Here is a 42,188-nt window from a genome sequence, read left to right on the forward strand (position 1 = left end):
ATGTTAGAATACAAAGCAAAATGGTATGGAAAACAAGTCATTGTCGTATCGAAAACATTTGCTTCCAGCCAATTATGTTCTTGTTGTGGATATCAAAATAAAGACGTTAAAAATCTAAATCTACGTGAATGGGACTGTCCTTCTTGTCGTACACACCATGATAGGGATATTAACGCAAGTATCAATCTAAAGCATGAAGCGATAAAGCTTCTAACCGCAAGGACTGCGGGGTTAGCCTAATCAATTAAAGTTCGATAGAACTCTTTACTTAGGAATCCCTCACTTCTAAACGAAGTGAAAGTGGGGGTAGTTCAATAATGGAGAGAAAAGGTTATTATAAAAAGAACTTAATATCTGATCAGTTGTTAAATCAATATTTTAAATATATAATTGAATTTCAAAAATATGTGATTTAAATCACATATTTTTTTTGAAATCATTTATTATTATTTGAGGTGTATAGAATGGGCAAATCTCGCGAACAAACAATTGAAAATATTCTAGAAGCGGCTAAGAAAAAATTTGGAGAACATGGCTATGATGGTACAAGTATCCATGAAATTGCAAAAGAAGCAAAAGTGAATGTTGCTATGGCATCGTATTACTTTAACGGAAAAGAGAACCTTTACTTAGAGGTATTTAAAAAATATGGTTTTGCAAAAAAACTACCCAATTTTCTTGAAGAAACGCAAAATAATCCTAAAACTGCTCTAAGACAATATTTAACTTTCTTTATTACACATATAAAACAACATCCTGAAATTGGAACTCTTGCATATGAGGCAATTATCAAAGAAAGTTCACAATTAGAAAAAATCAAACCATATATAATTGTAAATTTTGAACAATTAAAAGAAATCTTATTGGAAGGGAAAGAACAAGGGATTTTTCATTTCTTTTCCACAAACCATACGATTTATTGGATTACTTCTATTGTCTTATTTCCGAAATTTAAAAAATTTATTGATTCGATGAATCAAAAACATTCCGATGATATGCAAAAAGAGTGGATTACAGATGATCTTGTAAACAGAATTATTTCTTCATTAATACATAATCCCACATTATAAAATATCCCTTATTTAAAAATGAATCAACAACTCATTCTTTTTCCTGATTCATGAATTACTAAAAAAATTTTGCAGTTATACTCACTGATATTTTTCACTATTAAATAATTCATAAAGTTAAGTATTGTGTAATTAAAAATATTTGTAAATGCCACTGTTTAAAGAGTAGCGGTATAAAAGTACATTATTATTTTTAAAGATAATAAAAAAATTAAAGACTTCTAGTGCCATATGTATGTGTTGAAAATTTTATCATTTTAGCCCTTCACGTTCCTTGAGGAAGGAGTCTTCTTGGCTAAAATGATAAAAAAGGAGGGAGAAGGTATCTTTTATTGAAGTTTGTTTATAATAGCTTTTTAACTTGTTAGGGGGAATCATAAAGGAGATTAGTAATCTCTTTGATCATTTTTATTTTCCTTATAGTATTGGACTTATTGTATTAGAAAATTCAAATTTTGAAAGGGGAATCAATAAATATGAGTAAGAAAAAAGATACGTGCTTATCAACTTAAGGATAGAAATTAAATGGGTTTTTGTTTAAATAAACTAAACAAAGGGGTGTTCTTTATGTGTACTAGTTTGACATTACAGACAAAAAACGGTCAACATCTTTTTGCAAGAACGATGGATTTTACATTAGATTTCAATCAAGAAGTAATAATAGTTCCTCGAAGTTATCGATGGAACAATATAACTGGTGAAACCATCGAAACGAAACAAGCAGTTGTCGGGATGGGGATCAACTATCAAGGAAGGGTCATTCTGGCAGATGGAGTAAATGAATCAGGTATGGCATGTGCAACACTTTATTTTCCAGGATTCGCTACTTATAGTAACAGTATAGATGACGATAAAACAAATCTGGCTCCATTTGATTTTGTGGCATGGAGTCTCACACAATTCAATTCTGTCGAAGAGTTAAAGAAATCTGTAGATAGTATTTCTTTTTTAGATGTATCATTATCTGTTTTAGGAGTTACCCCACCGCTACATTGGATCTTAGCGGATAAATGGGGAGAATGTATTGTAATAGAGCCGACAATTGAGGGGCTAAAAATGTATGATAATCCGCTAGGGGTAATGACTAATAGTCCTGAGTTTAACTGGCATTTACAAAATTTAAGACAATATATAGGTCTTAAATCGCAGCCATATGCACCAACTCAATGGGGGGATGTACCATTAAGTGCTTTTGGACAAGGTTCAGGTTCGATGGGACTCCCTGGGGATTTCACTCCACCATCAAGGTTTGTTCGGGCGGCGTATAGCAAACAAAATATTCAAGGGGTAGATAACGAAGAGGAAGGGGTATCGGCCGTTTTTCATATCTTATCAAATTGTGAGCTTCCAAAAGGTGGAGTGATAACGGAAGAAGGTACATTAGATAATACCATTTATACAAGCGCAATGTGTATGGAGTCTGGTATATATTATTATCATACCTATGATTGTAGACAAATTATAGCCATACATCTATTTCATGAAAATTTAGATACAGATGAAATTAGAACGTATCCATTTCAGCGTAAACAAAAGATATATTATCAAAATTAATTAGATTTGGAATAACATCAAAAAGGCAAACTGAATTAAGTTTGCCTTTTTATAATAGGCCATACGACTCATGTTATAACTTTTACACACTTACACTGATATTTTATAGATAGTATTTTTTATTATATTTGTAATCATTTTAAGCGAAGGGTACGTGATTGAGATGAATAATACATATAATGAAAAGACACATGCTCTCATTAAACAATTATTGAACAAATTTTCATCCAAAGCCCCTGGCTTTGCATATATTGCTAGTTTTGATAGTGGAGTAACGTATAAAGGTGCAGTTGGCTTAGCTTCTATAGAGGAAAATCTGCCCATAACCACAAAGAGCGTTTTTAATATCGCCTCAGTTTCTAAACAATTTACAGCGTTTTCTATATTACTCTTAGAACAAGAGGGAAGATTGGGTTTAGATGATTCAATTGTAAAGTTTGTCCCTTCTATAGGAACATATGCTGAACCAGTAACATTGAGGCATCTAATTCATCATACTGGTGGGCTAGTTGATTATATGGCATTGGCTGAAGCAGCAAATATTAAATTTACTGATACATTAACTGTGGAAGAATCTCTAAAACACCTAAATGGTCATCAAATTGCAAGGTTCCCAGTGGGCACAAAATTTGAGTATAGCAATACAGGATATTTTTTATTATCACAAGTGGTAGAGAAGGTAAGTGGCAAGTCTCTACTTCAGTTTACAAAGGAGCGTATTTTTGATCCTTTACATATGAAAGACACAACAATTGTAGATTACTACCCAACTACTATACCAATTACTAGTGGGTATTCGAAGAATGAGCAAGGAACATATAAAATCTATGAAAGCCCTTGGGAACATACAGGTGATGGGGCAGTACATGCAACAGTTGAAGACCTGGTAAAGTGGGGAGAAAATCTAACTACAGGTACCGTTGGTGGAAAAGAACTTGTTAAAAAAATGAGCGAAATAGGTCCGAAAATTTCTCCAACTGGGGAGACGATTATTGATAATGAAGAGTATGCTTTTGGGCTAAGGCTTGCAGAAGGGTTTAACTGTCGATACTTGGAACATTCAGGTAGCTGGGCAGGTTATCGTTCATACTTCATGCGGTTTCCAAAAGAATATTTGTCTGTTGTTGTACTAAGTAACTATGATGAATTTGACTCTAAAAAATATGCTAATGAAATAGCAGGAATTGTTTTAGAAAAATAAAAAATAGGGCTTAGAAGACAGTATCTGGATTTGGTTAACCACACGTTGTTTTAGGTGTAATTGATTTTGAGAACGGAAGGCAAGCGTAAATTTATGCTTGCCTTTTTTCGTATGAAAATGAACATAAATATTTATATTCATACAGTTAAAATTAATTAGAAATTCTTTAAATATAGATTGATTAATGTGGTCGAATTTTAAAAATTTTTAAATAAAAATACAAAAATTACATATTACGATTATTAAAATTAATTTTATTAAAAATTGAAATATTAATTAATATTCCTATTGCTATTAAATTGACCATTAAAGAACTTCCACCAAAACTTACAAATGGAAATGGAGTACCTGTAAGAGGAAATAGTCCCGTAATACCACCTAAATTTACAACGGATTGCATACCGATCATACATGCTATACCAATTGCTATAAAACTGCCGAATGGATCTACACATAATTGTGCAATTTTTAAGGAGCGAAGTACTATAGTCAAAACTCCAGCCAATATAATAAATACACCAATAAATCCTAGTTCTTCAGAAACTATGGCCATTATAAAATCAGTATGTGGTTCCGGAAGATAACCTGTTTTTTGTATGCTATTTCCAAATCCACGACCAGTAATTCCTCCAGAGCCAATGGCAATAAAAGAATTTACAAGCTGGTAGCCATTTCCTTGTGCATCAACAAAGGGATTAAAAATTGTAGTAATACGTGTCTTTTGAACTTCTGACAAACTATATTTAATTAAAAAATATAAAATAGGTGACCACAAAATAGAACCGATGGCAGTTCTTTTGATTAGTAGATTTATATTTATTCCTGAGCAAAGAAATATGCTAAAACCTATACCTAATATTAAAAGTGCAGATCCTAAATTTGGTTGTTTAAAGATAAGAAAAAAAATTGTAGCTAAAAAAAATAAAAGTTTTCCGATACCACTCCAGTTATTTTTAGCTTGTTCTTGTCGTAATGCAAAAAAACGGGCTGTTACAAGTATTGTTCCTAATTTAAGAAATTCAGCTGGCTGTATTCCAAAGATCCATGATTGAGCATTATTTACCACTTTTCCTTTCCATAGAACCATAATTAATAAAAAAATCCCTCCAACCATAATACAGATAGAGACTATTCGTTTTTTCCATATTTCATATGGGAGTATAGAACAGACTATTAACCCTATTGTTCCTAAAAGTAGCTTTGTTAATTGAGAATCAACAAAATGTCTACTGTTATAACCATAATGTTGGACAGCGATAATGGAGCTCGCACTATACATCATGATAATACCTAAAGTACATGTTATGAATAGAGGAAGGAGCAATAGATAATCGAGTTTTAATATTTTTTTCATTTTAATATCCTCCTGATTTAAAACAAAACATAATATTACATTTGCTAATCAATAAAATCTTGTTCTCGTCAATTACTAAATAGGATTTTTGTTAAGGCAGATTCTATCGTTTATACCCTGTTTTCTTACGCAAAAATCCCCCTAGTATGTAACTAGGGGGATTCAAAATGGCATGACTAAATAAGGCTTTTTTCCCCCTAGTAGAGCTTTGGCACTATACAACGTAAAGTAATGAAAATTCATCACTTAGCTATCTTAAGAAGAGCCTTAATCCGACAATTCCTGTTCTACCCATTGGCGTCTTTCGACATTTTTGGGCAATAGCCTGTGTTTGCATAGGAGCCTCACCTAACAGGTTAAGCAATATAAATTTTATGTATTTGTTTCGTGTAGCAAGCATAAATATATTTTTTTTGCTTGTCAAGCAACCGTATTGCTAATTTTATATGATTATAGCTTTATAGCCCTTTGAGAAATAATATGAGAAAATGTATGTAATCATTTCGTATAAATACATATTTTCGACTTGTAGTGTAAAGTATGATTAAGTAGTTTAATCATATAAATTTGATAAACAGTAAAGAAGATTTTAATCATAAAAGAAGATTTTTTGAAAAATGTTTTTTTGAAGTAAAGAATAACTAATCATTCATCTTCTGTTATAAAGTTGGAATTTGATTAAAAACAATAAGTTTCATATGTTTTTAAGTGGAATTTTAAATTTATAATAAAATATAATTTCATTTTCTATAAAAGATTTTTTTATGTACGGAACTGAAAGTCAGTTGACAAATATTAAATTCTGGTTTAAATTTTGAAGTAATTCAATAATCTTTGTTAGGTGAGGCTCCTGTATAGAGAAACGCTGCTGCCCAAAAATGTCGAGAGACGCCAATGGGTCAACAGGAACGGTCGGATTAAGGCCCTTCTTAATGTAGCTGGTTATAAAAACCTATGCTATACAGTGCTAAAACTCAACGAGGGAGTGGTATACGATTTGATAGAAAGGCACCTCTGTGATTTTGGCAGAGCTGTCTTAATAATCATTTATTTGTATTGTGAAAAAACCTTTACTCCTTTTTGAGTAAAGGTTTTTCTGTTTAATTTTATTTATTTTTATCTTGTCTATATTCAAAAAGGAGGTAATTCTAATTAATGAATTGATTGCAATGTAACTATTATTGCTCTAATAAAAAATCTAAGACAGATAAAATAAAACAAAACCACTCATGAAACTCTAGAGTCTCCCTTAGCAATATGAGGAGGAGTTAACATGAAGAAATTATTAAAGGAATTACTTGCAACCAAAAATAATTTGGATGCAGAGAAGGTTTTACGTCTTCCGTCGTATGATGTTGCGCAAGAAGTAAAACGGTTTTCAATTGAAGATCAAGTCATATTGCTAAATACGATTCCTGTATTAAAAAGCTCTAAAATTCTTCAATATATGAGTGCAGAAGAAAAATATAATATCTTAATTCACTTATATGAAAATAAAGCTAAAAAGTTACTAAATTTACAACCGATTGATGAATTAGTAGATTTACTTCTAGCGGTTCATCCGGAAAAACAGGCTAAATTAATGGCGTATCTAGATAAAATTACAAAACATAACGTAAAAAAATTGATGACTTTCAAACCTGAAACGGCAGGAAGTCTTGTTACAAGTGATTTTGTTGCAGTTAGAGGGAATTGGTCAGTAAAAATGACATTGAAGTACATTAGGGAACATTCTAAAAATGTAGAATCAATATCTTATAGTTATGTTATTGATAGTCATGGTTATCTTGAGGGAATCGTTTCCATACATGAGTTATTACTAGCAGCAGATGAAGAGATATTATCTACTATAATGATTCAAGAGGTGATTTCAGTACACGCTGAAGTTGACCAGCAAGAAGTTGTAAAAAAGCTACTGAATTATAATTTAGCAGCAATACCTGTGACAACAGCAAATAATAAAATGATTGGTATTATAACATTTGATGACGTAATGAATGTTATGGAAGCAGAAGCTACAGAAGATATTCAAAAGTTAGGTGGAAGTGAACCATTGAATCAATCTTACTTTGAAGCTAGCATTTGGAACATTTTCTTAAAACGTCTACCATGGTTATTACTTCTTTTTGTTGCTGAGGCATATACAGGTACAGTATTAAAGTATTTTGAAGACGAAATTGAAACTGTAGTTGCCCTTGCTTTCTTTGTTCCATTATTAGTAGGTACTGGAGGGAATACAGGAACACAGGTTGTAGCAACAATTACTCGTGCAATTGGTATTGGAGAGGTGAAATTTAAAGACATTTTCCGTGTAATGAAAAAGGAATTTGCAATTGGTATGCTTCTTGGACTTGCACTTGCGGTAGCTGGACTCACTCGTGCTTATATGTTAGGTGTTGGAACAGAAGTTGCACAAGTTGTAGCAATCACTTTATTATTTATTGTTATTTGGGCCTCTCTTGTTGCAGCTGTTTTACCTTTGATTCTAAGAAAATTAAGATTAGATCCTGCAGTTGTTTCAGGCCCATTTATTACAACATTTGTTGACGGAACAGGATTAGTAATTTATTTCATGGTTGCAAAAACGTTATTAAATTTGTAAGTATACACTCAAATAAATACGCAATGTAAATTAAGTATTTTGCATTGCTTGCTAAGACTTAGTGTGGAACTTGGGAATGAGGAAAATAAACACTTTTGTCTTTATTAAAAAAATTTTTTAATGGATTCATTGAATGTAATTAATACCGGAGGATAAAACTATGAAACATCTAAGAAAAATCTTCAAACGAATTTTGCTTCTATTTTCTATTTTCATGCTTATTGGCATAGGAATATTATTTGGTACTAGCTATGGCCGAGAGCTTCGTATAACAATCGCTGGGAGTATACTAACTTCTCAGCATCCACAATATGCGAAATATACATTCCTATCCCAAAAGGAACTAAATAAACTGCAAGATAGAATTAATCATCCAAAATGGTCAAACAGTGATGAGCATATTTATAAAAAAATAGCAGGAAAAAGATTAGAAGAATTAAAAAATCAGCCATTAGAAATTAATGTAGAAACAATTAAAAGCAATAAAGATAGTCGTTTTCTTTTTGAAGGAAGGTTAGTTACCATTAGCAATCCCTTCAATGTTAAACTTGTTAGCCATCAAGGAACACAGGGCGCTAACAGGGGAGAAAAAATTAGTGTAATGGCAAAACGTAATCATGCACTTGTTGCTGTGAATGCAAGTGGATTTGCTGATGAAACAGGAAGGGGTGGAGGAAATGTTGCAACTGGCATAGCAATAGAAAATGGGAAAGCTATTGATACGAATATGGATAGAAATACCCCTACAATTATTACGGGTTTAACAAAGTTTGGGCAAATGATAACAGGAAATTATTCTACCCAACAACTTCTGGATAAACAAATCGTTTCAGCAGCAGGATTTATGCCACAGTTAATTGTAAATGGAGAAAAAATGATTACAGAAGGAGACGGTGGTTGGGGTTCTGCTCCGCGAAGTATTATGGCCCAAAAAGAAGATGGTACAATTATGTTTCTAGTCATTGACGGTAGACAGACGCATAGTATAGGGGCTACGTTAAAAGAGTGTCAAGATATTCTATATGAAAAAGGAGCAGTAAATGCAATGGCTATGGATGGAGGTTCTTCTGCTACGCTATATTTAGGAGGAAAGGTTATAAATTCACCTTCTACATTATCACATGAAGATCGTTATTTACCGAATGCTTGGGTGGTAACAGCAAATCCGAAACAGAAAATAAATATGACGATAGATGGAGAAAAAGTAAATTCCGAAACATTCGATAAATTTGATACAAATATTATATCTCATTAAATAGTAAAAAGAAGCAAATGTTGTAAATATGAAATGTTTTTATAAACCAATTAATGTAAAATTTATATTATGTATTTTTCATATAATAAAACTACATTTCAAGAGAAATATATATAATATTTAAACCCTTGTGTTTTTGGGTAGGGAAAAGAATAAGGGTTTAGCAATACAAAATTGCTAAACCCTTATTCTTTATTCTTTCCTATTCTGCCTAAACTATCTTTAATAGTTGTTTCCCCAAGTTGTGTATATAGCAAAGCTGTATCTTGACTGGTATGCCCAAGTTGCTGCATCACTTGTAATGAATCCTTTTCTTCCATATATAATTTGTTTGCCAATGTATGTCTTAATTTATGGGGAGACATTCTTTTACCGTAGGCTTTAGTATATTTTTCTACTATATCTTGGATAGCCCTAACGGAAAGAGGCTGTGCAGTATGTTTATACTTCGATAAGAATACATTTTGTAATTCTTTCCCTGGAGCATATTTGTTATCTCTAATCTCCATATATTTTTCAAGATCATTTAATGCAATGGGGGTAATCCAAACGGAATCTTCTTTGTTTCCTTTTCGTATTACGTCAATTAGTCTTTCTTTTAAGTTTATATCTTCCATGCGGAGATCGGCCAATTCACTTACACGAATACCACTACCAAGAAAGAGGGAAAGAATAGCTACATCACGCTCCTTATCTCTTAAGAAATAGAATAACTGATGTCTTGTTAAAGATTTTTCATGTTCGTACTTAATATAATTCAGAAATTCTTGATCATCATCATTATGGAATATTTTAGACCTCATACGTTTTGCACGAGCATTTAATGTTTCTTTATCTTTATGTATTTCAATTTTAGCCATTACATTTCTATAAAAATAGCATTCTCCATCTTCATTCTCTGATAGGGAGGTGAGGTACTTAAATAAAGATTTTAAGGCCGAAATTTTTCTGTTAACAGAGGAATTCTGCATGTTTTGTTGTAGTTTTAGAAACCTCATAAAGTTCTCAACATCTTTTTTCTTTAAATTCTCCAAATCAGAGAAAGATACGTCTTTAATGGGCTTAAATTCAATAATTTGTTCAGATAATAGCCAATTAAAGAAGACTCTAAAATCATATACATAATTCAGTAGGGTGGAGGGAGAGGCATCATGCAATTCTTTATACTCCACAAATTCTTCTATGTAAAAGGGCATTTCATTTAAATTTTCGTATAATTTTTTCCGATGTACGGATTTTTGACGTTTCTTGCTGTAATCCATAAAAATCACCTCATATATACTATAACAGAAAAGAGTTACGAACACAAGTTCGCGTTAAATTCAATTTTTACACAGACTTATTTACATAATTAAATTATGGATTACTAAAATATACTCGAAATTAAATAAGGATAGCGTAGTCATTCTAATAAAATTATAGATACGCATGTGATAAATCTGTATTAAGCTATAAAAATTAGTATAAAAATCACATTCACAGGTGTACAAAATAAAACAATTTTCATATATAAATTTATACAAAATGAATACACGAAAAATTTTTAACAGTTGTTATTAAATACGAATTGGTTAATTTAATCATGATTATAAGGAGTTAAATAGATCAACATAAGAAAAACTTTTATAAATTTAAATGTAATTTACTATAAAAATTTTGCAATGTGTAATTTAGTATTTGATAATTTCTATATAAAATATGAATTATATGGACACATACCAATATAGAGAGATTCATGCTAATGAGCTCGAAATTCCTAAATACTATATTAGATTTCTATTTATACATCTTATTGTTCGTAAAATTGGTATTTCGTGCGAAGTTATGAATTTGAGTTTTTTCAATTCTTCTATTACCCTATTTATGTTTATTTAAGAGCATTCTTTTGTTTTAGGGGAATAAAGATTATAAGAAAATTAAGCCGAAAAATGAGCCTACTAAACTCCTAAGTTCTCAAAACAAAGACGAATAAAATAATGACTTTATCAATCAAAGGCAAAGTTAAATTCGTGCCAGTGACCATGTTATTGTTCAATATTAAGATGCGTCCAATAATGAGAAAATAATTTTTGTTGAATTTTCATAAGGAGAACAATTTAGTAAAGGAGATAATGTACAAATCTCTAATTAAAAGAACTGGAGAACACTATGTTCTGCTACTGTATTCGTACAAGATTCCATTACAATGACCAATCCAAATTAAATCTAATATTATAAATTGGTTCTATAATATTATCTTATATAAAATAAGCACCTCCCACGTCTAGTTTAAAATCAAGAAATGAGAGGCGCAATTTCTAGTTCTTCTTAACTACCTTGCTTTTACATATCCTAGCTGTATACTATCTATATTATTTGATTTTATAATTTGATAATATCTTGTTTCTTTTGTTGTAGAATTGAAAAATGAATCCCTTCCTTCTCTAGTAAGCTTATATCGTTCTTTTTCAGTAAACTCCGCTCGTACTTTATATTTTCCTTCTTCTGCCTCAAAATAGTAATGAGCTTGGCCATCTTGTAATCTAGAAACTATTTTTTCTTCTACTACTACTTCATTTTCATTAATTAAATATAACTTTATTTCCCCCATTTCTGGTGCTATTGTTTGTTCTTCAGGATCAATCCAGCCATCCCCATTTTCATCAAACCAGATATAACCAGATATAGTCCCTTTCTCTGGATCCCAAACCTTATCCATTTCTTTTGCGAATGCTAAATTTTTTGGTAAAAACAATGTAAAAACAAACACTAAAATTGAAAAATATGTCATACGTCTAATTCTTTCCATTGATATCGCCACCCAACCTCAAAATATTTAACAAGAATATATAAACATTAATATATAATACAATATACTACAAGTCTGGTTTTATTATCCAAATGCAGTTATAATTATAATAACAAAATCAATTAATTAACAAAGTAAATATCTAATCCTATGAATTACACGCAAGATTATATTTTCTCTAATCAATACTGACTTACCAAATGTCTTAGTATTATGACAAAGCATAAGTAATGTGAGTTCTTCTGATGCAATGTTGTATCCTCCTAAGATGTTGACTTATAGAATTTTTTTTATGTATTGCCCACCAATCTATGCACTTATAGGAAGTAATTTGTATAACTCCTCCTTTTGTTAACTAAAATATTATTGTTCATATTTTTTTATTGTTATATAATATTTCATGTCTTTACTTATATGCGATTAAGATATATCGGAATTAGAAAATCAGCGAATTTACTACCTATCCATATTCCCCGCCTCACAGTGATTACTTTATATTATTTAATTACACACTCTCCTTTTAAATCTATTTATTTAAATGTTATAATTATTGATACCCACTATCATTTTGAATCGAGGTGACAACCATGAGAAGTTTTGGTTCATTATTGATTTCTACTATCTGTTCAACAATTCTTTTAGTTTGGAATTCTCTTTCTTTCTATACTAGATTCACAACAGGACATACATACTACTGGGTTAACGGAATCATAGCCTTAATTTTCCTTCTATTCTTTATCCTAAACATGCGAGATATTATCAAGAAAAAATACAGAATGTCAGGAAAATAGGAGTTGATACATATGTGGAAAAAGATTAATAATTATAAGTTTCATCTAAAAGATTTGAAATTTATGACTTGGCTATTCCCAATTATCGGTTTATTATACGCTTATGAATTCTTCTCCGGTCTAATGTTCCACCAGGAGTTTCGTTGGCTCAAGTTAATATGCATGATAATAATGATTATAGGATTTATAGATATTAGAAAGAAGCTTAAAAATAAAGATTATAGAGTGGAATGAAATAACAAAAACTCTTGAACTCATTTTCAAGTCTTTACATTATTTTTTCGGTACGTACTTAATTAAAGCATTATCAGGAGAATCTGCAGGTTTTTTTGTAAAGTAAAAAAGCAGCAGATTCTCTACTTTAATTTCTACATAACCCCTTATTCTTTTCCCTCTTGTAAAGAACTTTACGATTACACTAGTAACTTCACATATCTTCTTAACTATGTATCTATTTTCTTCACGATTAGCAGGCAGCTCTAAAACGTACTCCATTTTAAGGGTTTTATCACCGTATTTTTTAGGCTTTCCCTTATATACGCACGTTGTTTAGCATGGTCTATCCATTCTCATTAGCGCATCTTAATTTTGTATTCGCTTGTTTTAATAATGATTTATCCACATATTATTTATTTCTTTGCTTCCATACCCCATTTTCTTTACGATAAGTATTCTTGCCATCCATAAAGTCAGCTGTATTACCCGGAATGCTATATTTCTTATTTTTTTTCTTAGCTTTCTTCTTCAACCTCTTCTCTTCTTGAACAGCTTGTAAATCCGCCTTCCATTGTTTCAACAAATCCTTTTCACGTCGCATCGAATTTGTACCCCTTGGTTTAAAATGTGTACCAAATAATTAGATTCTACCTATTTATGTAGAATCCTTTAATCAAAATTTCCATTTTGTTTAAATCCACGTTTAATATGTATTTTCTATGTAACTGAGAAAATAGCTCCCGTTACCAACCCTAAAATCATGCACAATGTAGAAATGAACCACAAAATTTTTTTCATCGTATTCCTCCCTCTCTTTTTGTTTTTCTTCCCTTACATCATAATGGGATTGGAATCATTGTTGGGAAACTATCGATTTCTATGATTTAGCAAAGATTTATGTTTAAATCCATTGCTTAACGCCTCTACTCTTTCAAACAGGCTTTTTATGATATGTATGCAGGATTCCCTCTTACATGTACCGAAACCTCAATAGGGAAACATTCCACTAATTACCATACCTATTTCATACCATTACATTTTGGAGGTTAAACAGGATGAAAAAAAAGAAGTTACAAAAATCAGCACTTTCTTTTGCCTTACTCTTTTCTTTAGGTGTTTCTTCTTTCCCGCCTACAACAAAGATTCATGCAGATACACAAGGGGTGCAAACTACAGAAAAGAAACCAGTCTCTTTAACAGAGCGTACGTCTTTATTTTTTGAATATCTCCAGCAAGATAACTATTCAGAGGCACTACAATTGACATCTGCTGCTTTTCAATCCAAGTTTACGGCAAACATATTACAAAGTTGGTGGACACAAAGTGGAGGAAGTAGAATTACAAGTATGGGAACACCTGTTATACAAGAACGAAACTTGGTCCATCAAACAGTTGAAGTTCCAGGAGCTCTCGAAGGAACTACTATTCCATTACTCCTTAAATTCACGCCTGGTGGCAAAGTTGATGAAATTGGCGTAAGGACTGGACCAGAGAAATCTTATACCATCCCACATCCTAGCTATGACCAACCTGATTCCTACCAAGAACGTGAAATCGTGATTGGAAATGCTACATACCCGTTACCAGCTACATTAACGGTTCCAAAACATAAACCTGGCGAACAAGTACCTGTTGTTGTACTTGTTCACGGTTCTGGTCCGCAAGATCGTGACAGTACATTTATGGGAGCTAAAATCTTTAGAGACCTTGCAGCTGGTCTTTCATCAAGCGGTATCGCAGTGTTACGTTACGAGAAACGTTCCTTAGAACACGGTTTTAAAATGACTGCAGAACCTGCTACGTTAGACCGAGATACTACAGATGATGCCATCTATGCAGCAAAATCAGCAGCGCAGCAGGAAGGTATTGACCCAGATAACATTTTCATTCTCGGACATAGCCAAGGTGCTGGCACCATGCCACGTATACTAAGCAAAGCACCTTCATCACTTGTAAGAGGAAGTATTTTAATGGCACCACCTGCACGTCCTTTTACTGACATGCTCCTTGATCAGTATCAGTACCTTGGGGCACCAAAGGAGTATATTGATGAACTAAAAAAACAATTCGCTTATATTGAGGATCCTACTTTTAATCCAGATCACCCACCAGCTGGTTATAATTATCTTTCTCCACATTTCATGTATGATGTGACCCGTTGGCATCCAGTTGAGGAAGCGAAATCACGAAAAGAGCCATTACTGATTCTACAAGGCTCACGTGATTATCAAGTAACAGTAAAAGAAGAGTTTACGAGATGGCAAGAAGGTCTTTCAAGTCGCAGTAATGTTCAGTTTAAAGAATATCCGAAATTGAATCACCTCTTCACGGAGGGCGACGGGGAATTAAGTCACCCTAGTGAATACGAAGTCCCTTCAAATGTTCCAGCGTATGTCATCCAGGACATCGCTACGTGGGTCAATGCGACAAAGAAATAAAAAACAACAAAAGCCATCATGCAATCATCATTGCGTGATGGCTTTTGTGATACTAATGATTTCATAAACGTGATACTGACATATCTATTATTCTCTTTATTGTTTCAACAGAGCAAAAAAGATGCCACCTCTTTGGAGAAAAGGTTCAGATTCTAAAATATATCCAATTTCATCATTTTCTCGGTCGGAAGTATGCTGATTAATTTGGAAACCTGCCTATTGATTTTTTGTAACCATTAAACTATGCCATTTATGGCCGGTTACATCACTTCGATATTGAATAATGTCCCCAACATTCCCATTCCCTTCTAATGCTTTCGGGCTATAAGTCTCATAAGTTGGTACTCTAGAAGACCAGTAAGTGTAGAAGTTTTCAACTACAGTCCAAGTATGCGAGGTTTTAAGTACTACACGATTTCCATTCGCATTAACAGCTTGTGAAACGAAATTCGTACAATCTCCCCCGTCATTCCAATGCTATAATCGCCAAATCTAGGATTTCGTCCCTTTGCCCATCATACTGCATAACTAGCAGCTGCACTTCCATTTATACTAAAAAATAATACTATGCTTGTTGTGAGAGGCGAGAACAAACATATGTTCTAACACGATGTACTTGCTAGCAGGTAGAGTCATAATCTGCTTTCTACATGTAATGTATTTATTATCTTTTGTGTTTGTTTGCAAGTAAGTACATCCTAGACTTGATATTTTCACAGCTCTTATTGGCTTCACATCTTGCTATCTCTGGTCCATCAGTGCAAGAATACGAGATTTATTTCGATATGTAAGAATGCATATTATTTCTCTTGGATGTTATGATATACTCTCTTTGTGAGCTAATACAATATTTCTTTAGATTGGAAAACTAAAACCTCATTAACCCAAGTTGGGGGCGCCTTATGGCGTCTTTTTTTAGTTCTGCTACACAGGCATTTAGCTTAGATATTGAAGTAACTCAAAAACAAACAATAAGCTGCCCATTTGGTCAACTTATTTACATCATTTTCGAATGCGGGGGCTCCATCTTTCAAATCTACCCTATTAAATAGGATTAGATGTATAAAACATATTAGTTACGGAATGCTCTCGACTTGAGGCTACTATAAATGCTTCCTCCTAATCATCCATATGAATATATGACTTACTTCTAATCAATTTGCCGTTTTTGTTCTTCGTTAAAACAAAATGAGAATTGTGAATGTTCTTCTGCTTCTTTCTTTGTTCCTACAATGAATTGCAAGGTTTGTAATCCTGATGCCGATATTTCTGATGCATTGTGAATATCTTTGCCTTCTTCTAACCCCTTAACTTAGTTTCCCCTTTTGTATATATAATAGAATTTTACGTTATTCCACCCAGAATCAAGGTCACTTTCCCTACCAATCCTCTCATTCGATGATGTTTTTAATAGTCCATCTTTAGTTACTTGATATATAATTTTCTTATCTTCACTTTTTAGAGGTGGTGCATCCTTGATATTATTAAGGACACCCACACATCCTTTGTAACCATCAGGTATTAAAAAGGCCTTCTTAGCAAAAGAATTATACATATTATATATCCAAACAATAGGGGTACCTAGTATGATAACAGACAAAAAAAGCTATTTCAGCATAAGCATACTTACTCTTACGGATAGAGTACCATGCCAAAAATATAACCAATATAAAAAGTGGTATTGCTTGAATGAAGAGAAATCCTTTCAAAAAATCAAGTTGAGTACTGTCTGGAGAGTCTGTTGCCATCCCGCCTATAAATAATGCTAATGGAGCTGTGATAAGATTCAATACTAAACTAAGATAAATCAATAACAACAGGTTTTTATTTTTATTTTTTGGTACTTTATCCACCCGAATTCCTCCTACACTTAATACAATTAAGCTCTTGTTGCACAGCAAACCCTTTCCCATTTTGAGAAAGACATGATCCGCCCTTAATATTTTTTCTTTTTAAGCCGATAAAGCCCCCTCAGACTGGCTCCCAGTGCAATGACAGTCATAACGATAAAGATACCTAGGGAAGCAACCTGATTTGGAATCAATTTGGAAATGTTTGCCCAAAGTAATGTAATGCTTGCAAGCCATGTTAAACCGATGATATAAAAACAACTTGATTTTTTGTCCATTACCTGTTCACCTCTCTTTTCCTAATTGTACCATTTGTAAAAATCAATTTGTTGGGATTTTAAAATATATAGGATATATATGTAAGGTTTACGTTATGACTTATTATTAGAAGTAAGAAAATATTGAACTTTATCCTCACAAAGCAACCCTATTTCCTTTCTTTAAATAACTCTATTTATTTTTTATACACTCCTATACTAGGCAAACTCTTAGCATGAATGTTTTCGTAAATGCAAACGTTCTTTCTCACCAAAACATTAAGTACATTAGTCCATTTCTTCGTTTAAGAGGAGCTAGTTTTACATAAGATAAAACACTAAAAAAACTGTGCACAAAAACCTGCATGGTAACAAGTTTTTGGCACAGTTCTATTATTTGATCCCTTTCATAAGTACCTGAATCTTTGGAGCCATGAAATATAAAATAACACTTAAAACAATTGATATTCCGCCAATTACACCGAAATAAATAATCTCTGTTTCAGGATTATATAATCGAACAAGCTGCGCATTGATAGCTTGTGCAGATGCACTCGTTAAGAACCATAGACTCATTGTTTGAGCAGAGAACGCTGCTGGTGCTAGTTTTGTAGTAATAGATAAGCCGACAGGTGATAAACAAAGTTCCCCGATTACGACTAAAAGGAAGCTAATGATTAACCAAATTGGGCTAACAAGGGATTCGGTACCATGGATATATGCAGGAATAATCATCACTAAGAATGATAAACCAGCAAATAATAAACCGATAGCAAATTTATTTGCTGTACTTGGTTGGCGTGAATTCAGCTTTACCCAAAGCCAAGCAAACACTGGTGCTAGTAAAACAATATAAATAGGGTTTAAAGATTGGAACCATGAAGATTGAACCTCAAATCCTGCAAAGTTTAACTGCGTACGTTGATCAGCATAACTAGCTAAGATGATGGCTCCCTGCTCTTGAATCGCCCAAAACATTGTAGCAGCGATAAATAGTGGTATGTAAGCAATTAAGCGAGATTTTTCAACTTTTGTCGTCTTTGGACTACGGTACATAAAGACAAAGTAGCCTGTTGGAATTAGAATACCTAAGATACTTACAAGTAAAGTAAATCGATCAATCGTTAAAATACCTGTTGGAATTGTTAAAACACAAACTAGTGCAATTGCGATAATACCAATACTAAACTGTATAAGGACCTTTTTTCTTTCCTTGTCTGTTAAAGGGTTTGGTACTTGCGTTCCTGCTAATCCTAGATTTTTCTTTTTCGTAAGAACATACATAATTAATCCAAATAACATACCAATTGCAGCCACACCAAAACCTAAGTGAAAGTTATACTTTTGACCGAGTGTTCCAATCACAAACGGAGATAATAGAGCCCCTAAATTAATACCCATATAGAAAATACTGAAACCTGAGTCACGTCTAGTGTCTGTTTCGCTATATAAATCACCAACAATACTAGATACATTCGGTTTTAATAACCCTGTTCCAAGTACTAAAAATACCATTGAGATAAATAATGTACTAACCGTGCCTGGTAGAGCTAAGATGAGATGACCAATCATTATTAAAACGCCACCCCAAAATATTGTTCTACTTGAACCTAATAGGCGGTCAGCAATCCACCCACCAATAATGCCAGACATGTAAACTAACGAACCATAGATAGCCATAATGGATGCAGCTGTGGCGTGATCCATCCCTAAGCCACCTTTAGAAATGGAATAGTACATATAGTAAAGTAATATTGCTCTCATTCCGTAGTAAGAAAATCGCTCCCAAAATTCTGTAAAGAATAAAGTAAATAGTCCTTTGGGATGTCCAAAGAAACCATTTTGCGGGACGGTGCGAATAATATCGCTTTTGTTAAGCTTCTCCATAAAAATACACTCCTAATATACATATATAATGATATTAATTAAGTATATAACAAAAAAAGAAAATTTAAACAAATATTAATTAGTTAAATGATTAGATTTTTTAGAAAAAACTAATATATATATTGTTTTTAATGATGATTTCACTTAAATTATATAATGTAGATATATTAATTCGAATGTTCATACTGTATAAATATAAATACAAATGTAGGAGGATTTACATATTGTCAATAAAAGTCGTTGCCATAGAAGATATTTATCAAGAAATATTGGATGGAAAACGGAAACGATTCCCTCCGAATACTTGGAAAGAAGATATGGATAATAAGCTCGCCCGCAGAGTAATCACATATTTATTACACAGTATCTTAAAATGGGATAAGGAAGACATCAGAAAAAAATGGAACACTCAATTACTTGTAAAGTATAAATTACGAGGATTACTCAAACATAGATACGAAAATAGCCCTTTTAAAGCAATAAATGATTTATACCCAAGTGAGTTTAAAGAATGGGAGTTTGGTATGACTCCTTTAAATTTTTGGACGAAAGAAAAGGCATTAACGATTTTGAAATGGATGATTGAAGAAAAAAAAGGTCTATCGAACGAAAAGCTCTTACGCGTATATGGAAAAAAATGGTTGGAGAAAAACAAACTTAGTGCCCCTCTGGCTATGTACTGGAATAGTAGTCCGTTTGCAATGATTAACGATCTGTACCCTAGTCGTTTTAAAGAATGGGAATTTCTTATGACGCCCAATAACTTCTGGACAAAAGAAAAAGCATTAAAAGCATTGAAATGGACCATTGAAGAAAAAGAAAAATTAACTCCCGAACAAATACTGGATGTATACAGTATAAAGTGGCTAAAGACTCACAGATTAGCGTCTCCATGTCAATTAATGTGGGGAAATAGTCCATTTAAAATGATAAACGACTTATATCAAGGTCGCTTTAAAGAATGGGAATTCAAAGTTACACCAGTTGGCTTTTGGTCCAAATGTAAAGCACTAGAAGCCTTAAGATGGACCATTGAAGAGAAAGAAAAACTGGATGAAAAACAGCTATTAAAAGTATTTAATCAACGATGGCTCATAAAACAAAAATTACGGACACCCTTACAACGCTATTGGAAAGGAAGCCCCTACGGGATGCTTATTGCTTTATATCCAAATCGTTTTTCTAAAGGTATGTTAAAAGGGTATTGTAATAATTAAAGTGGAAATGTAAGTATGCAGAGACGCCCTTTGGTGTCTCTTTTTAAAATCCTATGTAAGTACATTCTTATGTGCCTATCGCTTTATTTATCGAAGAAAGTAAATCTGTTATATTATTTCCCAATCCATCTCGTCAAAGCCATACCAAGAAACCCAGCGCCCATCCCTATCATCCACCCAGTTTGGGCGCCCCCAAACATAGTTCTCACTCCCCCCCGATGCCCCAGTTCGGTCGTTCCATACTTCATCCCCACCCTTTCTTTACAACATATACTATATGCAAGCTAAAATTTCTAGATTATGAACTGTTCATTTTCTCGACTATAACTATATGTTTCATATCCATTACTTACAGGTCCAAATGTCATTTTTACATCAATTCGTTACTTAACTTCATTGGTTACTTTTTTTCATCTTATAGAAGATTATTTCTCAACACATAACACATGGAATTAAATTACTAGTAATGGTAATATAAAGGAACCTTCAATTGTTAACTGTTGTTCCCTTTTTGAAAGTCCTGTCAAAAGACAGGACTTTTTAAATTTACTTCCTACTAATTTGGCTTTTTCGTTAATATCCTTTCACCTTTACATCAGACAATTAAACGATATTGGTGAAGATTCATCAGATTTTAAGTTCCTCTTTCCTTATTAAACTGCATGCTTAAATATTTGGTTTTCAACTTACATTCAAATAACAAAGTGTTCACTTTTTCGATACATTTATGAAACATTCTTATGATATATTAATTATATTCTTTTTATAAATCGTATCGTTCAGTAGAAAATTCCTAGTCCCCTCTAGGAATTTTTCATCTGCAAATAGCATGTTTGTCCGTTCTTTCGCACATCCATGTATAGATAACTATACATTAAAATATTGTAATAAAAATGATTTTATGTAGTATCATATACGACTTTTTCTTTGCTTTTAGGACTCGTACTCAATTGTAAGGGTCATTTTTTTGTTCAAATAAAATATCTATATAGAGATAACGACATTCAAGTAAGTATTTGATAAATTTCGAAGTGGATATGCTGAAAGATAACGATTGTATATCCTTTTCATTGGTTCCTCTACCTGATAAACCTTACAAATTTGTAATACTATTGTCACCTTAATTGATAGTAAATTGGTTAATGTTGGTTTATTATACAGACTATTCTTCAAACCGTCTTAGGGGGAAAGCAGTTTTTTATTTTTTCAATAGTACTTACTAACTATTTCTGTTAATATTTAGTTACCGATATGTGTATCAACCGGCCTGTGCTTCTGTACGGGCTTTTTTGATGCTTTCATGCTTCGTAATACCCAGGAGCCTGTCTTAGTATTCGGGAATTCTACTAGATTCCCGAATACTAAGACAAACAAAAGCCTGCCCTATTAACTCTATACAGACACCATTGCAAACATAATCCCTTATAGCTTCTATAGATTCTCAATCTTTTTCATAATATTTATCAGAGTTTTTTTATATTTACATTTCTGTAACATCTTTATATAACGTTTTAATATATTACGTGTTAAACTTAAAACATTCCAAGAAGTCCTTTACTTTTAGAATCGACAATTCTTCAATACCCTTAGTCTTGCCCTGCATCCCCTGCAGGGCTTTTATCATTTAGCTAGAATTGATAAAGATTTCTTCAACCTTATCTGTGCTGTTATTTATATCTCTAGCTCTTAAATTCTTTGTGAGCCACAAGATTTTCTTCCGTTCATATTCATCTCTCTGCTATTTATCCGTTATTTTCCATTCTTAATAATCCGTTTATTGATGCGTTCCATAACTTTATCCTTAGTTAGATTTTCAATAACAACCTCTATTTTCCTAAAATTCAATCAAATCTTTATAAATTTCTAATGAGTATTAATTGATAGGAATCCCACAGCATAAAATGGAATTTATTCTCAAAAGTTATTAATTATTCTATCTGTCAAACTATTAGTTTATCTCATCTTCATATTTTAATTGTCTTTTGACCACGATCAAACAAATAAAGTGATCTGTCTCCTTTGTAAAGGACATTAAAAAAGCTAGGCAACATCAAAAAAGCTATTTCTGTATTCAACAGTTTCATCTTTTTTGAATTCCATTGACATCTATAATAATTATGTATGTTATATATTTCTAAATCTCTTGTTTTAATTAAATAACAGATTCGCTATGCGAACCGAACAAACAATCTCTTATTTCTCCATGATTCTACAAATGCGCTTTAAATTTTATACAACTTGAAACTGATCCACCAATGTCATCTTTATTTGATGAGGCCTTTTCTATTTTTAAATCGTAGTGCTTTTAATATAGTTTCTTTCATGATTTCGTTTCGATTTCTCTTTTGTTTCCATTGTTCTTGAAATGAAATTGAAAATTAATTATAGTATCCCAAATGGTATACACAAGCTATTTCACACAAATGATTGACCATATTCTTTAAATTGTATTTAACCATTAATTTTTGAATTACCAATAATATTTTTCTGGGTTATTACATTAAAATTAATATTGTGATATATTTATATTCGGAATAATTATATCTTACATTTAAAGGGAGAATTTTAATGGATAACCTACTATTGAAAAAGGACTTAACAACGGATCAAATGGTTCTTGTTACTTCAGAGTTTGAGAAAAAGAAAAAATCAAAAGGACTTGCTTACCTAATTTGGTTTTTTCTAGGCGGACTTGGTGGTCACCGCTACTACGCACGTGACTTTGGTATGGCAATTGCCATGACACTGACTCTTGGAGGGCTTGGTTTCTGGGCTTTAATCGATGTTTTCTTTATTGGAAGCCGAATTGGTAAGAAAAATGAAATGTTAGAACGTGAAATTATTATGAAAGTTAAAAAGATGACTGCTTCAAAACGTTTATCTTCATAAAAAGCCTCCTTTGGGAGGTTTTTTATACAAACACTTCAATTTATGTTTTCACTAAATACTTTTTCCAATAACAAGTATCCTCCCCCCATAACATGTAGCCATCAATACATCATACACATTTCTAATTCTAGTTTCTCACTGCGTGTAATCATATACAACTTTACGTAACTCGTCCTTACTTCTCTTTTTATGTATTTTTATGTTTTAAGAAAATGACTCCACCAACTAGTAACAACAATGCTCCCACTGTAATAGACTTGAGGCTAGTATGGAATTGGTACTGCAGATATTTCGATGCAAAATTGCATTTTTAATTCAGATATATTGATGTATACTAAAAATGAACTACTCAACATTTTTATTTTAAATTAGTATATCAAACACTAACTACCTAAAGAACTCAAGTAAACGTATCTTATGTCATTTTAAAAAATACAAAAGTACCTTATATAATATAAGGTACTTTTGTATTTTATGTTTTAGAATTCCTCGATTTAAACTGTAAAATTGAAATAATACAGATTACGAACCGTTTTACACGTATCTCGGTTGAACTTCAGAATCACATATTGTTATAACCACTGCTATTCTTCTCTAATTACATCTATAACGTTATCCTTTTTAATTTTCCGAAGCGGAATTAGTACCGATACATAACTAATCAAAAGTGCAGTTATAAATGTGATAAAGCTAGATTGATAAGGTATAATCCATTCAAACGACACCGTATTTGACAGTGCTACATAAAGAATATACGACAGCATACAGCCGAAAAAGATCCCTTGTATGCTTCCAAAGAAACCGTACAGAAGTCCTTCATATATAACCATCTTTTTCAAATCCTTCTGCGACATACCAATCGATTTTAAAGCAGCCAATTCTTTTCTTCTCATAATGATGCTGACTGTAATGGTATTTAAAATATTTACACAACCAATTAGTGTAATAACAGCTATAAATCCGTACCCTAATATTTTTATATAAAGTATATTGTCTGTATGGAAATTACTTTGAACAATATTATTTTGTACATCTATAGATGCATCTCCACCCAGTTTTTTTTGTATATCTAAAATTGTAGCATCAGCCCGAGATTGATTCTCTAAATCAATTTCAAAACCTGTTAATTTTTGTGGAGATGGTGTAATATATTCGGCTATTTGTTCACTAGTAATAAAAGTTATGGTATCCATCACTCTACTCATATTAAAAATGTCCAATTCTACAATAGCAGCTATTTTTAAAGTTTCTAGTTTTTCTTCATTGTAGGAGATTTCCTCTGGAGATTTTCTTTCTTGCTGACTTGTTATTTGGATTTCATCCCCTACCTGAAAAGTGCTTAGAGAACCTATATATTTTTTACTTGTATTCATATCATTTGATGCAGCTTGTTTTACTAAAACAACCTCTTTTTCACGATTTAATTTTGAAATATCAATTCTTCCACTAGTTACATTTTCAGCTAGTTTCTTTAAACTATTCTCATCGTATGCTTTTATTTGTGTTTTCATAATTTCTACAGTTTGATTATTATATTTTACTTTTTGATACAGCGATTCATTTCCTTGTAATTCTTTAATTTGTTTATTTTTTGGTACTTTCGTATAAAAATTATTTGCCTGATATTGCTTGTACAGCTTCTCTACGTTATTAACTTTATAAATATTTTGACTCATACGATCTATGCTAGGCTTGTCTAAATTTGAATTAACCGTAACTGATATATCCGATTTTAGAGCTTGAATTTCCGGTTGTTTACGCTGAATGACAGTGTCTATGAGAAACGTAAACGTGATATACAGTACACTACTTATAATAATAGATAAAATTGTAACTGTATATCTATTGGGATTCCTTTGGATATTTTTTAATGCCATACTTAACGGAAAAGATAGTGGTTTCTTTAATTTTGTTCTCTTTTTTTTCTTTATTTTTTCTTTTTTTATAGCTAATCGACTACTTACGGCCAATAACGGTGAAATTCTACCTGCAAAAAAAGCAGGAAAATAGCTTGAAATATAAACAGTTATCAATGTAATTAAAGAACATACACATATAATTAACCAATCTAATTTAATTGTATATCCCATAGAGTTTTTAAGTATGTTTATCAGTACTTGATTAAGTAAAAAGACTACTAATATGCTGCACAAAATCCCAAAAAAGATAGCAATAATAGAGAGAAATGTTGCTTCTCTTATCACAATTTTTCTGATTTGTTTTTTTGTAGCTCCTATACTCCTCAATAGGCCAAACTGTTTCATTCGCTCTACTATACTAATTTGAAATGCATTATAAATAATAACAATTGTAGAAATCACAACAATCCCAATACTAATTGCGGCTGCCGCCATTATCTCCACACTAGGCTTTAAGGCTCTCTTTAATTCTTCATTCACTCTTATATTTTCTTTATTCGTCAATAATTTAAATTGGTTTTCAACTTCATCAAAGTTTGCGTATTTATGCAATTCAATCAATACGCTACCTTCTCCAACTTTAAATTTATTTTTATATGTCAATAATTGACCGGGTTTATTTTCCTGATTACTACTAGACTTATTTAACAAACCAACAAGTTTGTATTTTTTTTCATGAATAGTAAACATACCGCCTAATTTAAGATTGGGCCCGAAGTAAGGCAGCATCCATTTTTCTAAAACAGCCTCGTTTTGATTTGAAGGTAGCTTACCTTCTACAGGAATACTTGACTTTAACAGCTTCAATGCTTGATGATCTGCATACATATAAGAGACAGCTATCTCACCATTTTGGATCACCTCTCCTGGAGTTATGATGCCATAAGAAGATATATTAGGATTACTTTTTATCATATTGAAAAGCTTTTGATTATAATTTTCAACTGAAATATTTGCAGAACCCATAGAACCTTTTTTAGCATTTTCAATTCCCGAAGTGTATCCACTATAAAAAAAAAGTCCAATCGTTGTTATTAGCGCCAACGCTAGAATAATACCTGTTAATGTTAGCAAAGTACGTTTTATATTACTTCTGAGATATTTTTGACTTAACTGTTTGTAACTATGAATCAATACTCCTCCCCTCCATATTTTTCTTGATTTTGCACTAATTGTTTATCTGAAATAATCATGCCATCTGTAATGGTTATAATTCGATCAGAGTTTGATGCGATAGCAGGGTCATGGGTAATTAAAATCATCGTCTGATTATATTTTTTAGCCGTTACTTTTAATAAATTCAGAACTTCTTTTGTATTTTTTGTATCTAGATTTCCGGTTGGTTCATCTGCTAAGATAATATCGGGTTTATTTATAAGAGATCTACCAATAGATACTCTTTGTTGTTGACCACCCGATAATTCAGAAGGCAAATGATCTCGTCTTTCATTTAACCCTAGAGTTCTTATAATTTCATCCAGGTAATGATCATCTACTTGTTCTCCGTCCAATAGAGCTGGCAAAGCAATATTTTCTTGTACATTCAAAACAGGTATTAAATTAAAAAACTGAAATATAAAGCCAACTTTTCTTCGGCGAAAAATAGAGAGTTCATTATCTTTATAATTGTAGATATTTTCATCACCTATAAACACATTTCCCGAACTCGGACGATCCAGCCCTCCTAAAATATGCAATAAGGTACTTTTACCAGAACCTGATGCTCCAACTATGGTTACGAATTCTCCCCTATGAATGGAAAGATTAATTCCTTTTAACGCCTGTACTTGTGTTTCTCCTTCTCCATATGTTTTTACTACATTTTCTAATCTAACAACCTCCATACAACTCATCCTTTTCACAGATTAATTTTGAATCTCTACAAAATAGATTTTATCCTTATCGTACTCACCATTCTCGTCTTTCACTGCATACACTTTTGAAACGTATTCGACCACCTTTTTTACCTTGTTTTTATTTTTATAATCAAAATTTTCTTTTGCAAACTGAATTAACGAAAGGCTTACTTCTTTTTCTTTTAATTGTTTATACGTTTCCTCATTAACAATTACTATCGGTGATGAAAAATAGCCAATCCAATTATTTTGTTCAATATGTTGAACAGGTATCATTTGACCATTTAAATTTAAATTTCCATCCTTAACTTCCTCATCTTCCACTTTTTTTCTATAAAATAAATTTTTTTCACTCGCTAGTTCTTTTATTTCTTTTACCGGGGTTGAAGTTATTGAACTATCTTCTTTAGATAAGGGTGTTCTTACAATTCCTTTTTTCAAGAATTTTTCTGCTGTAGATTTTGTAATAACCGCGTATTGTTTCTTTCTAACAGATGACTTATCAAGTTGATAGTCCATCTCTTCCTCAGTCATATTTTCTCCTTTTTCTTTCCATTCTTTCTTAATAACTTCTTTCTGTTCGGTAGTGAGTTCTTGTTTTATTAATTCTGTGACCAATTTATAACTATAATCTGCTGTTTGTGCGTTTTGATCTTTATACAGATTTTTAACAGCAGATATATTTTCTTTCGATCCAGATACCATGATACCGTTTACTGGTTGTGAGGGACCATTTATATAACGATTTACAGCAAACCCTATACCTATAAAAATTGCTGTTACTGCTAGAAATCCTATTATCTTTTTCATTTTCTTCCTCCTCATATACTGTGTTTAATCTGGGATTAGAACAGTAGGATTTTTCTTTATATAAACAGGCGCTAAAATGCTACAAGTCTTAATAAAGAATGATTACCTTCAGTATAGACGTCTTTAATTGTTAATTGAATAACTCTTGTCTTACTATATATACTTTAATCTTACAATTTAGTAAGATTACTAAATCTAACTTTTTATATACTCGTAACTCTGATCAAGATATACTTTAAAATTAAATGGCTTTTATACACTTATTTAAGTACACACATACTTTTCAAATTCTCAAAAATCAGCTCCCATTCGGCTCTTATTCTCATTGATCTTTTTTTAAAATTCATTTACATAATTAATGCGAATTCAAATTTCATTTAACATTTTTGTATAAGATAACTTAAACAAAACATTACTGATTGTATAAAAACGTACAAATTCAACAAGACACTATTACAAGGTTTTTCAAAATATAAGCTAGTACATGTATGAATTACGTAAATATTCTAATTTAAGTAATTGTTGTATCTCATTATGTACTGAAAAGCTTCAAGCCGATTTGGGTATTATGCTTATACTCAGAAAAGCCTCTAAAAATCCATTTCCATACTAAGCTATTTTAAATTAGCCAATCAACGTGTAAAATAACTTTCATAATCTAAAATACTGCCATAATCAAAGACAAATGAGGAGAGATACTGTGGATAAAGTATTATTCGTTGAAGACGATAACGATCTAGGAATGGCTATTGAGTTTACTCTAAAAGGAGAAGGACTTGAGGTTATAAGAGTTTCTACTGTACAAGATGCAAAAGACCAATACGAAAATAATAAATTTGACTTAGCTATATTGGATGTTGGACTCCCAGATGGAAATGGGTATGATTTATGTACCTATCTTAAAAGAAAAGGTGATATACCTATTATTTTTCTCACAGCACTGGATGAGGAGGCAAATGTAGTAATGGGCCTTGATATTGGTGGAGATGATTATATAACAAAACCCTTCAGGGTAAAAGAGCTATTATCTAGAGTAAAAGTACAATTAAGAAAAAAAATTAAAACAGCTTCTAATACTATATTGAGGTCTGAAAATATACAGCTTGAAGTTGAAGCGGCCAGAGCTTTTAAGCATGAGAAAAGTATAAATTTAACACATTTAGAATACAAACTCTTATTAACGTTAATGCTAAATCCTCATAAAGTGTTGCAAAGAAATGAGATATTGAAAAAAATAGCAGATGAAGGTGAAGTGTTTTTCGATGAAAATACTCTTTCTGTTTATGTAAAAAGATTGAGAAGTAAAATTGAGGATACTCCACAAAATCCTAATTGTATAATCACTCAAAGAGGTATCGGATATTTTTGGAATAAAGACGTCAGTAAGGAGTAATTTAATGATAAATAGAGAAATAAAAATTAATATACTTACATTAGCATTAATCTCTTTTTTATTTATTATATATCAAGTTATCACAGTTCATATTCTATATGACCATTTAAAAAATGATTATATTACTATTTGGAGTGAAATTACCGGAAAACTAATTGCACAAAACCCAGAAAATGAATACGAAATAATACAAGCACTTACAAATGATACAGCGAATAAAAAAGATTATTCCAGTGATGGAGAAATGCTATTAAATCAATATGGTCTCTCTACTGAATTGGATTCAAGACTTTTTCCTTATTTAAATAAACATATATCTCAAAACAATATATATATGTTCCTTGGAGCAATAGGGTTCAGCTTAATCCTAATTTTTCTAAATTACTTACAATATAAATCTTTTTTCTTAAAAATTAGAAATGTAACAGCTGCAGCGAATAAAATTATTGAAGGTGATTACACCATTGATATCAAGGAAAATAGAGAAGGTGATCTAGCTAAACTTGCTAATTCTTTTCATAAACTGAAAAATGTTATTAGAAAAAGTATGCATAATTTAATGGAAGAAAAACAATTTTTAATTCAAACTTTACAAGATATTTCTCATCAACTAAAAACACCACTCTCAACACTAACAGTGAACAATGATATCTTATTACAAGGTAAATTAAACGAACAACAATATCATTTTTTACACAATAATGATGTTCAAATTTCAAGAATCAACTTTTTAATACATAATTTATTAAAAGTTTCAAAAATAGATGCTAGAGCAATACTATTTGAAAAAGAAAACTCTGATATTATTGATACAATTTATGAGGTCATTGCTAGTTTGAACAGTAAATTAAATAAAAAAAATATGAACATACATTTAAAAACCAATGAAAAAATATCACTTTTCCATGACAGTATTTGGATGCAAGAAGCTTTATTAAATATTTTAAAGAATTCCATTGAACATTCAAATGATAATAGTTCTATTTATATTGAAGTCACAAACTCTCCTATTCATACTGAAATAATAATTCAAGATTTTGGTGAAGGTATTGCATCAGAAGATTTGCCATATATATTCGATAGATTTTACAAAACAAAAAATTCTAATAAAGAAGGCTCCATTGGAATTGGCTTAGCACTAGCGAAATCAATTATCGAAGCTCACCATGGATTTATTAAAGTAGAAAGCCAAAAACACTCATTCACAAAATTCACAATAACTTTTATGAAGTATTAATAGTTCATAAAAGTTATTGTAAAACCCTAATCCTTGAGTATAATTTTTAAAAATTAATCATCTGTAAAAAAAGAAATTCGATTAATTTTTCATAAATGACTGTAGAGAAATAACTTTTTCGTTTTAGGGGTAATTTAAAATCTTAGCTTGATGGGCATAGAGTCACAATATCAAAAAAGAAAACTGTGCGTTTGAACAGAATTTAGACACAAAATATCCGATTCCTTGTACGCTAAGGGATCGGATATTTATTTTACTGTTTTATATAGTGTACAATTTCTCGCTTACGAGGTCTGTGTAGCAACCAAACCAAATCTTACGTTAAGTATTAGTGGGCATCAAAAATAGTAATGACTAATCCAGATTAACATTGATCTGATTCACAATTAAATATACCAATGTGTTAAATGACTAAATAATACAAACGGTATGAAGAGAATTTCTAGTCTTTTCATACCGTTTTACGTTTGTTCTTAAGTTTCATACGAAATTCGTGGAAAGATGACAGCATCTCTTTTATAAATAAGGCTCAAAAGTTACCATACCTGACAACGGAAATATTAATGTAACTCTAGTTCCTTTATTCACTTCAGAATCAATGGCAATTTTCAATCCTAATTTTGAACACAGTTTTTCGCATAGATACAAGCCCATTCCTGTACTTTTGCTAAACTTTCTTCCATTCTCTCCAGTAAATCCTTTCTCAAAAACTCTATTTATATCTTTGGTTACTATCCCTACTCCATTATCCTCTATAGTTAGTATTACTGAGTTAGTTTTCTTAATTAAGCATATACGTATCATTTGTTCTTTGTTATTTGAGTACTTTATAGAATTTCCTATTATTTGATTAATAATAAATTCAACCCATTTTCCATCACTATATACAACCTCATCAATATCCTGTATATCTAATTTTATTCTCTTATGAATAAAATCCCTATAGTTTCTTTTAATTACATTCCTTACTACATTATCAAGGTTAATTGGCTTGATAATGTAGTCTTTATTAACGTTATTGCTTCGAGAATAATACAGAACCTGTTCTACAAACCCCTCGATTCGATCCATTTGAGAGTCAATTTTATTCGTTACTTCATTTTGATTATTTTCAATTATAAGCTTTGTAGAAGCTATTGGTGTCTTAATTTCATGCACCCATGTCTCTATATATTCTCTGTAATCCAACTGTATGTCTCTATAATACTTTACATTTTCATGCATATCCCTACTTACCTCTTTCAGTATAGCGTTAAGCTTTTCACCATGTATAAAGTTTGCTTCCTTTACGACCTCTGGTAGTAGGTATTTTTTCTCCAAGTTTTCTAATATGCCATTAATCTCATTATAATAATTTTTACATTTTATAAATTCTATAACCATATATGAAATCAATGGAAAAAACCAAATACAAAAGACAAAGAATATGATAATGAACGGAACATGCGCAGTCAGCAATATACCTGCTAGTATGATATATACCAGTACATTTGATAGTATTACTACTATTTTATCTTTAATAAATTCACCTATATTCATGGCATTATATACCCTAAGCTTCTTCTTGTTGCAATTGGATTTTCTATACCTATCTCTTCAAGCTTTTTTCTTAATCTATTTATATTAACAGTTAAGGTGCTATCATCCACAAAATAATCAGATTTCCATAAAGTTTCTATGAGTGAATCTCTTTTTACAATATTTCCGCGATTATTTATTAAGCATGAGAGTATTTTAACTTCATTTTTAGTTAATTCTACAGACTTGTCTTGATAAGTAACTGTTGCATTTGAAAGATTTAAATTAAAATCCCTATAAATTAAGATATGATTCATCTTGAAATCTCCAGATGTTCTTCTTAAAATGTTTGTTACTCTTGCTAATAATATTTCTGTATTATAAGGCTTTGTTATAAAATCATCTGCTCCCAAATTCATACTTATCAGTTCATCTACATCACTATCTCTACTTGTAACCATGAAGATTGGAACATCTGAAGTTTTACGTATTTCTCTGCATATATAATAGCCATCGAACACAGGAAGATTTATGTCTAGTAATATAAGGTTTGCATTCTCACTTTCTATATATTCGATAATATGATTAAAATCTGTGGGAGCCTTTACTTCATATCCATACTTTATAAAAAAATTTTGTAATTCTTCTCTGATGATTTCATCATCTTCAATAAGAATGATTTTTTTCATGATTTTTCCCTTCCTATATAGAATATAAGGCTATTACATCTTGAGAAACAAGGTGTAATAGCCTTAATGAGCATTATAAAATTAAGTATTACTTTTTACAATATTTTTATAACCGACATATGTCGTGTAGAAATATCCTACATACACTACAAGAAATACTAAGCCAGTCATCAATGCTGGTAAAATCATGTCTATTTGTTGAAATGCGTTAATAAAATCATTGACTACATAAATTCCAACTACAGAATGAATTAGGGCAAGAATAACTGGAAGACTAAAGTATACGAAAGTTTGAATAAAAATCGTTTTGTCAATCATTGTTCTGTTTGAACCAATTCTCTTCAAAGATTTATATCGATCTATGCTATCACTGGCTTCTGATAATTGTTGCAGAGCTAATACAGCCATACTCGTTATTAAAAATACAATTCCTATATATATCCCAATAAACAGTATGATAGTTTTCAATCCCTTACTTTCTGCACGAACTTCATCCTTTGATTTGCCTGCTATACGATTAATATTTAATTTCGGGCCATTTTTGTTATAAAAGCCCCGTGCAACGTTATCATACTTTTTATTATATTCTTCTCTATTTCCATCTAAATAATTTACATTAAGTATGGATGCAATGATTTTGTAATCTGATAAAAACTCATCATTTATAACGATTGTGAAGAAATCAAATTGTTCATCAGAAGTGTAAAGACTCTCTTGTGTAATTTTAGCGTTTTTTACCAGATATTCTTTTTCTTTAATATTCACCTTATTGCTATTTTTTAATCTTTCATTTATCGAATTAAGCAACCGCTTATTATTTGATAAAAGTAAAACTTCATTGTTATTTAAAGTGATTTCCTTTTCTCCTTTAAGATTTAAAATTTCATTATAATCAGATACTTTAATGAAATCCATACCGCTTTTCTTATAATCTTTACGTACTTCTGGTACTAAGTCCTCCACTTTCATCTCTGTTGGATATACATTATAATATACATATTTTTCGTTATTACTTATTTTAAAATTAGCTTTATTTAATACATCTTCTATCGTGTAACTTTCATCCTTATTCTCCAATTTAATACTGGCATCAAATGGTGTTGCTTCTTTCATTCTTGCGTCCATCATTCTGTTAAAGCTGATTCCTGTAGATAAAGCCACCATTGTAAGGAATAACATTAAACAGATTACAGACATGGATATAAAATTTGTATTAACCTTACTATTTATTTGTTTGATGATAAATATATTTAACCCTTTAAAATAGATTTTTTTATTCTTCTTTACAACATATAATATAAATCCAGATAAACTAAAGAAAAACAGCAATGTACCTAATATGCCAAGAATGATTGATACTATGAGCATAGGATTATTATAATTCAATCCGATTTTTAGTATAGTCACATATGCATATCCAAGTGATACTACACACATAATAAATGTGATTACATAGATAAGAGGATTTCTAAATTTTACATCTTCGTTTTTTCTACCTGCTGTTAACAAATCAATTATTTTGTATTTAGAAACAACATATACATTAAATAACATAACAAGCAAAAACATGATTCCAAAGTATACTATACTTTTACCTATAGCCCCCGTTGAAATTATAAATTTATATTTATTGATGGGCAATTCAAATAACTTTAATGCAAATGTTGATAATCCCTGCGATACTCCAATACCTATTATTAGTCCACTCACTAAAGATATAACACCAACTAGAAATGTCTCTGTTACTAATATTCTGGATATATTTCTTCTTCCCATACCTAAAGTCATGTATATTCCTAATTCTTTTTTACGTTTTTTAATTAAGAAATTATTTGCATACAATATTAAACCACCTAATATTACGGATACAAATACTGATACATCTGAGATAGCGTTCATTACTGTAGGCACATACTTTCTATCTGCAGCGTTAATTTCCACAAGTGCCTTTTGTGATTCTATAGAGTTAAAGCTATAAAATATACAAACAGCCAGTGTTAGTGTTAAGAAATATATTGCATAATCTTTAAAACTTTTCTTTATATTCCCAATAGCAATCTTAGAGTACATTATTATCGTCACCTCCAAGAAGGGTTATAACTTCGATAATTTTAGTAAAGAATTCTTTTCTGGAATCATTTCCTCTTACCAACTCGATAAATATTTTGCCATCATTAATAAAAAGAATTCTACGAGCATAGCTTGCTGTAAATGCATCATGAGTAACCATAAGTATTGTAGCTTTTAAATCCTTATTAAGACTTTCAAATCTTTCGAGTAATAATCTAGCTGATTTAGAATCTAACGATCCTGTTGGTTCATCTGCAAGTACTAAAGATGGATCTGTTACGATAGCTCTTGCCGAAGCAACCCTTTGTTTTTGTCCGCCTGATATTTGATAAGGGTATTTGCTTAATACTTGTTCAATGTCTAAATATTTTGCAACCGCTTGTATTTTTTCATCAATTTTTGAACTTGCCTCACCTTTTATAGTTAACGCTAGGGCAATATTTTCATAAGCAGTAAGGGTATCTAATAAATTAAAGTCCTGAAATACAAACCCTAATTCATTTTGTCTAAACTTATCTAGTGAATTTGATTTTAACCGAGTAATGTCACTATTATTTATCATTATTTTCCCCGTAGTAATATGATCAATCGTTGATATACAGTTAAGTAATGTAGTTTTGCCACTTCCTGAAGGCCCCATTATCCCAACAAATTCTCCCTCATCTACCTTAAAACTAATATTATCTATAGCCTTTGTTACATTATCTTTATTACCATAATATTTTTCAATTTTTTCTACACTTAATATATTTCGCATTAATACTTCTCCTTTTTCATTATAAAATTCTTTAACTCCCCTTCATTTTATATAATTTCATTAATAGTATCGGTGGAATTACATTTCATTAACATTACATTTTTGTTATATTGAGTAATACCTCTACATGTAAGTTATCAGAAATCGCAGTGGTATACGTAAGGTCTATTCGATACCTTAACCAAATGGACAGATAAATGTAGGGATATCGGTTCTGGTGCAAAAACGATAACACTTATGTAATTAGTGGAAATAAACAGACTAGTTAGAGCGTAACAACAGCTCAATTTAAAAGAAATGGATTCATATTCATTTCAGAAGAAGATTTTGAAAACAGAAAAGGATTTGACTTTAAGACCAAATCCTTTTTATTATTTCGCAGCAAGTTTTTCTTTCGCTTTTACAGGAAGCTCATCCTTGTTCACTTTTTCCTAATTGGATTTATTATTAAATACGGTACATGAAATTACCAATAATAAATAAAAGCTAAATATACATAACTTCAATCAATTATTTATCTTAATCACATTAAATAACACTATAGTGTTATTATTAAATTTATAAAGAAGTTGTTACATTTCCTAGACTTTCTTACACTCCCCTCCTTTCTTACTGAAAAATTATACGTTCCATAACTCGAATTAAAAACTTACATTCCAATATAGTATTCTAAAATTCACTCGTTCCAAATATCATATTTCTTTATAACTGATTATATTTTGATTAACATAGAAAAAAGTTTCCTTTATAATAGGAAACTTTTACGTATGATTAATCTACAGACTTAAAATTTCTACAATCTGACGAGCTTTATTATTATCAATATAATAATGCATCTCTAATCCTTTTCTTTCTGCACGTATTACAATTCCTTTTAACTTTGCTAAATGTTGTGAAACAGTGGATTGTGGAAGTTTTAATATTTCTGTTAACCTTGTAACATTGCACATTTTATGATGCATTAACTCACTTATAATTTTTAATCGAACCGGATGTGCCATTACCCTTATTACATCTACATCTTCTTCGCGTATTTTAGCTAGGTCATTATTAGATATTACTGTTAACATTTCGCATTCTCCTTTATTATTAATTTCCATTTTCCTATTATCCTTATAAGTAATACTTATAGATAATTACAATTTTTCCTGTTGAGAAAATATATTGTACTTAATACAAAAAAGACACCTATTCCGAAAACAGTTTTTACCGTTCCAATGAATTGGTGTCTTGAAATTTTTTAGTCACACTATATTTATTCATATTATAACCTATACATGATTTTGAATGATGCTTAATATACGTTGCAAAGCAAAAGGAATAATTCCATTCCTTTTTAAACATAACTTTAAATTCAATATTTGCTTTCCTTATTTTAAAATTTACAAGGATTCTCTCCTCATCAAACTTTCTATAACATAAATTATTTATCAATATGAAAATATGGAATAATAATCCCAATAATGGTAATATGGTGGTACCTTCAGTTGTTAACTGTCATCCTTTTTTAAAAGCCCTCTCTTTAAAGACAGGGCTTTTAAATTTCCTTAACTAAAACTGTCTATTAATTATAAACTTAAAAATTCAATAAACTGCCGCTATAGTAGAGATAGGCTTTCATCACCAGTTTATTCGTTAAATTCCTATTTAACGAATAAATGAGTCGCAGGAAATATATGGTATAATATACTTACTAATATTTGAATGGAAGTGACACTATTTGATAAAAAGCATTAATCCTCAAGAATACTCATACGCTTTTAGGAAAGATGCTTTAAGAGGTAAGGTAATATATCAGTCTTAGAAGGACAACTTAAGTATTACTCTGATACCAAAAAGTTTGGAAATGCCATAAAATATATTCAAACCGAATATATTTTATGGATTGAGCCTTTTGAAAAATCGTGTATTCTTTTACGTGATGTTGATATTTCGATTCCCCATCCTTCTATTGTATCCGTACTACTCAAAATTTCGTTATTCAATAGCTTTAGGTCTCTCCATTCAACATCATCCCATCTCTTACTGCTACAACACGTCTCTTTTGTCCCCTTTTACCGCAAACAAATTATGATCCTCTCCCTGCTGGAGTTCATCTAACACTTCTCCATTTAGATACTCATCGTCAATTACCTCAATCGTACTTTTCTCAGATATATAGGGGTAGCACCCCATCGCTATTAAGCTAACAAGACAATATCCTCCTAAAATGAAAAAGGCGTTATTCTTTCTGAGAAATCATAGGAAAGGATAACGCCTTTATATCAATATGACGGTATCCTATATGAAAAATTAACATCGTTACAAATGTATATATTGTATATATTGTATACATTGTGTATAATGTGTTCATATGCATTTAAGAGGCAAGGAGTTCAATCATGAAAATCTTACTATCTAATAAGTCTAAGTCGCCTATTTATCAACAAATCATTGATCAGATTATATTACAAATATCAAATAAAACATTGAAAGTAGATGATTCGTTACCTTCTATGCGTTCATTAGCAAGAGACTTGAAGGTAAGTGTTATTACTTCAAAAAGGGCGTACGAAGAACTTGAAAAAGCGGGTTACATCTACTCTATAGTAGGGAAAGGCTCGTTTGTTGCAAAACAAACAAAGAAACAACGTGCGGATGAACCAAGTGATCCAATACGTGAAAAGTTCAGTACAATCGTTCGAGAGAGTAAGGCTAATCATTTATTAAGGGATGAGTTAATACAAATTATTAATCGTATTTATGAGGAGGAATAAATATGGAGAACATTGTAGAAGTGAAAAATGTTTCAAAAACATATAAGGGATTTTCTTTAAAAAATGCATCGTTCAACATCAAAAAGGGGTTTGTAACGGGATTTATTGGCGCAAATGGTGCTGGGAAAAGTACGACAATTAAACTTATTATGGATCTTATTTGCAAGGATAGCGGAGATATCACAGTTTTCGGTAAAGATCATCAAAAGGACCAAGTTTCTATTAAAGAGCGTATAGGATTCGTATACGATGACAATATCTATTATGAAGATATGACAATTCATCAGCTGAAAAAATTCATTGCTCCAGCGTATAAAAAATGGGATGAAAATCAGTTCCAATCCTACTTACAGCGCTTTGAGTTACCGACTAACATAAAAATGAAAGAGATGTCTACAGGGATGAAAATGAAGACTTCCCTAGCGTTTGCACTTTCACACCATGCCGAATTTATACTTATGGATGAACCAACATCTGGACTCGATCCTGTATTTCGAAGGGAACTTTTAGACATCCTTTATGATTTAATGGTCGATCAAGATAAAACAATTTTTTTCTCCACACATATTACCACTGATTTAGATCGTATTGCTGATTATATTGTATTTGTTCATAATGGTGAGATTGTGTTTGAAAAAGATATACATAGTATTTCTGAAGAATATGCAACTGTAAAAGGGGATAAATCCTTGCTTACGCCTAAAATCAGAGAACAATTAATCGGGATTCGTGAAACAAACATGGGGTTTGAAGCACTCACAAGTAACGTCAGCCGTTCACGTACGCAATTAGGGAATGATGTATTAATTGAAGAAGCGACATTAGAAGATATTATGTACTATACAAAAAAGGGGAATGTTCAATATGTATAATTTAATATTAAAGGATTTTAGATTGCAAAAATTATTGATCTTACTCTATCTACTTGGTATATGCTTTTTTATAGGGACGTTTGGAAGTTTTGGGTTCATAGTCGTTTTGGTGGCTGGTTCTTATATGATAAATCTACATTATTATGACGAAAAGAATAATAGTCACAAATTTATTAATAGCCTGCCTTATAGTAGAAATAAAATTATTATGTCAAAATATATTGGTACAGTGTTGTTTACAATTCTAGTAGTTCTATTCTCATTATTGATACAAGCAGTAATTCAAGTTGCATCCCCGACTTATGGAGTTGAAATTGAAACTCCACAGACTATTGTGGTTAGTGTTCTTACTGTCATGTTGTTTACGTCTATCTACTTACCATTTTTCTATCGCTTCACCAATAAATATTTGATGGCTACTGTCAGCATTATTTTCCCTGTATGTGTTGTTTTATGGAGACCAATTGAGGCATATGTAAATATTACCGACCTTGTATATAGCGTTACTAATCAATTTACTACTAATCAAATAATTACATTTGCTTCAATCGTTACCATGCTTATATTTATCGGTTCTTACTTCTTAACGGTGAGAATATATAAACGTACTGATTTTTAAAAAATTTTTTTAACTGAAATATAGAATATAATAAAACAAAGTTCTCCCCTCAAATAAAAAAATACGCTATCCTTTCTATAGAATCATAGGAAAGGATGGCGTTTTTTCATTTTAAGGAAATTTAGTTTTGTTATCTTTCCTTAACAGCAAACAAGACCCCACCCAGATCACGGCAGCGCCTACAATAATTGCTATTGGTTTAATGATTAACAAATATATCTGGCCCCTTCTTCAACGCGTACGAGAAACCCGAAATAAATACAACACTAAATATAATAATAGAAGACCACATATTAAAATGATATTCTTTACCTGCAACTAAATTATATATGTTATGGACTAAGAAATTAGCACCTATAATAATTCCTCCTAACATTGAACTAATTAAAATGCTCATTAAATAAAACTTGAACTTCTGGAACATTTCCCTTCTACCCCTTTTCTAAAATAAATTTTATTTAGGTTATACCCAAAAATTGTACCATTTATTTTCCATATATTATCAAAACTATGTTTTAATTAAGGTTATTTTAAGGAAGGCATTATTTATTCAAATGTCCATTTCGGGGTTCCACCAATATGCCCATCAAGCTAATGAAACTAGTTGCCCAAAACGAAGAAAATGAGTTGAATTCTCATAAATAACTGTAAAATAATAAAATTTTCGTTTTGGGGAGCACTTCTAAATAATAGCTTGATGGGCATGGGGTCCCTCCAACATAACGCGAATTTTGTACGCTAAGGAATTATTCGGTGTCTCTTTTTAATATACCGATTAATAAAACAAGTTATGTAAATAATTTGTTTTACTTCCATGTACCCTAGCTGATATAATGTACAAGGAAATTATTGGTTAATTAATAGTTAACATATATTAGGGAGGTACATAAGTCATGATAGAGGTAATCGCGTCACTATTTTTAGTAGTCGTATATTTTATTAGTTATCTCTTTTCAACAGGAGAAGATAAGAAAAAAGCAAAAGCAGAATTAAAAGAAATTGTTAATGGTACTCAAGGAAAAATATTGGTAGGATTTCTTGGAGGTACGGCAGTTACAGGAATATTTGTAGTCATTTGGATTTTATCAGAGTAAACCTTTCAGACATTTTAGCTTATATAACGTATAATGCAGTTATTGGTTAATTAAGAAGAAAAGCATTAGAGAAAACAAGATATGAAATAATATATAAGGATCTCGCCATTTCTGTTGGATGGTGAGTTTTTTAATGTACAAAAAAAGACACCCTAAGGTGTCTTCCTCCGACTTGAACCACTTTAATTTTATATAAATATACACGTATTACCCCTTTGTTATACGTGTAAACACATCCTATAAAACAGAATCTTCTATTTACACCAGATTGTTAGTTCACAAAATATCAAGAGATTTGAGATCAATATGTTACGTCTTTCAAAAGAATCTGCTTTATAGAATGTATCCACAATTTATATTTTACTACATGTAATATTTATATAGTGTATTTTTTTGCGAATATGTATAATTGCATAAAGTTTACGAGAAAAAGAGAGTATACTTTGATATTGTGTAATGAAGATAAAGCCCACCTACGGAAATAGGTGGGTTATTTTATATTGGTGAGCTTGTATAAGTATGATAGAATAAGAACAACTGTATATTGTAGGGTGGTTGGTTGCGATCCTTTCTCTTATTTATAGGGAAAGGAGGTGACCGAATGGACATTCTTTTTCAAATATTATTAGAAGTATCCAAAACTATTGTCCGAGAGATCGTAGTTTTTGGATTTAAAAAAGTTACTTCTAAAAAACAGAAGAAGACCACCCCTAAGCCAGCAAAGCGTGGGCGGTCTTCTAAAAAACGCAAAAATTAATTTTTAGTAACCGACCACCTTGCGGTAGCAGTTACTTGAAGAGATGTTGACGCATCTCTTCTTTTATTATATACGTACAGCAACATTGAAATACCTTTAAGGAAATTATAACAAATGTAAAAACAAAAGAAAAGCCCACTGGTACCAGTGGGGTATTCTTTGGGTACTACTATCTCATTGCACAAAAGGGACTTTGCATTAAAATAATATCATATTCTTAAAGTTGTTATATTGAGAATTGAACTACCCCCACTTTCACTTCGTTTAGAAGTGAGGGATTCCTAAGTAAATAGTTCTATCGAACTCTAATTGATTAGGCTAACCCCGCAGTCCTTGCGGTTAGAAGCCTTATCGCTTCATTCTTTAGATTGATACTTGCGTTAATATCCCTATCATGGTGTGTACGACAAGAAGGACAGTCCCATTCACGTAGGTTTAGATTTTTAACGTCTTTATTTTGATATCCACAACA

General features: G+C 31.2%; 37 protein-coding genes, 3 pseudogenes and 2 riboswitches. Of the genes and pseudogenes, 19 read left to right on the forward strand and 21 right to left on the reverse strand.

All coding sequences use genetic code 11. From position 1 onward, the window contains the following. From C4S65_RS30685 to C4S65_RS30700, 4 genes are all read left to right on the forward strand, one after another. The coding region (locus C4S65_RS30685; protein ID WP_142391603.1) for a zinc ribbon domain-containing protein at positions 1-240 on the forward strand (240 nt) is incomplete at its 5' end. A gap of 224 nt (positions 241-464) precedes the next feature. Beyond that, positions 465-1,070, forward strand: coding sequence for a TetR/AcrR family transcriptional regulator (locus C4S65_RS30690; RefSeq protein ID WP_000520476.1), 606 nt, complete (start codon positions 465-467; stop codon positions 1,068-1,070). Between the two features lie 567 nt (positions 1,071-1,637). Beyond that, positions 1,638-2,624: a choloylglycine hydrolase gene (gene bsh / locus C4S65_RS30695; protein WP_000337608.1), complete on the forward strand. Its 987-nt coding sequence runs from the start codon at positions 1,638-1,640 to the stop codon at positions 2,622-2,624. A gap of 163 nt (positions 2,625-2,787) precedes the next feature. After that, on the forward strand, positions 2,788-3,825 hold the full coding sequence (locus tag C4S65_RS30700) for a serine hydrolase (RefSeq protein WP_001066658.1): 1,038 nt from the start codon (positions 2,788-2,790) through the stop codon (positions 3,823-3,825). A gap of 226 nt (positions 3,826-4,051) precedes the next feature. Here C4S65_RS30700 and C4S65_RS30705 read toward each other — a convergent pair whose 3' ends face one another. Continuing rightward, positions 4,052-5,179 (reverse strand): FtsW/RodA/SpoVE family cell cycle protein, encoded by a 1,128-nt coding sequence (locus C4S65_RS30705; RefSeq protein WP_103945783.1) that lies wholly within the window; start codon positions 5,177-5,179, stop codon positions 4,052-4,054. Positions 5,180-5,365: 186 nt separating this feature from the next. Further along, a riboswitch (M-box (ykoK) riboswitch) is annotated at positions 5,366-5,542 on the reverse strand. Positions 5,543-6,005: 463 nt separating this feature from the next. Next, positions 6,006-6,173, forward strand: a riboswitch (M-box (ykoK) riboswitch). A 279-nt stretch (positions 6,174-6,452) separates the two neighbouring features. Between C4S65_RS30705 and mgtE the strand changes: the two genes are divergently transcribed. Both mgtE and C4S65_RS30715 read left to right on the forward strand, forming a co-directional pair. Continuing rightward, positions 6,453-7,781, forward strand: a complete 1,329-nt coding sequence (mgtE, locus tag C4S65_RS30710; RefSeq protein ID WP_103945784.1) for a magnesium transporter — start codon at positions 6,453-6,455, stop codon at positions 7,779-7,781. A gap of 160 nt (positions 7,782-7,941) precedes the next feature. After that, the gene (locus C4S65_RS30715) at positions 7,942-9,036 is read left to right on the forward strand and encodes a phosphodiester glycosidase family protein (protein WP_103945785.1); all 1,095 of its coding nucleotides are present in this window, start codon (positions 7,942-7,944) and stop codon (positions 9,034-9,036) included. A gap of 185 nt (positions 9,037-9,221) precedes the next feature. Here the strand turns inward: C4S65_RS30715 and xerS are convergent, their stop codons facing one another. Together xerS and C4S65_RS30725 are read right to left on the reverse strand one after the other, a co-directional pair. Beyond that, positions 9,222-10,298, reverse strand: coding sequence for a tyrosine recombinase XerS (gene xerS, locus C4S65_RS30720; RefSeq protein ID WP_103945786.1), 1,077 nt, complete (start codon positions 10,296-10,298; stop codon positions 9,222-9,224). A 1,049-nt stretch (positions 10,299-11,347) separates the two neighbouring features. Beyond that, complete coding sequence (locus C4S65_RS30725; protein WP_103945787.1) at positions 11,348-11,824, reverse strand: SdrD B-like domain-containing protein; 477 nt, start codon at positions 11,822-11,824, stop codon at positions 11,348-11,350. Between the two features lie 587 nt (positions 11,825-12,411). Here C4S65_RS30725 and C4S65_RS35490 point away from each other — a divergent pair. Next, positions 12,412-12,615, forward strand: coding sequence for a hypothetical protein (locus tag C4S65_RS35490; protein ID WP_098838620.1), 204 nt, complete (start codon positions 12,412-12,414; stop codon positions 12,613-12,615). A 12-nt stretch (positions 12,616-12,627) separates the two neighbouring features. Further along, the gene (locus tag C4S65_RS30735; RefSeq protein ID WP_000265593.1) at positions 12,628-12,849 is read left to right on the forward strand and encodes a hypothetical protein; all 222 of its coding nucleotides are present in this window, start codon (positions 12,628-12,630) and stop codon (positions 12,847-12,849) included. A gap of 391 nt (positions 12,850-13,240) precedes the next feature. Here C4S65_RS30735 and C4S65_RS30745 read toward each other — a convergent pair whose 3' ends face one another. Then, the gene (locus C4S65_RS30745) at positions 13,241-13,432 is read right to left on the reverse strand and encodes a hypothetical protein (RefSeq protein ID WP_001250601.1); all 192 of its coding nucleotides are present in this window, start codon (positions 13,430-13,432) and stop codon (positions 13,241-13,243) included. 454 nt (positions 13,433-13,886) lie between these two features. Here C4S65_RS30745 and C4S65_RS30750 point away from each other — a divergent pair, with 454 nt between their 5' ends. Next, a complete protein-coding gene (locus tag C4S65_RS30750) occupies positions 13,887-15,269 on the forward strand; it encodes an alpha/beta fold hydrolase (protein WP_103945788.1) in 1,383 nt (460 codons plus the stop codon). 216 nt (positions 15,270-15,485) lie between these two features. On the opposite strand, the pseudogene C4S65_RS35495 reads toward C4S65_RS30750, so the two are convergent. After that, positions 15,486-15,677: pseudogene (locus C4S65_RS35495) on the reverse strand (amidase domain-containing protein); the annotation flags it as partial. Positions 15,678-16,171: 494 nt separating this feature from the next. Here C4S65_RS35495 and C4S65_RS34740 point away from each other — a divergent pair. After that, complete coding sequence (locus C4S65_RS34740) at positions 16,172-16,321, forward strand: hypothetical protein (protein ID WP_176543432.1); 150 nt, start codon at positions 16,172-16,174, stop codon at positions 16,319-16,321. A 260-nt stretch (positions 16,322-16,581) separates the two neighbouring features. Here the strand turns inward: C4S65_RS34740 and C4S65_RS35730 are convergent, their stop codons facing one another. From C4S65_RS35730 to C4S65_RS30770, 4 genes are all read right to left on the reverse strand, one after another. Next, entirely contained in the window at positions 16,582-16,824 is a 243-nt protein-coding gene (locus tag C4S65_RS35730) for a hypothetical protein (protein ID WP_346582185.1), read from the reverse strand. 1 nt (position 16,825) lies between these two features. Further along, entirely contained in the window at positions 16,826-17,122 is a 297-nt protein-coding gene (locus tag C4S65_RS35500) for a hypothetical protein (protein ID WP_255301368.1), read from the reverse strand. A gap of 83 nt (positions 17,123-17,205) precedes the next feature. Beyond that, positions 17,206-17,397, reverse strand: a complete 192-nt coding sequence (locus C4S65_RS30765) for a hypothetical protein (RefSeq protein WP_103945789.1) — start codon at positions 17,395-17,397, stop codon at positions 17,206-17,208. Positions 17,398-17,769: 372 nt separating this feature from the next. Beyond that, entirely contained in the window at positions 17,770-19,263 is a 1,494-nt protein-coding gene (locus C4S65_RS30770) for a peptide MFS transporter (RefSeq protein WP_000413415.1), read from the reverse strand. Between the two features lie 224 nt (positions 19,264-19,487). Here C4S65_RS30770 and C4S65_RS30775 point away from each other — a divergent pair, with 224 nt between their 5' ends. Next, positions 19,488-20,480, forward strand: a complete 993-nt coding sequence (locus C4S65_RS30775) for a DUF4046 domain-containing protein (RefSeq protein ID WP_103945790.1) — start codon at positions 19,488-19,490, stop codon at positions 20,478-20,480. Positions 20,481-22,676: 2,196 nt separating this feature from the next. Here the strand turns inward: C4S65_RS30775 and C4S65_RS35505 are convergent. Further along, a pseudogene (locus C4S65_RS35505) lies at positions 22,677-22,957 on the reverse strand (IS3 family transposase); the annotation flags it as partial. 91 nt (positions 22,958-23,048) lie between these two features. Between C4S65_RS35505 and C4S65_RS30780 the strand changes: the two are divergent. Further along, entirely contained in the window at positions 23,049-23,369 is a 321-nt protein-coding gene (locus C4S65_RS30780) for a TM2 domain-containing protein (RefSeq protein ID WP_000369371.1), read from the forward strand. A gap of 584 nt (positions 23,370-23,953) precedes the next feature. Here C4S65_RS30780 and C4S65_RS30785 read toward each other — a convergent pair. From C4S65_RS30785 to C4S65_RS30795, 3 genes are read right to left on the reverse strand one after another with little or no spacing between them, the layout of a single operon-like run. Beyond that, positions 23,954-26,422 (reverse strand): FtsX-like permease family protein, encoded by a 2,469-nt coding sequence (locus tag C4S65_RS30785; protein WP_103945791.1) that lies wholly within the window; start codon positions 26,420-26,422, stop codon positions 23,954-23,956. Further along, positions 26,419-27,132, reverse strand: coding sequence for an ABC transporter ATP-binding protein (locus C4S65_RS30790; RefSeq protein ID WP_000454408.1), 714 nt, complete (start codon positions 27,130-27,132; stop codon positions 26,419-26,421). The genes C4S65_RS30785 and C4S65_RS30790 overlap by 4 nt, the downstream gene beginning before the upstream one ends. 21 nt (positions 27,133-27,153) lie before the next feature. Beyond that, entirely contained in the window at positions 27,154-27,954 is an 801-nt protein-coding gene (locus C4S65_RS30795; RefSeq protein ID WP_000720121.1) for a lipoprotein BA_5634 family protein, read from the reverse strand. 700 nt (positions 27,955-28,654) lie between these two features. Here C4S65_RS30795 and C4S65_RS30800 point away from each other — a divergent pair. After that, positions 28,655-29,347, forward strand: a complete 693-nt coding sequence (locus tag C4S65_RS30800) for a response regulator transcription factor (RefSeq protein WP_097861754.1) — start codon at positions 28,655-28,657, stop codon at positions 29,345-29,347. 4 nt (positions 29,348-29,351) lie between these two features. Beyond that, complete coding sequence (locus C4S65_RS30805; protein WP_098506589.1) at positions 29,352-30,584, forward strand: HAMP domain-containing sensor histidine kinase; 1,233 nt, start codon at positions 29,352-29,354, stop codon at positions 30,582-30,584. A gap of 516 nt (positions 30,585-31,100) precedes the next feature. Here the strand turns inward: C4S65_RS30805 and C4S65_RS30810 are convergent. The 6 genes and pseudogenes from C4S65_RS30810 to C4S65_RS35510 form a co-directional block, all read right to left on the reverse strand. Next, positions 31,101-32,123, reverse strand: coding sequence for a sensor histidine kinase (locus C4S65_RS30810; RefSeq protein ID WP_098838881.1), 1,023 nt, complete (start codon positions 32,121-32,123; stop codon positions 31,101-31,103). Further along, positions 32,120-32,791: a response regulator transcription factor gene (locus tag C4S65_RS30815; protein ID WP_098838882.1), complete on the reverse strand. Its 672-nt coding sequence runs from the start codon at positions 32,789-32,791 to the stop codon at positions 32,120-32,122. The genes C4S65_RS30810 and C4S65_RS30815 overlap by 4 nt, the downstream gene beginning before the upstream one ends. An 81-nt stretch (positions 32,792-32,872) precedes the next feature. Then, positions 32,873-34,861, reverse strand: a complete 1,989-nt coding sequence (locus tag C4S65_RS30820) for an ABC transporter permease (protein ID WP_098838883.1) — start codon at positions 34,859-34,861, stop codon at positions 32,873-32,875. After that, complete coding sequence (locus tag C4S65_RS30825; RefSeq protein ID WP_103945792.1) at positions 34,851-35,618, reverse strand: ABC transporter ATP-binding protein; 768 nt, start codon at positions 35,616-35,618, stop codon at positions 34,851-34,853. The genes C4S65_RS30820 and C4S65_RS30825 overlap by 11 nt, the downstream gene beginning before the upstream one ends. 776 nt (positions 35,619-36,394) lie before the next feature. Continuing rightward, on the reverse strand, positions 36,395-36,688 hold the full coding sequence (locus tag C4S65_RS30830) for a metalloregulator ArsR/SmtB family transcription factor (protein ID WP_098505791.1): 294 nt from the start codon (positions 36,686-36,688) through the stop codon (positions 36,395-36,397). A gap of 792 nt (positions 36,689-37,480) precedes the next feature. Beyond that, positions 37,481-37,790: pseudogene (locus C4S65_RS35510) on the reverse strand (hypothetical protein); the annotation flags it as partial. Between the two features lie 209 nt (positions 37,791-37,999). On the opposite strand from C4S65_RS35510, the gene C4S65_RS30840 reads away from it, so the two are divergent. Genes C4S65_RS30840 through C4S65_RS30850 form a run of 3 tightly spaced genes read left to right on the forward strand, consistent with a single transcriptional unit; the run spans position 38,000 to position 39,865 of the window. Continuing rightward, on the forward strand, positions 38,000-38,374 hold the full coding sequence (locus tag C4S65_RS30840) for a GntR family transcriptional regulator (RefSeq protein ID WP_097890716.1): 375 nt from the start codon (positions 38,000-38,002) through the stop codon (positions 38,372-38,374). A gap of 2 nt (positions 38,375-38,376) precedes the next feature. Next, positions 38,377-39,246 carry an ABC transporter ATP-binding protein gene (locus tag C4S65_RS30845; RefSeq protein ID WP_098838885.1) on the forward strand — a complete coding sequence of 290 codons (870 nt, stop codon included), beginning with the start codon at positions 38,377-38,379 and terminating at the stop codon, positions 39,244-39,246. After that, positions 39,239-39,865 carry an ABC-2 transporter permease gene (locus C4S65_RS30850; RefSeq protein ID WP_097890720.1) on the forward strand — a complete coding sequence of 209 codons (627 nt, stop codon included), beginning with the start codon at positions 39,239-39,241 and terminating at the stop codon, positions 39,863-39,865. The genes C4S65_RS30845 and C4S65_RS30850 overlap by 8 nt, the downstream gene beginning before the upstream one ends. A 199-nt stretch (positions 39,866-40,064) precedes the next feature. Here C4S65_RS30850 and C4S65_RS30855 read toward each other — a convergent pair whose 3' ends face one another. Beyond that, complete coding sequence (locus tag C4S65_RS30855; protein ID WP_098505787.1) at positions 40,065-40,289, reverse strand: hypothetical protein; 225 nt, start codon at positions 40,287-40,289, stop codon at positions 40,065-40,067. A gap of 469 nt (positions 40,290-40,758) precedes the next feature. On the opposite strand from C4S65_RS30855, the gene C4S65_RS30860 reads away from it, so the two are divergent. Both C4S65_RS30860 and C4S65_RS34745 read left to right on the forward strand, forming a co-directional pair. Continuing rightward, complete coding sequence (locus C4S65_RS30860) at positions 40,759-40,959, forward strand: hypothetical protein (RefSeq protein ID WP_103945793.1); 201 nt, start codon at positions 40,759-40,761, stop codon at positions 40,957-40,959. Between the two features lie 601 nt (positions 40,960-41,560). Further along, entirely contained in the window at positions 41,561-41,716 is a 156-nt protein-coding gene (locus C4S65_RS34745) for a hypothetical protein (RefSeq protein WP_000353176.1), read from the forward strand. Between the two features lie 313 nt (positions 41,717-42,029). Here the strand turns inward: C4S65_RS34745 and C4S65_RS30865 are convergent. Beyond that, positions 42,030-42,188, reverse strand: a 159-nt coding sequence (locus tag C4S65_RS30865; RefSeq protein WP_033795714.1) for a zinc ribbon domain-containing protein, incomplete at its 5' end; no start/stop codon positions are given.

Origin of the sequence: Bacillus sp. ok061 (assembly GCF_900108285.1) — a bacterium.
Classification (GTDB): Bacteria; Bacillota; Bacilli; order Bacillales; family Bacillaceae_G; genus Bacillus_A; species Bacillus_A thuringiensis_S.

Bases quoted from the DNA above. Each gene is read 5' to 3' on its own strand.
- C4S65_RS30690 (WP_000520476.1), top strand. From the start codon at position 465: ATGGGCAAATCTCGCGAACAAACAATTGAAAATATTCTAGAAGCGGCT.
- bsh (WP_000337608.1), top strand. From the start codon at position 1,638: ATGTGTACTAGTTTGACATTACAGACAAAAAACGGTCAACATCTTTTT.
- C4S65_RS30700 (WP_001066658.1), top strand. From the start codon at position 2,788: ATGAATAATACATATAATGAAAAGACACATGCTCTCATTAAACAATTA.
- C4S65_RS30705 (WP_103945783.1), bottom strand. From the start codon at position 5,179: ATGAAAAAAATATTAAAACTCGATTATCTATTGCTCCTTCCTCTATTC.
- mgtE (WP_103945784.1), top strand. From the start codon at position 6,453: ATGAAGAAATTATTAAAGGAATTACTTGCAACCAAAAATAATTTGGAT.
- C4S65_RS30715 (WP_103945785.1), top strand. From the start codon at position 7,942: ATGAAACATCTAAGAAAAATCTTCAAACGAATTTTGCTTCTATTTTCT.
- xerS (WP_103945786.1), bottom strand. From the start codon at position 10,298: ATGGATTACAGCAAGAAACGTCAAAAATCCGTACATCGGAAAAAATTA.
- C4S65_RS30725 (WP_103945787.1), bottom strand. From the start codon at position 11,824: ATGGAAAGAATTAGACGTATGACATATTTTTCAATTTTAGTGTTTGTT.
- C4S65_RS35490 (WP_098838620.1), top strand. From the start codon at position 12,412: ATGAGAAGTTTTGGTTCATTATTGATTTCTACTATCTGTTCAACAATT.
- C4S65_RS30735 (WP_000265593.1), top strand. From the start codon at position 12,628: ATGTGGAAAAAGATTAATAATTATAAGTTTCATCTAAAAGATTTGAAA.
- C4S65_RS30745 (WP_001250601.1), bottom strand. From the start codon at position 13,432: ATGCGACGTGAAAAGGATTTGTTGAAACAATGGAAGGCGGATTTACAA.
- C4S65_RS30750 (WP_103945788.1), top strand. From the start codon at position 13,887: ATGAAAAAAAAGAAGTTACAAAAATCAGCACTTTCTTTTGCCTTACTC.
- C4S65_RS34740 (WP_176543432.1), top strand. From the start codon at position 16,172: ATGGCGTCTTTTTTTAGTTCTGCTACACAGGCATTTAGCTTAGATATT.
- C4S65_RS35730 (WP_346582185.1), bottom strand. From the start codon at position 16,824: ATGTATAATTCTTTTGCTAAGAAGGCCTTTTTAATACCTGATGGTTAC.
- C4S65_RS30765 (WP_103945789.1), bottom strand. From the start codon at position 17,397: ATGGACAAAAAATCAAGTTGTTTTTATATCATCGGTTTAACATGGCTT.
- C4S65_RS30770 (WP_000413415.1), bottom strand. From the start codon at position 19,263: ATGGAGAAGCTTAACAAAAGCGATATTATTCGCACCGTCCCGCAAAAT.
- C4S65_RS30780 (WP_000369371.1), top strand. From the start codon at position 23,049: ATGGATAACCTACTATTGAAAAAGGACTTAACAACGGATCAAATGGTT.
- C4S65_RS30790 (WP_000454408.1), bottom strand. From the start codon at position 27,132: ATGGAGGTTGTTAGATTAGAAAATGTAGTAAAAACATATGGAGAAGGA.
- C4S65_RS30795 (WP_000720121.1), bottom strand. From the start codon at position 27,954: ATGAAAAAGATAATAGGATTTCTAGCAGTAACAGCAATTTTTATAGGT.
- C4S65_RS30805 (WP_098506589.1), top strand. From the start codon at position 29,352: ATGATAAATAGAGAAATAAAAATTAATATACTTACATTAGCATTAATC.
- C4S65_RS30810 (WP_098838881.1), bottom strand. From the start codon at position 32,123: ATGAATATAGGTGAATTTATTAAAGATAAAATAGTAGTAATACTATCA.
- C4S65_RS30815 (WP_098838882.1), bottom strand. From the start codon at position 32,791: ATGAAAAAAATCATTCTTATTGAAGATGATGAAATCATCAGAGAAGAA.
- C4S65_RS30820 (WP_098838883.1), bottom strand. From the start codon at position 34,861: ATGTACTCTAAGATTGCTATTGGGAATATAAAGAAAAGTTTTAAAGAT.
- C4S65_RS30825 (WP_103945792.1), bottom strand. From the start codon at position 35,618: ATGCGAAATATATTAAGTGTAGAAAAAATTGAAAAATATTATGGTAAT.
- C4S65_RS30830 (WP_098505791.1), bottom strand. From the start codon at position 36,688: ATGTTAACAGTAATATCTAATAATGACCTAGCTAAAATACGCGAAGAA.
- C4S65_RS30840 (WP_097890716.1), top strand. From the start codon at position 38,000: ATGAAAATCTTACTATCTAATAAGTCTAAGTCGCCTATTTATCAACAA.
- C4S65_RS30845 (WP_098838885.1), top strand. From the start codon at position 38,377: ATGGAGAACATTGTAGAAGTGAAAAATGTTTCAAAAACATATAAGGGA.
- C4S65_RS30850 (WP_097890720.1), top strand. From the start codon at position 39,239: ATGTATAATTTAATATTAAAGGATTTTAGATTGCAAAAATTATTGATC.
- C4S65_RS30855 (WP_098505787.1), bottom strand. From the start codon at position 40,289: ATGTTCCAGAAGTTCAAGTTTTATTTAATGAGCATTTTAATTAGTTCA.
- C4S65_RS30860 (WP_103945793.1), top strand. From the start codon at position 40,759: ATGATAGAGGTAATCGCGTCACTATTTTTAGTAGTCGTATATTTTATT.
- C4S65_RS34745 (WP_000353176.1), top strand. From the start codon at position 41,561: ATGGACATTCTTTTTCAAATATTATTAGAAGTATCCAAAACTATTGTC.